The organism is Cytobacillus sp. FSL M8-0252 (assembly GCF_038007345.1).
In the GTDB taxonomy this organism is placed as follows: Bacteria; Bacillota; Bacilli; order Bacillales; family Cytobacillaceae; genus Cytobacillus; species Cytobacillus kochii.
On sequence record NZ_JBBOWZ010000001.1, the window covers coordinates 2,766,397 to 2,824,067 of the forward strand.

The following is a 57,671-nucleotide window of genomic DNA, read 5'->3' on the forward strand; positions in this document are numbered from 1 at the left end:
CTACAGTTGAAAATGTGACTACTCAAGAACAAGCAAATATCGTTTCGACATTAAAAGATAAACTACATAGCGACCTGACAGAACAAGACGTAATCGATCAGTTTGGTCAGCCTGATCAAAAAATGAATGATGATATGTACGGCTTACCCTCTTTTCGCTATGATTTTAAACATGATGAACATTATTCATTAGATGCTGATTATCAGCTCGTCGATATGGATGCGTTAAAAAATAAACAATTAGAGGCCATTATATACTTTGATTTTGATGATAACAAAAATATTAGAAGTGCAGCACTCTATTATGTAAACGATGAGCAGAAAATTGAAGAATACCGTATATTTGCTGATGGTACAGAAAAAAAGATGGAGATTGAATAGTAGAGATAAACTTATAAAGACGATAGATAAAAAGAAAAAGTCAGTCCCGTTAACACTCATATACGGGACTGACTTTTTCTATCCTTTGGCACTCATATATATTCATTAAGTGTTTGCCCTTAATTGATTTCTCAGCACCACACTCGTAAGGTAGTTCGAACATAGAGCGAACCCTTCTAATCATTCTTCTTTATTCAATTCGGCTGCTTTCCTTTGAATTGTAATAATTAGCTTTATTAATACAACCGTACCTGCGATATTAGCGATTAAACTTGAAAGCAATAATAGAATCGCTACGATTGGCGAAACATCTAGTTTAAAGGAAAAATAGAGTAAAACAATACCTATAAATATAAGAAGAAAGCCAGGATATTTTTTCACCACAACACCGCCTATCGAAACCATAATTTAATCCAATCCTATTTTTATCTGTTACTGAGTTTTAACTCGTTTGTTTATCTCAAGGTTCTCCCTAAATATGGACACATACTCACAGTTCTTAGTGGAAAACCAATGACATGTTCAATAATCCTATCTTGCCTTTTCCCAATCATAATATAAATCCGTTCTCCGGTCACGCCAAGTTGTAATAGATCCTTTTTTTCTTACTTCATCCAATAAATGAAGATCGATGTCTGCTGTAATAATCATATCATTATTTAATTCCCCCTCTGCTAAAACACCTTGCGGAGGAAAGGGTATATCGTTTGGTGTCATGATAGCTGCTTGTCCAAAATTTGCACGCATAAAATCAACTGTGGGAAGTGATCCCACCGTCCCTGCACCTACTACATAGATTTGATTTTCGATTGCTCTTGCGTGAGAAGTATATCTGACGCGATGAAAACCATGGCGGTCATCTGTACACGATGGGCAAAAAATAACATCTGCCCCTTTCGCTACTGCCATACGGACAATCTCAGGAAATTCTATGTCATAACATGTAAGAATCGCAATCCTACCTTTTTCTGTATCGAAAACTCTTAAGTCCTCACCCTTTGTTATGCCCCATTCATATATTTCAGTGGGTGTCAAATGAAGCTTTGCTTGTTCTTCTATCCTTCCATCCGGGTAAAAAAGATGGGCCATATTATAAAGACGATTATTTCGCCTGATTACGTGAGTCCCTGCAATCATATGCATATTTGTTTCAGCAGCTAATTGAGTAAACAGCGATTGATATTGTTTCGTAAAACCTGGTAATTCTGCAATGGATAAACTTTCACCCGTTTCACTACCAATTGATAGTAATTGAGTAGTAAAAAATTCTGGAAACAATACAAACTCAGAATCAAACTCTTTTGCAGTAAGAATATAGTGTTTGCATTGTCGAGCAAAATCCTCAAACGAACGAATCGTATGCAAATGATACTGCACACTAGAAACTCTCATCTTCATTGTCATCCTCCTTATCTTTTGGGCATAATAAAACCCAGAGAAAGAAAAGCCGCATTCTTTCTACCGGGTAAACAAGTCAAGTCTTTCTTTAATTTTCTCATAACTTTTATTATGATAAATATTTTTCACTTTGACAACCTTTATTTATTGGTACTGCACATGATGTAGGTTCGCAAATATCCCTTCAAGAGCGAGTAACTCTTCTTCAGTTCCTTCTTCGGTTATACCATCTTCAGTTACAACCATAATTTTATCGGCATTTTTAATCGTGGCAAATCTATGGGCTATAACAAGTGTCGTTCTGTCTTTAGATAACTCAGTTAAGGCCGACTGGATGAGTTTTTCAGTTTCGGTATCAAGTGCTGAAGTGGCTTCATCTAAGATTAAAATCGGTGGATTTTTCAAAAACATTCTCGCAATGGCTAAACGTTGCTTTTGTCCCCCAGAAAGTTTCAACCCTCTCTCGCCAACTTGTGTCTCGAAACCATCAGGTAACGTATCAATCCATTGCGTTAGGTGGGCTTTACTTGCTGCTAATATGATTTCCTCTTCCGTTGCATCCAACTTGCCATAAGCAATATTCTCTTTAATAGTGCCTGTAAACAAAAAGACATCTTGTTGAACGATACCAATTTGATTTCTTAAAGAGTTTTTCGTCATATCTTGAATGTTGATACCATCAATCGTGATGGCTCCTTTATCAACATCATAAAATCTAGGTATTAATGAACAAATCGTAGACTTCCCAGCGCCTGAAGGACCAACAAAGGCAACCGTTTGTCCAGATTGAATATAAAAATTCAACTCTTGTAAAACTTTTTGAGTATCATTGTACCCGAATGTGACATCGTTAAAGGTAATATTCCCTTGTAATGAATCAACTTCTATTGCATCAGGCTTATCATTTATATCTGGTTCTTGATCAATCATTTCGGTGAAACGCTTGAACCCTGCCATTCCTTTTGGATAGAGCTCCATTAACGCACTAATTTTATCAATCGGCTTTAATAAAAGATTAGCATACAATACAAAAGCGACCAACTCTCCTGGTGCTAACTGATTATTGAAAGCTAACCAAGCACCAAAAACTAAAACAGACAGAATTAACACTCTCGTGAGGAAATAGACGCCAGATAATGTGATCCCCATGACTTTATAGCCACGAAGTTTAGCCGAACGAAACCTTCTATTATCCTTTGTAAATCTTTCAATTTCAAAAGCTTCATTCGTAAAAGACTGAACAACACGGGCACCAGAAACACTATCTTCAACCCTACCATTCACTTCGGCAATTTCTGTATACATTCTTCTCCAAGCTTTATTCATAGAAATATTACAATATGCAATGAGCCATACAAGGAACGGTACAATAAATATTGCTACTAGCGCAAGCTTCACATTAATTGTTAACATGATCCAAAAAGCGCCGACAAAAGTCATCGCTGCAATAAAAAGGTCTTCTGGTCCATGGTGGGCTAACTCACCAATATCCATTAAGTCGTTGGTTGTCCGGCTCATAATATGACCGGTTTTCGTATTATCAAAGAAACGAAAAGATTGCTTCTGCACATGTGTAAATAGTTGCTGTCTCATATCTGTTTCAATATTAATACCAAGTTTATGTCCCCAGTAGTTAACAACAAACTGTAGCCCAGTACTCGTAAAATAAAGAGCAAACAAACCCGCACTAACCGCAACAATCATCGACCAATTGTTGGTTGGTAGTAATTCATCTACAAACCAACTAACAGCTAATGGAAAAGCTAATTCTAGTAGAGCAACGATAATTGCACAACTAAAATCAATAATAAATAGTCTTTTATGAGGTAAATAATAAGTGAAAAATCTTCTAAACATGCTATTCTCCTAACTTTCAAAATATATCTTGGATTATATGCTTCGAAGATAAAAGTTACAATACCTTTTTCCTTTATTTACATTCCTGTTCGCTCATTACAATCACTTTTCCTGTTGAATCGTATATTGAAACTGGTAAACATCCTGTTGCTAACAATTCCCCTATAAGATAATCACTTACTGCCTGTATACTAGCTCTCGATTGACTAAATGTAGAAATAAATCCTTGTACAAATTCCCATTGTTCATAGTGATAAGGAGTTGTAGTCGAAATCACTATTATTGGCTTCTTTTCTTTTTGTAGGTTGTTATTCAATAACGCGTCTTTTTTATGATGTAAAATATAAATGAGTCGTTCTGCCTCTTCTTCTGTTGTAACGGTGATTCCCGCATTAACTAACATTTCTGTTAACAGTTTGTTCGATTGATGATTACTACCATCATCTATGAATGCTACCCTCTCATTTTTTTGAATCGGGAGCGTTTCATCGCGTTTTATAATTGTAATCCCTTTTTCAGCCGCTTCTTTTTCTACCTTAAGATGTTCTTTAGATCGTATGACATCAATCGTGTTATGCTCTTTAAATAACTGTGCTTTCAATTTTAGAATCCTTAGCACAGATAAATCAATTCTTTCCTCACTAATAACCTCTGTTTTGACGGCATTTATTAGTGCCCGCTTAACAGTTAATGCTTCCGTTGGCATTAATAATATATCTGCACCAGCATTAACAGCTGAAATAGCGGCATCAGCTGCTGTAAAAGTGCTCGCTACCGCTTGCATATTTAGGGCATCTGTTATAACTACTCCATTAAACCCAAAACTTTGCCGCAGAAGATTCGTTGTTATAGCGTGAGATAGCGATGCTGGATATATTGACTTCTCAATAGCTGGAAAAGCAATATGAGCAGTCATAATGGATTGAATACCATTATCTATTAAAAATCGATAAGGTATGAGCTCATTTTTCTTTAATTGCTCGATAGATTTAGACACAGTGGGTAACCCTTTATGAGAATCAACCGTTACATCACCATGACCCGGGAAATGCTTTGCTACAGCAAATATTCCTGCTTCATGGAGCCCCTCCATAAAAGCTGCACTCATTTTTGCAACTAAGTATGGATTTTCCCCAAAAGAGCGGACACCTACGATCGGATTTAAAGGATTACTATTCATATCAACCACAGGTGCGAAGTTCATATTAAACCCTAGTGAATCCAACTCCTGTCCTAATACTGAGGCGACACGCTTGGTAAGTCCAAGATCACTACTAGCTCCTAATGCCATATTTCCTGGCATTTCTGTTAAGAAAGGGAGGCGATTCACAATTTCCCCACCTTCTTGATCTACACCTATTAAGAAAGGAATTCCACGATTGCGATGCTGTAATTCCGTTGTAAATCGCTTTGTTTGTTCCATCGATTGAATATTTTCCTTAAAAAAAATGATCCCACCAGGTTGGATTTGATCTATTACCCGAATAATTGAATCATTTACACCTATTTGTCCGCTCCCGACTGTTTGATTAAAATCTATCATCAACATTTGCCCTATTTTTTCCTCTAAACTCATTTCATGGAGTTGCTGTGGTACGTTCGCTTTTTCTATAGTTAGAGCTTGAACCCCCAATGCATTTTGCAATAGAAACATAAAACAAATACAAAATATGACACGCCTCATCCTGCATTCACATCTTTTCATTAATTAATAGAAAAGAGGTGCTATGCGCACCTCCTCTCTATTATGTGTTTCTGGACGTTATTTTATGTTTTGCTTTCATAAACAATTGAAAAAACACTTCTGCAATGACAAGTCCCACCGCAATCGCACCTGATATCATAAATGCCTTTGCTGCCAATTGGATGGCCATATTATAATCATTTAACACAAAATGTCTCATTGCATCATAGGAAATACCACCTGGAACCAATGGAATTATACCAGCAACACTAAAGATAATTATTGGCGTGCGATAGATTTTTGCGAAAATATGACTAATTGCTGAAATGAACACTGCAGAAATTAACGAAGCGGGGATCGCATCATAATGATTGTTCACAAGAATTATATAGATGATCCAGCCAATCATACCAACAAACCCACAACGCAATAATGATTTTCTTGGCGCATTAAAAATGACACCGAACGATGCTGCCGCAATAAAACTTGTAAACAAATGTGTAATAACCATTGTCATGTATTTCGCACCTCACTTTCATTTAACTCATTGTTGCAAAGACAACGGCCACCCCAGCACCTATAGCAAATGCCGTTAAAAACGCTTCTGCGCCCTTGGATAACCCTGAAACAAGATGCCCCGCCATCAAATCTCTCACAGCATTAGTAATCAGTAATCCAGGTACGAGTGGCATGACCGAGCCAATAATGATTTTATCCAGTTGTTCGCCTATTCCGATTTTGACAAAAAGCATCGAGATCACACCAATAATTAGAGAAGCAAGAAATTCAGAAAAGAAGCGAATTTGCACTACTCTCTGCAAAAAAATAAAAGAAAGGAAACCAACACCACCAGTAATAAAGGCAGGAAAAAAATCATGCCACTGGCCTAAAAACATAATCATAAAACAAGCACTAGCAATAGCCGCTGCAAGTACCTGTTGATAAATTGGAAATGTATAATTTGCCTTTTCAATTTCCATTAACTTTTCAAATGCTTCTTGTCTTGTCAGTTCGCCATTACTTACTTTTCTCGATACACCATTTACTAATGTCACCTTATATAGATCTGTAGAACGTTCTGAGATTCTGATTAATTTCGCTGGGTTGGTGTCATCAGTCGAAAAAACAATTCCTGTAGGAGTAACATAACTATGTGAATTAGGAATACCTAATGCTTCCGCTATTCTCGTCATTGTGTCTTCCACTCGATATGTCTCTGCTCCGGATTGCAGCATAATTTTACCCGCTAATAAACAAAGCTCAATTACTTCAAACACATGTTCATTATTTTTACTCAAAGAAATATCCCTCCATGTCGTCAAAACCTTATTCTGAAGGTCCACAATTACGCTTATCCATCGTATACGAATTCGTTAAAATAAGGAAGTATTGAGCAGAAATACAGAATTATTTTAATAATCCCTTCTAAAAGCAATATAGAGGGACAGCCTTCATTTCTCATAGAATATGTATTTATGTCATCATATATAACAGAATACCATTAACATCCTATTCTGTAACTTACGATATAAAAAAAGGGCTTTAAAAACGGAGACTACTTTCGTCATCCTGTTTAAAAGAACCCTGTCACCATCTATTCTTTTCAAATATCAATTAAATCTCTTTCCATTATTTTGCCCCATAAATCTCGCATTGAGCTGTCCTTGTATCATTTTCTTTCTTGTTTCGCGATCTTCTTTCACCTTTTCTTTTTTATATTCCATGCGAATTTCATCTGTTCTCACACCTTCTTCTCGTTTATTTGCAATATCTATTAACCTTTCTACATCCGAAAAAGAATATTTGCGATTACCACGATCAGACCTTGAAGGAAATATCAATTTCCGTTCTTCATAGTATCTAATTTGTCTTTCGCTTAATCCAGTAAGTTCACTAACAGCGCCAATTGAAATGACTTTTCTTTCCTTATATGACCATTCATTTTCCATCTGCAGACCACCCTATTTTTAAGGTTTTATTTCTATTATACAGAATTGTTAAAAAATTTCACTAGTTATGTTAAAAAAATAACATAAAATAAACCATGTTAGATTATCTAACAATTCAGATGATTTTTTATAACAAACGTTTTAGAATGACATCATCATCAATTTAAAGGAGCAGATAAAAATGCAATATTTACGTAAAGCGGTAGAAAAGAAACGAAATTATTTGATTAAGTTATTACAAGAATACGGTTTGCACGATCAGAAACTTCAAAGCTTAACACTCTCTGAACTTGAGGGATTATCAAAAAAACATTTATCAATTAAATAATCAAAATTAATTGGGGGATTTAACAAATGGAAAATGAAGAAGCAGTTCAATTAGCGAAAAAAATTATTGAACTCGACTTATTAAGAGACGAGATTTGGGAGTATTATGCGGCTCTTACAGGAGATGATGCACATAAACTTCTTCGTCTTGTACAAAACAGTTAAATCGGACTATTTTGTTAAATTCTCTGACTAATTATGTAGAGATTTACGGAACGTTGATCTTTTTATTTCTATTTACGTAACCATTTATATGTAAAGATATAAAATATTTATATATAAAGAAACGAACTCCATTCCAAGTAATAGTGGAATGAGCTCGTTTCTTTTTTTATTGATCCAGCCATAATACAACCATGTTGTACGAAAAATATGATAAAATGAATATTAAAGCCATCTCAGATTTTCCTCATACTGATTAATATATTCCCACTATTAGGAGGGTTATAATTGCCAATTTGGTTAACTATTGCCTTAAGTATTTTAGTAGGACTAATTATCATTGAAGAAGTTATACATTATGTAGTTCATCGTTCACTTTTTTATCAAACCCGTGAAAATGATGAAAACACAACTCGAATCAAGAGATGGTCTCATTTCAAAGAGAAATTAATAAAATTCAGAGCGCAAAAAAACAGGAGTTGAGTAACTTGTTTGCAATTACAAAAGAGGCCACACAGGCACTCTTAGAATGGAGCGGTCAAGACAACGTAATGATTCGCTTTCGAATTACGACCCCTTGTTGTAACCAACGAAAATATGATCTTACACTAACCGATACAATCACAACACAAGACGCTATCTATACACATGATTCAGTGCAAGTCATATACCACCCTACAGATTTACCTTATCTACGGGATACAATGATTGATTATAACGATGGTGGATTCTTTATACGCCATCCACATCCTCTCGTACAACCATTCTAAAATTGTTCAAGAAGGAGCTCTTGAACAATTTTTTTAGATTATAAACTATTCAGTAGCTCAGGATAATCATTATGCACAGAATTCACCAATTCTGAGACTTTAACCATTTGCATTTCTTCACTTTGAAAAGGTTTGCATAATGATTTCAGCTGTTGTTTATCTTTGCTATACATCCACTTATCACCTTCATTACCTGTTAACATGACCGGCATACGATGATGAACAGACGACATGATCTCATTTGCGGCTGTGGTTAAAATACAACATGATGTAAAAAGTTCGTCCCCTTGTCTATATTCGCTCCAGATTCCCGCCATCGCAAACGGCTTATTTTCAAGCAATGTAAAATGAAAAGGCTGGCTTTTACCACCTTCTATTTTCTTCCATTCATAAAAGCCATCAGCTAAGACTAAACAGCGCCTTGTATGGAAAGAGTGCTTAAAGCTAGGTTTCTCATCCGCTGTTTCTGCACGTGCATTAATGAATGAAGTGCTATTACGTTTTGCTTTTGCCCACGGTGGTATGAAACCCCATGTCATTTTCCTCCCAATTTTCTCTCCTTGCTCCTCTACTATAGTTAAAATTTTTTGCCCCGGTGCAATATTATACCTGGGTAAATCCGCTTCATCATGATAATAAAACTCAAATGTTTTTTGTAGAATGAACACTTCTTCAGATAAGGTAAATCGACCACACATGATGACAACCCCTTTCTTATTAAAAGCATATACCACTCATATTCATAACCGTAAAAATATAGCTGCCTGAGCAATCCAAAGAAATCTATTTTCTACCCTAACAACCTTTTTTCATGACCTTAATTACGTGAGTAGTAACGCTCATAGTTACTTTTTAATTCCAATAAAATAAAAAGAAGGGCAACAAGCCCTCCTTTCATTAATAACGATCTGCATCATGCCCCATCTGTTCAGCATGTCCGGGTGCGTCATCGCCATCTTTATCACCAAGTGGACGACCTTTATGCATCCCTTCCTCTTTCCGAGCATTCGCTAAACCTTCTCTTAGCCTCTTGCCATATTCATCATCCGCTGATTCAGCTAATGTAATCATTTTATCTTGTAACACCTTAGCACATGTGGAAAGATCATTCACTAAGTTTGATATCAATTCATCTTTTTCCCAGTCCTCAAATTCACGGAAGGTATGTCCAGCCTGTTTTGTATTATCATTACGATCAATCGATTCTCGAACGAGCTCACCACTGATTTTTGGTGTATGCTCTTTACCGGATTGCTCTGATTCTTTTAAACCACCTAAACTAGAAGGTTCATAGTTAACATGCGGATTTTGACCAGGTGCTTTATCGACATAGTAAGACATCTGTCCTCCACGCTGATTTGTCGCTTGATTTGTTTTCGGCTTATTAATAGGTAATTGCAAGTAGTTAGGTCCAACACGATACCTTTGCGTATCTGAATAAGAAAATGTCCGACCTTGCAACATTTTATCATCAGAAAAATCAAGACCATCAACGAGTACCCCTGTTCCGAAGGCAACTTGTTCGACCTCATTAAAATAATCTTCCGGATTCTTATTTAACACCATCTTACCAATATGAAGCCATGGAAATTGATCCTCCGGCCATAATTTTGTATCATCCAAGGGGTCAAAATCTAATTCTGGATGCGCATCATCACTCATGATTTGAACGAAAAAATCCCATTCAGGATAATTCTCTTTTTCAATTTCGTCATATAAGTCTTGTGTAGCATGATTAAAATTCTTTGCTTGAATCTGTTCTGCTTCCTCTTGTGTTAAATTTTTAATCCCTTGCTTCGGTTCCCAATGATACTTTACAAGTACCGCTTCCCCTTCTTCGTTAACCCATTTATATGTATTCACACCCGAGCCTTGCATTTGGCGATAGTTTGCCGGTATTCCCCAAGGTGAATAAAGAAATGTGACCATATGGAAACTTTCAGGTGAATTAGCACAAAAATCAAAAAACCTCTCTGCATCCTGAATATTGGTTAATGGGTCTGGTTTAAATGCATGCACCATGTCAGGAAACTTCATCGCATCCCGAATAAAAAATACTTTTAAATTATTACCTACTAAGTCCCAATTCCCTTCTTCTGTATAAAATTTTGTTGCAAACCCTCTCGGATCTCGAAGTGTTTCCGGTGAGTGACCACCATGGATAACAGATGAAAAACGAACAAACACGGGTGTCTTCTTTCCTTTTTCTTGGAAAAGTTTTGCCCTTGTATATTTAGATACTGGTTCGTCACCTGCCATGCCTGTCGCTTCAAAATAACCATGAGCGCCAGCACCTCTTGCATGCACGACCCTTTCTGGAATACGCTCACGGTCGAAGTGACTAATTTTTTCAATAAAATCATAATTTTCTAGTGTCGCTGGTCCTCTGTTACTTACTGTTCGTATGTTTTGATTATTAGTAACCGGATGTCCTTGGCGGTTAGTCAAGGTTTCTTCTTGTTCGAATTTTTCATTTTCACCATTATGATCATTATTCATAGAAAAAAGCCTCCTTTTACATATCTTTCCTTGAGTAATATGTGCAAGTTAGACCTTTTCTATGTATAAATTTATGGACGAACAACAAACAACTCTCCTTTATAAGCAAAAGAAATACGGCCAGACTCTTCTGATACAACTAAGATAACCGCATCTGTAAGTTCCGATAAACCAAGGGCCGCCCGATGTCGTGTACCTAGAACGCGCCCATCTACTTCCATATTGGTTAAAGGAAGAATATTTCCAGCTGAAATGATTATATCACCACGAATTAATGTTCCTCCATCATGTACAGGACCACCTGGATAAAAAATCGTTTCTATTAAGGCTTGACTCACCCTTGCATCGATTTGAATGCCATTATGGATAAAAGGCGTAACATCCACTTCGCGCTCGATAATGATTAAGCCACCGTGACCTTTGTTCGATAGTGTTTGCCCCGCTAATGATATGCTAGAAAAATGGTTTGTAAACGGTGATAAATAATGCTGCAAGTAATAAGTCGCAGTTAGATTATGGGCATCAGACACGATTTGTTGGAGCTGTTCAAACTCGGTTAAAATGCAACAATCAACGCCAATATTAATATTTGATAAGTGAGAAAGCTGAGCCTCGATATCCTTTATATATTGTTCAAGTGTGCTCTGGTAGTCTTCTAAACCATATTGCATTTTTTTCTCCTTTCGCGGGGATATTTTTTCTCTATATCATATTTTGATTTATTAGTCGTTAATTATGTTCTTTTTCTGTTGTTAGTTTTAGGTAAAAAAAAGAGCCAATCGGCTCTTTTTCGTACTCCATTTTTCAAGCAATAGGTAGCTTGGTTGCGTTAATCAAAGCGCGGATCTGTTCATAATTATCAGCTTCCATTAGCTCTATAATTTTTGATCCGACAATGACACCATCACAATACTGAAGAATTTCTTCTACATGTTCTGGTGTGGAGATTCCAAATCCAGCTAAGACGGGTAGTGGACTTATACTTTTTATTTTCTCTAAATGACTTGAGAGCTGAGAAGCAAATTGTGCTCTCGTACCAGTAATGCCATTTACGGTAACAGCGTAGACGAAACCTTTACCTCGCTTGGTTATTTCCTCAATTCTATCGATTGGACTTTGTAATGTCACTAAACGAATCAATTCGATTTTAACTTCTTCTAAGTAAGAAGTGATAATTTCTTCTTCTTCAATAGGTAAATCAGGAATGATTAATCCATCGATACCGGATGTTTGAATATCTCTCGAGAACCGCTCCAGCCCATAAGATAATAATGGGTTCATATACGTCATAAAGATCAATGGAATATGGATAATTGGTCGTATTTCTCTAATACAATCAACAATTTCTTTTAATGTTACACCCGTATTTAAAGCTCTAATACCAGCCTCTTGAATAACGGGACCATCAGCTACTGGATCAGAAAATGGGATACCTATCTCAATGGCAGTTGCTCCTGCTTCTTGTAAAAACACTAACTTTTCTTTCAAAGATGGTAAGCCACCGTCCCCAGCCATTACATAAGGTACAAATGCTTTTTTTCCTTCTTTTTTCATTATTTGGAACACTTTTTCGATGCGGTTCATGCTTTTACTCCCCCTATTTTCGATCTAACAGCCTCCATATCCTTATCTCCTCTACCCGAAAGACAAACAACGATATGTTCTGTTGGCTCCATTTCTTTTGCAAGTTTTATCGCATAACTAATTGCATGGGCACTTTCTAATGCCGGAATAATTCCTTCAGTTTTCGAGAGCACCTGTAACGCTTCCAGTGCTTCATCATCGGTAATGGCATCATATTGCACTCGTTCAATATCATGTAAATAGCAATGTTCAGGCCCGATCCCTGGATAATCTAGACCTGCTGATATTGAATGGGCTTCTTGAATTTGACCATCTTGATTTTGGAGGAGATACATATAGGCTCCGTGAAGAATACCAGGTTTGCCTTTCGCTAATGATGCTGCATGCTTTTCACTATGAAGTCCTAAGCCAGCAGCCTCTACGCCATAAAGTTTTACTTCACGATCTTCTAAAAACGGATAAAACATCCCAATTGCATTACTCCCTCCGCCGATACATGCCACTATCGCTTCTGGAAGTTTAGCTTCTTTTTCGATAAATTGTTTTTTCGTTTCCTGGCCAATCACACTTTGAAAATCTCTAACAATTTTAGGGAAGGGATGTGGTCCCATAGCAGAGCCCAGTATATAATGCGTATCTTCTACATTTGACACCCAATATCTTAATGCTTCATTAACTGCATCTTTTAAAGTTGCACTTCCAGACTTTACACTGATGACCTTTGCACCGAGTATTTCCATCCGAAATACATTCAATTGCTGACGCAATATATCTTCTTCTCCCATAAAAATCACACATTCTAAATTAAGAAGCGCACAAGCCGTCGCAGTTGCTACACCATGCTGACCAGCCCCTGTTTCTGCAACAACCTTTGATTTTCCCATTCTTTTAGTCAATAATGCTTGCCCAAGAGAGTTATTTATTTTATGGGCACCAGTATGATTTAAATCTTCGCGCTTGAGATAGATTTTTCCACCCCCAGCGTATTTTGTCAAATTTTTCGCGTAATAGAGTGGTGTTTCTCTTCCAACATAATCTCTTAATAAATCATATAGCTCATTTTGAAATGCAGGATCGACTTTTGCTTTTTCATATTCTTTTTCTAATTCTAGGATGGCCTGCATAAGCGTTTCTGGTACATATCTTCCTCCATACGTGCCAAAATGTCCTTTTTCATCTGGTAGGGTAGTTGTTGTCATTTTTATTCCTCCTCTTAATTTGTTGCTTCTATAAATCTTCTAATTTTACTCGGACTTTTTTTTCCATCTATTTCAACACCTGAACTTACATCAACCATAAAGGGAGCACATTGTGAAATGGCGACTTTAACATTTTCTGCTGTTAAACCACCAGCGAGAATTAATTTAGGGTGTTTTCTTTGCATTTCTTGCAGCAATGTCCAATCAAAGCTCGTTCCATTACCGCCATGATATTTACCTCTTGGACTATCAACAAGAATGTAATCATCATCGTATTCATAGATAAGGTTGATATCTTTTTCGCTTTTCATTTGTATCGCTTTAATTACCTCAAAACCATGAGATGTAATTTCTGCGCAATAGTTTTTCGATTCATCACCGTGTAATTGCACATGTGTTAACCCTACTTCTTTTGCTATGAGAAGAAGCGATTCTATTGGCTCATCAACAAAGACTCCGACCTTCCATACATTTATAGGCAAACCTTTAATAATCTTTTTCGCCTTCTCGGTAGTAATTCTACGTTTACTTACAGCAAAAACAAATCCGAGGGCATCAGCCCCATAGACTATTGCTTGCTGTGCAATTTCCTCACTAACAATTCCACAAATTTTCACTTTCATTTCGATCCACCAGCCAAATTTTGCGTCTTTTTCATTTGCCTCATTAATAATTCTAAGTTTTCAGATGTCATCAATGCTTCCCCGACTAAAATACCGTCTGCTCCAGCATTAATTACTCTTGCTACATCTTCCCCTGTTTTTAATCCACTCTCACTAATTAAGAACGCTCCTGATTCTTTTATAAGTGGAGCGAGTGATTCCGTTACCTGCAAATCCACACCAAATGTATGAAGGTCACGATTATTCACACCAATGATTTCAGCACCTAATGCTATTGCCCTTTCTGCTTCAGCTTTATTGTGTACTTCAACCAACACCTCAAGACCTTCATTGATTGCAAAATGAAAGAGTTGTTTTAACTGATCTTTCGTTAATGCTGCAACAATCAATAAAATAACTGTTGCTCCATGATTTTTGGCATAAACGATTTGCCTTTCATCGATAATAAAGTCTTTACATAATAAAGGTAGTGATACCGCATCAAAAACAGTTGTTAAATCTGTAAAATTTCCTTTAAAAAATGGGGTATCGGTCAGAACAGACATGGCATCAGCACCAAAGCGCTCATATAAACAGGCTTGCTCGTCAGGTTGTAATAGATTATTTATGATTCCTTTAGAAGGAGATGCTCGTTTAAATTCAGCGATAATCACAGGTTTATTTTTTTCTAATTGTTTTAATAAAGAGCGTGTAGTTCCGTTCCTTCGACTATTTCCGGAATAGGCTAAATTTGATAAAGTTCGTCTTTTTTCTGAAATGATACGATCTAAGATTGTCATGAGTCTATATCACCTTTTCTGTAGATTGAACACTTAATGTTTTTAGTTGCTCTAACTTTTCCATGGCTGCGCCTGAATCAATGATTTCTAAAGCAAGTCGCACGCCTTCCTTAATTGATTCAGTTCTTCCACCAACAAAAATACCTATCCCAGCATTAAGCGCAACGGTTTCTCGATACGCCCCTTTTTCTCCGTCTAAGACCCGAAGTAAAATGTCTGCATTTTCTTTTGCATAACCACCACGAATTTTTTCATTCGCATATACTTGTAAACCCACTTCTTCAGGATGAAGCATAGTGGTTTGAATGTTTCCGTCTTTTAAAATAGCTAAATAGTTTTCACCTTGTAAAGAAGCTTCGTCCATATACCCTGCTCCATTGATAACGACCGCTCTTTTTCGTCCTAGCTTTTGAAGGACTTCCGCAAACATTTCAACAGCATCTCTTTTATAAATGCCTAATAATTGATTTTCTAAATTCATTGGATTAATTAGCGGACCTAATAAGTTAAATGTTGTCGGAATTCTTAAATCTTGTCTGACTTTCATAATCCTCTTGATTTGCGGATGAACATTAGGTGCAAATAAAAATGCGATGCCAATCTTTTCTAATATTCCTTCAATTTGTTGTGGTGATAAATCAAGACGAATCCCTAAATGTTCCAAGACATCCGCACTGCCCGTTTTACTTGATACACTCCTATTCCCATGTTTCGCCACAGGAATACCGCTTGCAGCTATAACAAAAGCAGAAGTGGTACTAATATTAAAGCTTTTTGAACCATCTCCTCCAGTACCACAATTATCCATTAAATGAGGAATAGATGTATCAAAGGTTAGCGCATGAGCTCTTAATGTTTTTACAAATGTTGCGATTTCATTAACCGTCTCTCCTTTTGCTTTTAAGCTAACAAGAAAGGCAGCAATTTCACTATCCGTAATATCTGGTGAAAACAGATATTGTACAGCTTCTATCATTTCTTCTTCCGTTAATGAAATGCTATTGGTTAATTGCAGCAGAATTTCTTTCATCTTTCTCTCTCCTTTTAGTGTTTTCAATAAAATGTCTCAACATCTTTTGTCCTTGTAATGTACCAATGGATTCAGGGTGAAATTGAAATCCATATAAATCAAATGCTTCATGCTTGATGGCCATTATTTCGCCATCCTCTAGTGAACGTGCTGTAATATTGAAGTACCCTGGAAGGCTACCTGATTTGATGACTAATGAGTGATATCTCATCACTACGAGCGGTTGGCTCATATATTGAAATACCCCCCCACCCGTATGCATCATGTTTGAGGTTTTTCCATGCATAATTTTCTTCGCTTCAGTGATTTCACCTCCGAATGCATATCCAATTGCTTGATGACCTAAACAAACACCTAAAATGGGGTATTCCTGATGTAATTGTTGAATCAATTCCACACATATCCCTGCATTTTCTGGGCGCCCAGGGCCAGGTGACAAAATGATATGAGTCGGATCTAATAAACGAATTTCTTCGACAGTTATTTGGTTATTTCGTTTCACTACGACCGTTTGCCCTAGTTCTCCTAAATATTGATACAAGTTATAAGTAAATGAATCATAATTATCAATTAATAAAATCATTTGTTTGCCTCCAGAAATGCCTTTAATTTATGAATCGTTTCTTCATATTCTTTTTTAGGAATCGAATCATAAACAATCCCTGCACCAGCCTGAATATATGCGTTCCCATCCTTTGCTACCATCGTTCGAATAGCAAGAGCAAAATCCATATTACCGTTTGTCGATAAATAACCAATGGCTCCGGAATAGATCCCTCTTTTTGTTTCCTCTAATTCATTGATAATTTCCATCGCTCTTATTTTTGGTGCACCTGATACTGTACCAGCTGGCAGGCAAGAAATAAGGGCATCAATATTTGTACATTCATTCTTTAACTGCCCCTCTACTTCAGAAACGAGATGCATCACATGTTTATATTTTTCAATATTCATATATTTCCGAATGCTAATCGTCCCAAATTCACATACTCTACCTAAATCATTTCTTCCAAGATCAAGAAGCATTCGATGCTCTGCCACCTCTTTTTCATCTTGCTTAAGCTCTTTTGCTAACAGATCATCTTCTAAATTACTTCTCCCTCTAGGCCTTGTGCCGGCAATTGGATTGGTCATTACTTTATGCTGATTCACCTTTACTAAACTCTCTGGGGAAGCCCCCGCTACTTTGTAATCACCAAAGTCCAAGTAATACATATATGGAGAAGGATTATCAATTCTGAGTTTTCGGTAAAAATCAAAAGGATCTCCACTTATTTCTGCTTGTAACCGCTGGGATAATACTACTTGAAAAATATCTCCCGCTTTTATATATTCCTTTGCTTTTTCTACTTTTGAGATAAAGGCATCTTCGCTCATTAATGGTCTATATTGACTGATTCGCGCTTTTTCACCCTTTTTTTGCTCCATAGAAAATAGCTCTACCTTACGCTTACTTAATTTTTCTTCTAGTTGCCTCTTATTTGATACGATAGGTACGCCTACTAAATATAATTTTTGCTTTAAATGGTCAAAAACAATCACTTCTTCAAAGAACATGAAATGTACTTCGGGAATATGCAAATCATCCTGTATTTCAACGCCTATTTCTTCATATTGTCTTATGACATCATAACCAGCAAACCCCACGGCACCACCAATAAAAGGGAATTGTTGAGATTTATGAATGCCAATTTTTTTCATTTGCTCTTTGACTACTTCTAACGGTTTATTTTTTACTTCTTCTCTCTCATTTTCTGAGAGTATAACCGTATTTCTTGCACTTCCTTGCACTTCTAAAACGGGATTGCAGCCGATAAAAGAAAATCTACCAGCGTCTTCATGTTTTAAAGAACTTTCAAACAAAAATTTCTTTTTACCTGAAAGCTTTTGATAAACAGCAATTGGTGTTAATAAATCACCATCATTGACTTCTAAAATAACCAGGGTTTCTAAAGTCTGATTCATTTCTTCACTTCTCCTTATCAATAATAAATCGAATTTAAACGCAAAAAATCCCCTATACCAAAAACGCTCAATAGCTTTAGGTATAGAGGACGTATCTATATAGATGCGTGGTGCCACCTCAGGTTCAGAATGTCCATGTGGACATTCTCTTTTTCAAGTACAGATTCAAAATCGATACTCTATCCTTTTAACGGCGGAATCCCGTGTCCCTTACTTACATTTTTCAGGGTACCTCTCACAAGTCCATTCCATTTATCGATCACACCGGATTCCCACCAACACCAGCTCTCTTATGTGATTAACGATAAATATACTACTCTTGATCAACGATTTTTTTTATGAAATTAAACGAAAAAGGGCCTCTCTCCTTATTAAAAAGGACGAGAGACCCGTGGTGCCACCTTTATTAGCTGTAAATTACAACTCACTTAACAAATACGAATAACAAATTCGTATTTATCTCTTTTAACGATGAGACATTCGCCAGAGCCTACTAGTTATAAAGGTTCGGTCTGGAAGCTCGGAAGTCCATTCACTTATATCACCCACTGATTCCCACCAACCATCAGCTCTCTAAAATGAGCATATATAAGATACTACTCTTCGTCATTACTTACGTCTTTATTTGTTACATATGATATGCCTGATTCTTTTAATTGTCAATAGGTTTTTGTTTATTTTTTAATCTTTTTTCTAAAATTTCTGTCCACTCTTGCGATAACCCCGATACATTCAACAGTTTTTCCATTGCTTCAATATCTTTAAGTTTATGTAGTATAATATCAGTCGCCTCCCATACAGACAGTTCCGATTGCTTTCTTTCGACTAATTGAATTTCTGACTGAAGGTTAATCGTTCCCTCTTTTAACACACGGAAAAAATAACCTGTATGATTCGTCTGAAAAACCTTTTTTAGTAATTGATCTTCACCATTAAATTTTGAGATGGTTGAACAAGGAACTCTCCCTTGTGTCACTTCAACAATCGTTTCACCAATTGCAAACACATCTCCAATATATATTTCCTTCTCAGTCATATTTGTTGTACTAATATTTTCACCAAAAGAAGGAAGCATAAAAGTACGGTTAAATGCCTTTTGCCATTTTTCATAATGTTCGTACGGATAAAGACATAATGCTCTGTCAATCCCACCATGAAAATCTGTATTAGCTACTCCGTCACCTTCAATCGCATCTTTTTTTAAAAAGAGTTCTTTTACAGGTGTTTTACCGATAGCAGATGTTTCATGCTTTTCTTTCCATTGATAATCTTTAGGTTTACCTTTACTTAAAGATACAATTCTCAATTTCCAGCCCCCTTTATCTACCTTTCATTTTAGCTTTTATTACTAATTTTTACTAGTTAAGAAAAAACAAAATTGTAGCCATACTTTCTGTTCATTTCGTTCATATTAATAAATAGTGTTTGTGAGGGTAAAAACAATTGAAAGTGAGTTAACCATGGACCATATTGAACAAGCCATACAAAAAAAGACGACTAAAAATAAAAAACAAAATAAAAAGAATAACCAAAAGTGGGCTATTTTATCTATTTCTTCCATCCCACTTGTCATGACCCTTGGAAATTCTATGCTCATACCTGTCTTACCAGTTATGGAAAAAAAACTATCAATTAATTCTTTCCAAGTAAGTATGATCATCACAATATATTCCATTGTCGCCATCTTTCTCATCCCGATTGCCGGTTATCTTTCTGACCATATTGGAAGAAAAAAAGTCATTATCCCTAGTCTGTTGATTGCAGGAATTGGTGGAATTGTTTCTGGTTGGGCTGCATGGAAGTTGGAAAATCCCTATACGGTCATCTTGATTGGAAGAGCCCTTCAAGGGGTAGGAGCTGCCGGAGCTCAACCAATAGTCATGCCATTAGTTGGAGATATGTTTAAAAATGATGATGATGTAAGTAGTTCGTTAGGTTTAATCGAGACCTCCAATACTTTCGGAAAAGTATTAAGTCCCATTTTAGGAGCTTTGCTTGCTGGGGTAATTTGGTTTTTACCTTTCTTTTCAATTCCTGTTTTTTGTTTATGTTCGATTATCTTAATGCTGTTTCTCGTAAAAACACCCAATAAGCGAGAAGAACCTATTCCTTTTAAGGAATTTTTTCAGCATATAAAAGACATCTTTACACAAAAAGGAAAATGGTTATATGCCATTTTTCTTATTGGTGCAATCCTCATGCTTGTTCTATTCGGGATATTATTTTATTTATCCGATTTATTAGAGAAAAGCTATCATATAAAAAATATAAAAAAAGGTCTGCTACTGGCATTACCTTTATGTTCACTCTGTGCATCTTCCTATATTACAGGAAAGTTAATTAAGCAAAACAAAATATTGATGAAGTGGATGATATTTGTAAGTTGTTTAGGAGCAATGATCTCTGTAGCATTACTAAGCTTAAATGACCAACTTTGGTTTATGATTATGCTGTTTCTGTTATGCGGGATTGGTATCGGAGCGGCGTTGCCCTGTTTGGATGCAATGATTACTGAAGGCATTGAAAAAGAACAAAGAGGGACGATATCTTCTATTTATAGCTCTATGCGTTTTATTGGTGTTGCAGCAGGACCACCTATTACGGCATTATTGTTAAAGCATGCAGAAAATTGGATGTTCTATATCTTTAGTCTTATTTTACTGATAGCTGCATTAGCAACCTTCTTAGCAATTAAGCCGAAATCATAAGGAACACAGAAGATAAACCCGTGACAACTGAACACTCATATGATATGATTTTATTATATATTACGTATAAAAATGACCACAGGTGTTGCAGCACCTGTGGCCATCTGCAATAGGTTCGTCCTAAAAGGGGACGGCCAAATAAGTTTGACGTAGACCTCACCCTAAAAGTTTAAAGGCTCAAGGGGGGTCTATTTTTTATGATTAAAAGCTAAGACCGCCATAATCAGTGTTGTAAATGAAATCATCAACATTAGAGATTCAAATACTGTCAAAAGGCCTCACCCCCTTTCTACGGGGTTAGCCGACCACCCTTGTGAACACTATCGCTCTTCCATTATAACATATTTTCACAAAAATATAAGAACACATGTTCTCTTTTTGAAAATTGAGCCTATCCACCTATTCTACTTTAGGTTTTCTTTTGATGGTTCCTAGCAACAGTGCAGCAAAAAGACTACCTACCGCAATGGCCAACAAAAAGGAAAGAGAAGAACCGAACACAAAAGGTGTAACTAATACTCCTCCATGAGGAATCGCAATCCCTGTATGTGTTGCCATCGACAACGCACCTGCAATAGCAGAACCAAGGAGAATTGGTGGTATATACGCCTTTTTATTCCGCTCGACAAAAGGGATCGCTCCTTCAGTCATAAACAAAAAACCTTTTACATAATTTGTACGATAATATAAACGTTCATTTTTAGAGAACTTCCAATAAAAAATACTCGTCGCAAAAGCAATGGCAAGTGGGGGAACCATTCCACCAACCATAATAGCAGCTAATGGTTCGTATACACCATTTAACATAAATCCAATACCAACCAAATAAGTCATTTTATTAATAGGACCACCTAGGTCAATGGCCATTAATAGTCCGAACATCGCACCAATCAAGATAGACAAAGGTGTCGTCATCGTTTGGAATAATGTTGTAATGGATTGTGTTAACCAGGTTAATGGTTGTAATAATACAAACATCGCCAATAAAGTCATCAAAATGCCGATGACAGGATAAATGATAATGTTCGACATCGCTGTGATAGAAGATGGTAAATAATTCGTCCATTTCTTTAAACGATTAATAATGAACCCACCGATTAAACCTGCACATATCCCACCAATCAAGCCTGAACCATTCATTGCAGCGAATAAACCACCAATTGCTCCTGGCGCAAATCCTGGGCGATCACTAATGCTTTTACCAATATAGCCAGCAAATATAGGCATTAATAAAACAATAATTGTTTGATCACCGAAAAAAGAGAGAATTTCCCAAAATTGATGACGAAAATCTGAACTAAAAATCGTTAATGACAATAAAAATCCGGCGGCAATGGCAAGGGGGAGCATATTAGATAACCCATTCATCACATGTTGATAAAGCTCTCTTGACCAAGTTTTACTATTTTTATTTACATGATTATGGTCATATATATCACAATCTTGTGAAACAGCTTTCTCTAATAACTGAAAAGGTTTACTCATACCATCTGCAACAGAGGCTTGCACCATATGTTTGCCACTAAATCGCTCCAACTCTACTTTTGTATCGGCTGCAATAATAATGGCAGTTGCTTTTTCTATTTCAGCCTTTGTAATATGTTGCTTAACCCCAGCAGCTCCATTTGTTTCGACTTTTAGAGGAATATGCAAAGTGGCGGCAGCTGACTCTAAGGAATGAGCCGCCATATAAGTATGAGCTATCCCTGTTGGACAACCTGTAACTGCTAAAATAAATGGAGTCTCTTCATTCGTTTCATAAGTTTCATTTCTAGTATCATCTTTATCCAATTCACTAATAATCGAGAGTAAATCACTCTTTGACTCTGCCGTCATTAGTTTGAAATGAGTTTCTTTGTTCATTAAAATGGTGGATAACTTAGCTAATATATCCAAATGGAGTTCATCGGCGTTTTCCGGAACAGCAATAAGGAAGATAAGATGGGCTTTTTCACCATCTAAAGAGTTAAACTCTATCCCTCCATGACTCCTTGCTAAAGCAATACCAACTTGTGTGACTGCCCTAGATTTTGCATGGGGAATTGCAACGCCGTTGCCTATACCTGTAGTACTTTGCGCTTCTCGTTTAAGCACATCAGCAAGGAAAAGTCCTTTTTCCTTTATACCACCATCACTGTATAGCGTATCGACTAACGCAGTTATCGCTTCTACTTTTGTCACTTCCTCAAGTGAGAGAAGAATTGATTCTTCACTTAATAAATCAGTAATATTCAATACCTCTCTCCTTTCCACTAACAAAAAGTCTTTTTATCTTTCAATCATACAAAAAATAATAAGAAAATCAATCATTTTTTCTAGCAAATGATAATTGCTGAAATTGTTCATGTATGCTAGAATCAAAATAACAATATATAGTTAAATTCAACTTCACTAATCACTATATATTGTATTTTGCAAGATTATCCTCATCCATAGTCTCATTTTCCGTTTCTTTATAAGAAACGGCTTTTTTCTGTTTATCTTTTTCCTTTTGACTATATCATCACCCAACGATTGGAAATAAAATGATACTTCCAGTATATCTAAAGTTCCTGTATAACTATAGATGTTTACATATGCATTTCTTACTGTTTTTATGACTATTCTGTGACCATTGTATCATCAAATAAAGAAATCATTATTTTTAAAATAGGTCAATAAAATAACTCCATATAGTCCGGTTACATGTTACAATATGAAAAATGCAATATATTACTATTGTTTTGATTCAATTATAACGAAGTGATTAAAATATAGAGGAGTATGGATCATGGCAAAGCCATCTAGTGAAACAGTCATCTTTTATATTGCAGGGAGTATTTTCACTGTCTTATCAATTGGTGGAATTACTTTTTTATTAACAGAATGTTATCAATCACAAACCCTCAATGGTGCAGAGCTATGGATTATTATGCTCGTTAGTTTTGCAGTCACCGCTTTATGTGATTTTGAATTAGAACTTGAAAAACAAAGTGACACATAAATAAGTCACTAACAGGCAGAGGTAATCGTTTTGATTACTGGAATTGCTTTTCTTGTTTGCAAATGGAACATAACAAAAACCTTTTCACTTGTTGCGATGATTTTTTGATCTCTAGTTACCATTTGTTGAGAAATGACAAAACTCGTATGACCCACTCTCTTTAATGTTGTCGTAATCTCTAACAGTTCTCCCACTAATGCCTCTTTTATATATTCACTTTCCACTTTCTTTACAACGCAACCGATATGTCTTGATTGTAAATATTGATTCGTTAGACCAAGCGCTAAAAACCAGTCATCAATACCGCATTCGAAGTAGTTGAAATATTTCAAATAGTTCATATGACCAAGTTCATCTATATCACTCTCACGAACAACAATACTTGTTTTAATTTTTTTCAATTTAAGCCAGTCCTCCTTTTTGTATGCTACTTCCTCGGAACAATATTGATAAAAATGGTGAAAGAAAAGTACTATCCATTCCTTTCACCAATTGAAAACCTAATGATTGATTGCCCTTCTTTTATGAGCAAATTCAATATACGTTTTAAGTATTTCTGGATTAGCCATTGAACCAACATTAATCACTTTCTCTGGCTGATGACCTAATAATATCCTTTTAATCGGTACTTCCATCTTCTTACCGGTCAACGTTCTCGGCACTTGCTCCACAGCAATAATTTCATTTGGAACAAAGCGTGGTGAAACTTGTTGCCGTATGACATCTTTAATATGTGAAATGAGTCCATCTTCGAGTAGTTGATCTCGCTTAAACACTACAAATAAAGCCATATATGAATCTTCTTCCAGGGTTTCTAAATCCACTACTAAGCTATCGCTCACAATCTCTATACTTTCGACTGCTCGATAAATTTCACTAGTACCTATGCGAACGCCTTGTTTATTAATGGTTGAGTCTGATCTGCCAAAGATAACGGATCTCCCTTTATCATCAAACTGAATCCAATCTCCATGACGCCAAATTCCCGGAAAAGTACTAAAATAACTTTCTTTGTAACGCTTATCACCTTCATCATTCCAAAAATAAATTGGCATCGATGGCATTGGATTAAGAATCACTAATTCCCCTACCTCATTAAGTATGAGCTTTCCATCGTCATTAAAAGCTTGGGCGTTTACTCCTAAAGCCTTAGTTTGAATTTCTCCAGCACGAACAGGCAAAACGGGGGAACCTCCAATAAAAGCTGTGCATACATCTGTACCTCCACTTACAGAGGCTAACCACACATCCTGTTTAACCTCGTTATATACCCAATTAAAACCGTCTATACTTAGGGGAGAACCTGTGGAACAAATGGCTTTTAAATGGGGGAATATATACTTTTCTCTTGGTTTAATTCCTAATTTTAAACTTGCCTGTATAAAAGCAGCACTCGTGCCAAAGAAACTTACTTTTGTTTTTTCGGCTAATTCCCATAAAACATCGGGTTTTGGGTACATTGGGCTACCATCATATAAAACAATCTTTCCACCTGTTAAAAGGCCACCGACAAGTAAATTCCACATCATCCAACCCGTTGTCGTAAACCAAAAAAATACATCTTCGTTTGTAACCCCTTCTTCAATGACTAATACTTTTAAATGTTCAAGTACAATGCCTCCTTGACTGTGTACAATCGGTTTAGGCAGTCCTGTCGTTCCAGATGAAAATAAAATCCATAAAGGATGATTAAAAGGCACTGGTTCAAAAACAAGTTCACTCTTTTTTTTCATTACTTCTTGCCAGTCGATTGTTTTCTGTGGATTTAACCGTTTATTATCACTCTTTATGCTCTTAAACAACACGGTTCGCTTCAAAGTTGGTAGTGCATTCTGTAAGTGAGCCACTTGTTCAACTCGGTCTGATGTTTTGCCATTATATACATAACCGTCCACTGCAATGAGTACATTCGGCTCAATCTGTTTGAACCGTTCCACCACACTTTCCATACCGAAATCAGGTGAACAACAAGACCACACTGCTCCAATACTCGCACATGCTAAAAAAGCAATAATCGTCTCAGGGATATTAGGCATATAACCAACGATACGATCTCCCTTTTTTACACCTATCTCTTTTAAATAACCTGCTAGTGAAGCCGTTTTTCCCCTTAATTCTTTCCAGGAAATTTCCTTTATATCTTCCATTTCTGATTGGAAAATAAGGGCTGTTTCATCACCTCTATCATTTCTGAACACATGCTCAGCATAATTCAATGAGGAGCCTTCAAACCATCTAGTTCCTGGCATTTTTCGAGATTGTAAGACATGTGAGTATGGCGTATATGAAATGATTTGACAATATTCCCAAACATACCCCCAGAATAATTCTAATTCATCAACTGACCATTTCCACAAATGATGGACATCATTTATTTCGAGCTTCTTTTCGTTTCTGATCCAATGAAGAAATTTTGTTACCCCTGCTTTCTCTATCTCCTTTTCGCTCGGTTGCCATAAAAGCTGACCTTTTGAAACCGCTTCCATTTCCTTCGCCCCCTTCATACTCTTTTGTAAAATGGACGGGAATCTGAGATGAAATAAATTTCCATTTTATATATATTATCAAAAAAATCGCCATTATCAACTATTCAGCATATATTCTCCTAGTATAAGTGACTACAACGATTATTATTATTAAAAATCATTCTAAGTGTTTAGGTTCCTATCTTTTTCCTTGACTTCGAAAATTTTAATTAATTCTAACATTTAGCTTTTTTCTAGAGATAACCTTTGACAAGTTGGATAAAATGATGTAAATTACGTAATGGGCGAACAATTAATATGTTAACCCAATATAATATTCGTATTTTGAGGTGCTAGCTATGGAAAACGTATTTGATTATGAAGACATTCAATTAATTCCTGCTAAATGTATTGTGACTAGTCGTTCTGAGTGTGATACGGCTGTAACGCTCGGAAAACATAAATTCAGACTCCCAGTTGTTCCTGCAAATATGCAAACAATTATCGATGAAAAAATTGCTACTTATCTTGCTGAAAACGGTTATTTTTATGTCATGCACCGCTTCCAACCTGAGACGCGTAAAAACTTTATTAAGGATATGCATGCACGTGAACTCATTGCTTCTATTAGTGTTGGTGTAAAAGAAGAAGAATATGGTTTTATTGAAGAATTAGCTTATGAAAAAATTGTACCTGATTATATTACAATCGATATTGCTCACGGGCATTCCAATGCAGTCATTCAAATGATTCAACATATTAAATTACATTTGCCTGATGCTTTTGTTATTGCTGGTAATGTAGGTACACCTGAAGCTGTCCGCGAATTAGAGAATGCCGGTGCAGACGCAACAAAAGTAGGCATTGGGCCAGGAAAAGTTTGTATCACAAAGATAAAAACTGGTTTTGGTACAGGTGGCTGGCAATTAGCTGCACTTCGTTGGTGCGCAAAAGCAGCAAGCAAACCTATTATTGCTGATGGTGGGATTAGAACACATGGCGATATTGCAAAGTCTATCCGTTTTGGCGCATCAATGGTCATGATCGGTTCATTGTTTGCTGGTCATGAAGAATCACCTGGTGAAACAATTGAAAAAGATGGTAAGCTCTACAAAGAATATTTCGGTTCAGCCTCTGAATTCCAAAAAGGCGAACGTAAAAATGTTGAAGGCAAAAAAATGTACGTCGAGCATAAAGGTTCTCTTGTGGATACATTAAAAGAAATGGAACAAGATTTACAATCTTCTATTTCTTATGCTGGTGGAAATAGGCTTGAGAGTATCCGCAATGTAGATTATGTAGTAGTAAAAAACTCAATCTTTAATGGTGATAAAGTTTATTAAACAACCAATTAAGCCAAGAAAATCATTTATTTCATCCTGCCAGGGATTTGACCCCCGACAGGATGAGTGCGTTTATTTTGAAGTGAAAACAGGTTTTCTTTTCTCCATAAAGGCCTTTGTTCCTTCCTTTTTATCCGCTGTTGCAAATAAAACTGCTTGTGCTAATTTCTCAATTATTTGTCCTGTTTTTTGATCGGTTTCTGCACCATATTGTACAGCCATTTTAGCGAGCTTAACCGCTAATGGACCTTTAGCTAAAATTTGCTCTGCTATCTCATCTACTTTATCCTTCAAAAATTGCAATGGGACAACTTCTGTTACTAAGCCATGTGTCATTGCTTCCTCAGCAGAAAGAAATTTTCCTAATAGAATCATTTCTAACGCCTTTCCTTTTCCAACAATTCGCGATAGCCTTTGCGTACCACCTGCACCTGGGATAATTGACAAATTTAATTCTGGCAAACCAATCTTGGCATGATCCGCCATCACTCGTATATGACATGCTAATGCCAGTTCACATCCTCCACCAAGAGCAAGACCATTAATCATGGCAATTGTCGGCATGTCATAAGCTTCAATTTCATCATAAATTTCTTGCATACTACCTGTTGCAAAAACATCTAACATTTCCTTCTCATTTAGTTGGGTAATGTCTGCTCCTGCTGCAAATGCCTTGTCTCCTTCTCCTGTAAATACAACAAGCTGGGACACTCCATCATGTTTAATTTCTACAAGAGCATCCCTTATCTCACTAAGCGTTTCTTTACTTAATCTATTTCTTACTTCTGGTAGATTAATATATATATAGGCAAGTTGACCTTCTTTTTTTACAATAATGTTTTCATACATCAGATTTCCTCCTTCTTATTTTTGAAGGTTTTCAATCAACATAGCCATTCCTTGGCCGCCACCGACACAGAGAGAGGCAATGCCAAATCTTCCCTTCTTTTTTGCTAGTGCATGCATTAAAGTAACGACAATTCTAGATCCGGTTGATCCAAGTGGATGTCCGAGAGCAATTGCTCCGCCATTAATATTTATTCGTTCAGGTGGTAGCATCAACTCTCTTTGTACTGCAATGGCTTGAGAAGCGAACGCTTCATTTATTTCAAATAAATCTATGTCTGCGATACTAAGCTTTGTTCTTGCCAATAACTTCCGTATTGCCGGTACAGGTCCAATCCCCATGACTTCAGGTGAAACACCGACAGATGTCCAATCATGAATCATTGCTCTTGCTGATAATCCCCTTTTATCAGCTTCTTGTGCTGTCATAAGCAAGAGTGCTGAGGCGCCATCATTTCTTCCACACGCATTTCCTGCAGTTACGCTACCACCTTCTTTAAATACCGGCTTTAAGCTGGCAAGCTTTTCTCGTTTTGTCTCCGGTCTTGGATGTTCGTCCTGAGCGAAAGTGATTTGTTCTCTTTTGTTTTGTATTGTTACTGGGATGATTTCTTGTTGAAATGTGTTCATTTCTTGCGCCCTTTTATACTTTTGCTGACTTTCATATGCAAACTGGTCTTGATCTTCCCTAGCAATATTGTATCGCTCGGCAACATTTTCTGCTGTCATCCCCATCCCTAAATGAGGGCCATAAATTTCTTGCGGTTGTTGACCATTCTCTTTATTGGCATCCACTAGTATTGTTTGGTCACCTCCAAAGCGTGAGCCTCTAATAAAAATGGGGGAATTACTCATACTTTCCGTACCACCTGCGATAACAACATTTGCCTGTTTGGAATAGATTTGTTGCATACCTGAAGCGATGGCTTGCATCCCTGATGCACATAATCGATTCACAGTAAAAGCGGGGGAAGTTTCAGGAATGCCCGCTCTTAAAGCAGCTACTCTTGCCACGTTGGATGATTGCGAAGATTGTCTCACTTCTCCTAATACGACTTCTTCAATAGTCGATGGGCTCACATTGACACGTTTAAGTAAGCCAGATATAACATCGGATGCTAAATAGCTAGAAGATATATTACGTAATGTTCCTCCATACCTTCCAATCGCTGTTCTTACGCCATCTACAATGACGATTTTGTTTAGGTCCATTTTCTTCCTCCCTTAGTTATATTCTTTATTTAATTGAGCAGCGATGATATTTTTTTGGATTTCTGATGTTCCTTCATAAATCCTCGTAATTCTCGCATCACGATAAAACCGTTCAATAGGAAAATCTGAAATGTATCCAATCCCGCCATGGACTTGTACAGCTTTATCAGCCACACGGTTATATACCTCTGAGCCGAATAATTTAATCATCGCTGCTTCCTTAATTACTTTCTTCCCTTCATCAACCATCGTAGCTACTCGGTACGTAAAAGATCGTAATGCTTCTATATCGACAGCCATTTCCGCTAACATATGAGCAACGGCCTGATGCTCAATAATTGGCACATTGAACTGCACCCGTTCTTTTGCATACGTCATTGAAAGATCTAATAATTTTTGGGCGGAACCTAAGTTTCTGGCGGCCAAACCTGCACGTCCGTTGGCAAGAATCGTTAATGCATTCACATAGCCTCTCCCTTCTTCACCCAGGACATTTTCTACTGGGACTTCACAGTCTTCCATAATTATTTCTGCTGAATGTGAACCACGAAGGCCCATTTTATGTTCAATCGCTCCTACTTGAAAACCAGGAAAACTTTTTTCTACAATAAAAGAAGTAATCCCTTTTGCACCTTTAGATGGATCTGTGACAGCCATAACCGTAAAAACATCTGCTTGAGGTGCATTTGTAATATAGTGTTTTAACCCATTTAAAATATATTTATCGCCTTTACGTACTGCCGTCGTTTTTAAATTAGTGGCATTCGAACCAGCCTGAGGCTCTGTTAATGCGAAGGCGCCTATTTTCTTTCCTGTAGCCATATCAGGTAAGTACTTCTGTTTTTGATATTCATTTCCCATTTCCACAATGCCCACTGATCCGATACCCGTATGACCACCAATCAAAGTTGTGAATCCATTATGCGTGGCACCAATTTCTTCATACAATGCACATTTGCCTACCATCCCAATGCCTAACCCACCATATTTTTCTGGAATACTTAAACCAAATAAGCCGAGCTCTTTTGCCATTTCTACAATTTTATCTGGGATGTGATCCTCTTTTTCGATCTGCATCGCAACCGCTTCCACTTCATTTTGCACAAACTCTCTAACACCTTTTTTCAACACTTCGATATCTTCACTTACTGTATAACTCATATCATCGGCCTCCCTTTATTTTTGAATATTCTCTATTTTCTTACCATGTTGATCGTATGCGTACCATCCTTTACCTGTTTTTCTACCTAATTCACCTTTTTCCACTTTTTCTACTACCGACTGTTTCGGGCGATCCACCTCTAGCCCTGTTTCTGCATATCTTTGCTTCCTTACAGCATAATTCACATCAAGACCAGTTAAATCCATTAATGCAAATGGGCCAATAGGATGACCTAAAGCCTTTTCGACTACGAAATCGATTTCTTCATAACTGGCATATCCATGTTCATATAAATAAATCGCCTCATCCATGAGTCTCGCTAAGATACGATTGGCGATGAAACCTGAAATTTCTTTTTGTAGAAGTACTGGTTTTTTTCCGATACTTTGAATGAATGTCATCGCTTGCTGTGCAACTTCCTTTGAAGTATGCGGACCTTGAACAACTTCGACAAGCTCCATCACAAGTACGGGGTTAAAGAAATGGATATTACATACACGATTTTGATAGGTTAACTTATCTATCAATTTAGAACTCACTATAGTGGAGCTATTCGTCGCAATGATACAATTTTCCGAGGCAATCTTTTCTAAGGATTGAAATAATGTTTGTTTTGCCTCTAAATCTTCAATAATAGCTTCTATGATAATATCTACATCATGTAACTGATTAATTTCAGTAGTAAATGTTAAATGTTCGAAAGCTTTATCCACCTCATCACGCGAAAATCTTCCTTTTCTCACCCTCTTTTCTAACTGTGTTTCTAACACTTCTTTCGCTTTTATTAAACGATCGTTAGATATATCTTGTAACACGACATCATATTGATGAAGCGCTGCTACAACAGCAATTTGTGCACCCATTGCTCCCGCTCCAATCACACCAACTTTTTTTATATTTGTCATTCTCGTTTATTTCTCCTTTCTAATTCTTCTTTCACAAGTAATCTTTTCAATAATTTACCAACACCATTTCTTGGTAGATGACTTCTTTCTTCGAAAACTCTCGGTACTTTATAAGGTGTTAGTTTCGTATAACAAAATGCTTTAATTTCTTCAAGATGAAGCGTATAACCTTCTTTAGCGACAAGAAATGCTTTCGGAATCTCTCCATTTTCAGAATCAGGGATACCGACTACGGCAACTTCAGCAATACCTTGATGTTCATAAAGGACATTTTCCACTTCTTGAGGATAAATATTAAACCCCGAGAAAAGAATCATTTCTTTTTTACGACCGACAATATAGAAATACCCATCTTCGTCTACTGTGGCTAAATCACCTGTAAACAACCAGCCATCTTGTAACGTAGAGGCTGTATCTTTCTCATTATTCCAATAACCCTTCATCACTTGTGGACCTTTAATGACCAATTCACCGACCTGATTGATCCCCAAATCCTCCTGTTTTTGATCAACGATACGACAATCTACATCAGGAACAGGAATACCGATGCTCCCATGTTTATGTGTGCCATTTATTGGCGTACGGTGAGTCGTTGGAGATGTTTCTGACATACCAAACCCTTCTAAGATGGTACAACCAGTTAATTGCTTGAATTGTTTAATAACCTCTACTGGCAATGGCGCTGAACCGGATGAACATATTTTAAGAGAGTTTAGTCCTGCGAATCGTACATTTGGATGATGGATAAAAGAGAGATACATTTTAGGGACACCTGGAAACATGGTTGGTGCATATTTCTTCACTTGATTTAAAACCTCATCAACGTCAAATCGTTCAAAGAGCAAGATTCGCGCTCCTAAAAAGATGCCTACATTCATAGCACTTGTCATCGCATACACATGATAAAGCGGGGTTGCCGCTAATATCGTTTCATTTCCAAAAGCCACTTTTTGTCGATACATCACATAACTTTGGTAAACATTCGCAATTAAATTATGATGTGTAAGCATGGCTCCTTTTATCGTTCCCGTTGTTCCGCCTGTGTATTGTATAATGGCTAAATCGTTTTTAGGATCTATAGACGCTTCAGTAAATTTGATACTTCCATTTTTAAAAATATCTATCATATGATGAACGATTGAAGATACTTCCCTATTAATACTGACATTTGTGGCATACATAATATGTTCTAAATCATACACTTCTCTAATTTTCTGCAGTGCAGTGACTGATTTTTCACCAACCACTAGTGCGCGTAATGCTGTATCATGAAACACTTGCAATACCTCTCTTGGTGTATAGGCTGGGTTAATTGGCACGATGATAAGACCCAGTGCAAGACTAGCATAATAGGCAGTGATATAATCTGGATGGTTTCCGAGCCATAACCCGATTCTATCCCCTTTTTTTAACCCACAACTCTGCCAATACGAAGCAAGTGCGTCCGTTCGTTTCTTCAGTTCCTCATAGGTAAGTGTTTCGTAATTAAAAATGATAGCCACATGATCTCGATAAGACTGCGCAGTTTCCTTTAGCATTTCATATAGGCCAATATGAGGTATGTGGAAATTTGGTAACCGATCTTCATAATATTTTTCCCATACTCTTTTTAATGAGAGATTACTCAAGACACATTCCTCCTTTATGTGTCACATATAGTCTTTTAATATATCTCTTGCGATAATTAGCCGTTGGATTTCATTTGTGCCTTCATAGATTTTCGTTATTCTTGCATCACGATAATACCTTTCAACAGGATAATCAGCGACGTAGCCCATGCCACCATGAATTTGCACTGCTTTGTCAGCCACTCGATTAAACACTTCAGACGCGTAAAGTTTAGCCATTGAGGATTCTTTCACAACTTTCTTGCCTTGATCGACTAAATGGGCGGCTTTTAATGTTAATGTTCTTGCTGCTTCTGTTTCTGTTGCCATATCAGCTAACATCCATTGTATTGCTTGATTCTTTGCAATTGGTTTACCGAACTGAATACGTTCATTCGCATATTTCGCTGATAATTCAATGAGTTTATCACAAGATCCAACTGCCCTTGCCGCTAACCCTATCCGTCCTTCACTTAAAATAGTTAGTGCAGCTACATATCCGAGACCCACTTCTCCTATAACATTTTCTTCTGGCACTTCACATTGATCAAATAATAATTGTGCAGTATATGAACCTTTTAAACCCATTTTTTTATCCTTTTTTCCTACTGTAAATCCAGGAAAATCTTTTTCTATTAAGAAGGCAGTAATCCCCTTTGCGCCTTTGTCTTTATCTGTAACAGCAAAGACCGTAAATACATCTGCTACAGGCGCATTCGTGATGAAATGTTTTGACCCATTAAGAATCCACTTATCTCCCTTTTTCTCTGCTTTTGTCGCAAGATTAGTAGCATCAGAACCTGCCCCAGGCTCTGAAAGGGCAAAACAAGCAATTTTTTCTCCTGATGCTAAAGCAGGTAAGTATTTTTCTTTCAAGTAAGGAGAGCCAAGCCTTACTAAACCTGTACTACCAATACCTGTGTGTGCACTAATTAAACTAACAAAACCATTATGCGTGCGACCTAATTGTTCTAATACAGCGGTTTTCCCAACCATGCCAAGACCAATACCCCCATACTCTTCTGGTATACTCATCCCAAATAATCCAAGTTCCTTCACTTGCTGAACCAAAGAATCTGGTATACGGTCTTCATCTTCAATTTGTTGTGCTAAAGGCTCTACTTCCTTCTCGACAAATTGGTGAACCATCTGCACGATTTGATCGATTTCTTGGTTTTGAACTGTGAACATAAGATCACTCCTTTGTTTGCTTTATTAATATAGATGCAAAAAGCATGCCATCATTTTTAACTCATGATAAATCGTTAATGAATAGCTTTAACACAAGTTATATAGTTATTTTTTCCGCATCATTTAAATCAGCAAAAAAGTAAACGCTTACTTTTTTGATTCAAAAAAGAATAGAGTTGATTCACAAATGAATCAACTCTATTCCATACTTTTTAAGCTTTCTTGAAATTGTCGGCTGGCTTGTATGCAAAGCGGATGCGAGCTCATAGGTTGTTGTACATTTTTTTAAAGCTTTCATAATAGCTTTTTTTTCTGCTGCTTCTACTACATCCTTTAATGTCTCTATTTTTTCATTTTCATATGGAAAATCTATTTCTCGCTGATATTCTGGTGGAAGATCATTCATTGTAATGATAGACTCTTGTGAGACAATAACCAATCTCTCAATTAGGTTGGCTAATTCACGAATATTGCCTGGCCATTGATAATGATATAAAAATTTTTTTACATCATTATGTAGATCTTTGTTGAAATGATACTTTTCGTTCGTCTGTTTTAAGAAATATTCGATTAGAGGATAAATATCCTCCCGCCGATCCTTTAAAGAAGGGATTTCAATGGTAATCACATTTAATCGATAATATAGATCTTCGCGAAAAAGACCTTTATTCACCATCTCTTTTAAATCTCTATTGGTCGCAGCAATGAGCCTTACATTTACATTCTTCGTCTTCGTTCCGCCTACCCGTTGGATTTCCTTTTCCTGAATAACTCTTAACAATTTGACTTGTGAAGCCAACGGTAATTCCCCAATCTCATCTAAAAATAAAACCCCTTCATCGGCTAGTTCAAACATCCCTGGTTTCCCTTGTTTATCTGCACCTGTAAAAGCACCTTTTTCATAACCGAATAACTCAGATTCAATTAATTCTTCTGGAATCGCACCACAGTTTAATTTAATATATTTGCCCTTCATTCTTCTATTGCTTGTTTCGTAAATATATTTAGCAAGAACATCTTTTCCTACGCCTGTATCACCAAGAAGAAGAACTGTGGCATCCACATTAACAATCCTTTCAGCGGTTTCGTATACATGCTTCATTTTTTCACTTTCTATGACAATCGATTGCTGATGTATGTTAATGTTTTGTTTTAACCTTTCAATTTCTTGACGGTAAGAGAGGTTTAATTTATTTGCTTCTTTTAGAGCATTTTGTAGTTCTATCAACTGTGATAAATCTCTAATATTTGTGACAACACTTTCTACTTCACCCGTATCGTCAAAAACTGGACTTCCTGTAAGAAGCAGCGACTCATTGCCAGCTCGATTAAATTGGACATGTGAAATCGTTTCTTTCTTTTCTATCACCCTTTTCGTTAACGAACTCTCGAGAATTCCTCTTTCAATTAAAGCATCGACCTTTTTGTTCATATAATAGTCTTTTGGGATCCCTGTAATTCTCTCCATTGCGGAATTGGTTAAAATGGTATTACCGTTTCGATCGGTTAAATAAATACCATCGTAAGAGTTTTCTATTATTGCTTCTAGTAGCGTATTTGCCTTCATCAAGTCACTTACTTTATTCATTAATTGAGACAATTCGGAAGATAGAATCCCTATATATAAGTAGTGATGTTGTCCTGATTGACTTCTGATAAACAGAAGAAAATCTTCATCCGTTAAAAAGGCAACCTTTATCTTTTCATTACCATACGCATTCCATCTAGGAAATAGGTCGTCAATATATGTAGAAGGCTTCCCTTTTATCAAGATACGTAATGATTCGCTCATCGAAATAATCTCACCAGTGAGCGTTGTCTCTACTGTCAATAAAAGACTACGATTCTTTACAATCATCTACTATCTTCACCTCTTCACATGGTAAGAAAATAGAGGAAATAATTTCACTATATTTCCTCCTAGCTTGGAACGTGGATTAACTATTCGTATCGGCGGTTTTCTTTGTGTGTTGATCAAAAAAAGAGAGAACTTCTTCAAACACAAGCTGCTCATTTTCTTTTTTAGAAAATCCATGTCCCTCATCTTGTAATAAAATATACTTAACTTCACGTCCTTTTTCCCTCAATGCTTGCACAATTTGATCAGATTCCTCTTTCACTACACGGGGATCATTTGCTCCTTGAATAACGAGCATCGGTTTAGTCATAGCTTCCAAATAAGTAATAGGGGAATATTCAGTGAGTTTTTCCTTATCTTTTATGGGATTTCCAACCCATTGATCCATAATCGGTTTCCAATCTTCTGGAACTGATTCTATAAACGAAAATAAATTAGAAGGTCCGAAGATATCGACCACCACTTTAAAATAATCTGGATGTCTACCATGTAAAAGTAGTGCCATATATCCGCCGTAGCTTCCGCCCATTAATAGAATGTCACCTTTCTTTGTATAACCTTTTTCAATGAGCCACTCTATACCAGCTATATTATCTAACCTAGGACCATCTCCCCAATCACCCTCTACCATTTTCATAAAGGACAGCCCATAACCCGTTGACCCTCTAAAATTAGGGGCAAAGATGCTATATCCATGATTGATAAGGAACTGAAAATAGGAACGAAAAGATTTTCTCTCTGCTGCTTGGGGTCCACCATGTGGCCAAAATATAACTTCGCCATTATTTACCTCTTTATTTGCTTCAAACCATAATGCTTCAATTTCTAAACCATCAAATGAAGGATAGTAAATCGTTGTCGGCTCGACAAGCTCTGATTCTTCCACACCTGGTACGTGATATTCAGTTAACTGCTTCCACTTTTCACCCTTTTTGAATTGATAAATATTATGCGGTTTAATAGCGCTTCTTCCTAAAAGATATAAATTTCCTGAGTCATGAACAACTAATTTTTCAATGATATCACAAGGGATTTCTATCTTTTGTAAGGTATTATGATCTAGTGAATAAGCATAAAGAAAATCCTCCACTCCTTTTTCGGAAGTTAAATAGATGATGTGATTACGCTTATCATAATGAATGGAAGAGAAACTTTCATGGTCAAGCCCGATGACTTTACGAAATTGCTTTGTCATGATATTAAATTCGGTCAAATAAGTGAAATTTTCTTTAAAGTTGGTGATCAAATAAATCGTGTCTTCCGTAGTAAACAAAGATCCAGTTACAGTATGCGCCTCTTCCTCTTTTTCAGTTAAACAAAGCTTTTCACTTTCCGTATGTACATAAGAGAGAGAATGCGTATTGGCATATACAGTAGATGAAATATAACTCTCTTCATTTGGACTCCAACTATCTAGAAAGGTCATACCTTCTTTACCCTCTAGGAAAAGTTCTTCTTTCTCCGTTTCTATATGATATCTATAAACATTTAAATAAGTTGGATTATCTTTACCCGAACTATAATATAAATATTGGCTATCTTTTGATAATAAGGGATTAAAATTCCTCGTTTTTTCATTATTGATTAGTTGTTTCAATTTCCCACCACTTGGATGGACTGCATAATATTGCGCACACTCATCCCCATCATGATCAAAACCCGCAAGTATAAACTTGCTATTTTTATCATAGAGGAGACCCATGCACACTTGATTTTTGAATGTTAACTGAACTGGAAATTGTTGCGGCAAATTCATTGCCCATAAATTATAGTAGCCATTTAAATTTGTACTAAACACAACTTGGGACTCATCGGAATTGACGACAAAATCATTAATGCTTAACGTTTTTAAAAACTGATCCATCTCAGGTTTTGGAAATTGAATCATAGAGTTGCCCTCCCTATTAATAGAGTATTCTTATTATTCAGTATACCATACTCTGTTTTACCAATTAAAACCAAACAAAAGCGAACATAGTATGACATTTTTATTTCAAATCTACTTGTTTGCAATAATTTCTCTATAACTGCCCAAAATACCGATAGGAGGAATTACAAATGAGCCTTCTCTTTTTTATATTTTTTTCTTTCTTGTGATTGAAAAAGGTTCAATTGGTCATTCTGTTAATGCAGTGTGTTTACTTAAACTTCCTTCATTATAAATGTAAGGCAAATAGAAAGAGGATACTAACTATGATCAGACTATTTGGAGGACGAATTTTCAAAACAGGCATTTCTGTCTTTATTACTGCATTTCTATGTCAGCTATTTACATGGCCACCAACCTTTGCAGTCATTACCGCTCTCGTTACGATTGAGCCTACGGCGAAAGAATCCATTCGCAAAGCACCAGCTAGATTTCAAGCTTCTTCTATTGCAGCTTCTTTCGCCGTTTTATTTACCTTTATCTTTTCAGATAGTTCGTTGGCTTACGCTCTAACAGCCGTTTTCACTTTGATGATATGTACGAAGTTAAAACTAGAAGATGGCCTACTTGTTGCCGCTTTAACCGGTATGGCCATGATATCAATTGTCCAAGAAGCTTATATGGCAACATTGTTAATGAGACTTGGAGGTACAACACTTGGTTTATTAATTTCAACTTGTGTAAATATATTTATTTTACCCCCGAATTATTTACTAAAAATAAGCAAAACGTCTACTCAGTTAATGAATCGTATGGAAAATATTCTTGTATATGTGACGAACAACATCAAACAAGGAAATAGCAGCAGAAACGAGATCAAACAAGTCATTGCAAAGATTGAGGAAGAAATAGCACATTACCAACAGCTGATACAATATCAAAAAGATGAATGGCGCTTTCATAAATTTTCTAGGAAGGATGTATTTTACCTAAGGCAGAAAGAAAGGCATTTAAATATCCTAAAACAAGCGTTCATCCACTTATTCCAGCTTGTAAACCTTTCTTTGAAAGAGCTTACACCATCACCTTACTTAATGAGATTATTGCAAGATACTATACTGCATCTGAAACAGCCATCAAAGCAACCTAATGAAGAGGACTATTTTCATTTAAGAACACAATATACATTGAATGACAACCACCTTAAAATTGAAGAAAATATGCTCGCCATACAACAACTCATCATGCAGTATCAAATGAATGAAGAAAAGTTAAGAAAACTAAATGAGAGAATAATTAATGTAGAAAATACGAGTATTTAAGTATTTTTTTGAGCGTAGTGTGTAGAAGAGGATTTTATTTTGCAGCGTTATTCAAAATTTGAGCTGTGGTTATTAACTGTTATTTTCTGTTTTGCAAAGGAACTATTACTTATACGGCGCTCTCATTCTTGGGGTTTCGTCTGAGAGCAGCGATTCTCTCATTTAGGATATTTTTATTCTGGGGGCTTTTTCTAAAAGCAAGAATTCGCCCTTATATCACTCTTCTTACAGTTTTAGAAACAAATGAAATTACATTTCAACAAAAAACCACAGATTACTTAATCTGTGGCACTACTTTTCTATATTTATATTGTTCAACATTCATTGCATAGTGTGTATCCTGACACCTTATATCCTTTTCTTCTAAGAAATCGAATGCTCATGTTTTTTTCTATTTTTGATGAAGCAATAACGTGTACGCTCTTTCCATCGATTTCATGATAAAAGCGATGGAGATAAGCAATTGGTATATGCAGACGATGATGAGCCTGATCTACTTTTTCATTATAGTCTCTCACATCAACAATCCGAACATCACTATCATGATTGTCTTGTAACACTTGTGCCTTCACACCTAATACCGGCAAATATCTACTATATATAAAAGTCAAAAGTAAAATGATTAAGAGTATACTAATAAACGTAAGCATTTTTCCCCCTAGGATGTTATATTCACCCTCATATTCTATACCCCTATCGGTATGAAGTCAACAAGAAGAACTCACCATCCACCTATCAATTTCTAAGCGTCATTTATTTTTTCTAAAACCTACAGCTGAAAGCTATTTTTTAATATCACTTTCATGTTTTGTAAAAGTAAGTAATAAGAAAAGAACAAAGCTAATCAATAGGATACTTCCTCCAACAATATAAAAAACCGTATTAATCATCTCTGGCATAAAACCTAGCTTAAAGATAAACATAGCCATTCCAGCTGTTAAACCAATGGTGCCGATAATGGCACTAGTGACATGTAATTTTGCAAGGAATCTTATCTTTGGAGTAAATAATTGATAATATACCGCCCATGCGAAAAGTGATAGCCAGCCAACAACTAAACTATGAGCATGGATGGGTTTGAAAGCATAACTACCTGCTCCGGCCATATGTGATCCTAGAAAAGCACCTATCACTGCAAAGATAGCAGAAAACCTGAGTAATATTTTGCTAAATTTATTCAATTGACACTCACCCTTTTCATCTTCATTCATTTGATTTTATTTTGTCATCATATGTCCTATCTCACCTTTTATGACTGACAAAATAAGGTTATAGAATGAATATGAACGGAGTATGAACAATGGTTTACAATAGAAATGTTTTACTAATTCGATTGTTTTGGTAGCATAATTGTAAAAATCGTTCCTTCTCCTTCTTCACTTTCAACTCGCACTTCTCCTTGGTGAAGATCTACGATTGAATAAACAATGGAAAGTCCTAAGCCAGAACCAGCAATGGAACGATTTCTAGAAAGGTCGGAACGATAAAAACGATTGAAAACCTTTTTCATTTCCTCCTGATTCATCCCAATACCATTATCCTGAAATTGTACTTTTATCCAGCCCCCTTCTTCTTTAAGAATAATGGAAATATCCCCATTTTCCTTTCCATATTTAATGCTATTTGTGAGTAAATTTTCCCAAACAGAATAAAGCAAGGAGGGGTCCCCTTCGATCATACATTCAGGCAATGAATAACTTAGCATCATGCCTTTGTCTTCTAAATGCCACTGATATTGTTTAATCACTAACTTTATTTGTTCACTCATATTAAATAAAACGATATTCACCATATCTTTCCTATAGTCGATAGAAGATAATAATAACAATTGATTTGTTAAAACAGACAAACGGGTTACTTCTTCTTCCATCATAGTCATTTGATTCATTTCTTCATCTGTTCTTTTCTTTTCCTTAAAAAGATGTAAGTAACCTTTTATATTTGATAAAGGCGATTGAATATCATGTGAGATATTTGTAATAAATTCTTTGCGCATTTCATTTGCTGCTTCTAATTTTTTCGTCATTTTCATAAAACTTTGAGTAAGAGAACCAATTTCATCTTTTCTATTAGTATGTAACTCAATACTGTACTCTTCATTAGCAATTACTGTTGTTGCTTCATTTAACTTTCTAATCGGCTTTACAATATACTTTGTACTGATGAACACGAATAAAATACTTAATAAGAGGATACCAATCAATAACCAAGCAAACATAATGTGCATTTCGCTAAATAAAAGGGAAATGTCAGGTCTGAGAAAAAGAGCATACTCCCTTCCTTGATAAGTAAATGGTACACCGACAGTATTTTTAAGTTCGTTAGCAAAAAAACCGGTCACAAATGTAGCATGTGGAAAGAGATTAATACCGTGATAAATCCGACCATTCAAGACTTGTTGAACAGCAGCACTACTTAAATTATGTTCGCGATACTCCGCTCCATAAAAAGATTCCTCTCCAAGACCATCAGTTACAAATATTTGATAACCAAAAGAGCTGATATGCGTAAGATATAGTTCCTTATTGATTTGTGGATTCTCCTCCATGAAGGTAATAGTAGCTTTCGCCATTTCTGTCACTTTGGCATCGTTTTTGGGCTTTAATGTTTGTTGATAATATGCATTGCTCAAAATAAATGAAATGACACTGCTTAGAAGCATAATACAAATGGTTGTGAGAGCAATTTTTGAGTAAAGTGTTTTCATTTGGCTATCTCCAATGAATAACCGATACCACGAATCGTTTTTATTATTACATCCACCTCTAACTTAGATAAGCGGCTACGTAAACGTTTAATATGTACATCAACGGTCCTTTCATCCCCAGAAAAATCAATGCCCCAGATTTGTTCAATTAATTGCTGTCTACTGTACACTCTATTTTGGTTAGCGGCCAGAAAATATAATAACTCAAATTCCTTCAGTGGTAATAGATAGGTTTTATTGCTCACTTCAATTTCATAGCTTTTTTTATTGATATATAATCGGTCGAGCTTGATACTCGTTGTTCCTACCTTACCATATCTTCGTAATAAAGCATTGACACGGAATAATAACTCTTTCGGCTCAAATGGCTTTACCACATAATCATCTGTACCGACTGAAAATCCCTTTGCTTTATCATCTAATTGTCCCTTTGCCGTAAGCAGGATAATCGGGAGGTCAAAATCCCTACGAATCGTTTTTGTTAGTTGATAGCCATCCATGTTCGGCATCATTATATCCGCAATAACAAGATCGACTACTTCCGTTTCTAATATTGCCATCGCATCCTGTCCATCTTTTGCCTCAGTGGTGTGATAGCCTTCTTTTTGTAAACTATCCTTCATTAAATAGCGAACATGTTGATCATCATCAACAATTAAAATTTTTCTCACAAGAAACACCTCTTCTTCTTAAAGCTTATCATTTCTTCAATTATTAAGAAGAAATAATAAACCTTGCATATGATATGCAAGGTTTATTATAAAACTTATAATTCATCAAATCCATTATCGACTTGATTCACTTTTGTATATTGTCTTGATTTTTGTTCGAAGAAATCAGATTTGCCTTGATCTACCTCTTCATAAGCAACAATCCAACGGAGTGGATTTTTACGGAATCCTTCAAACGGTCGTTCAAATCCTAATTGATTACTGCGGACATTGGCATAAAATTTGATGTATGCTTCAAGGTCAGTAATAAGAATACCATCCATTTTATCACCGATTACCTCACGTGCCCATTCAATTTCGAGATCTGCAGCTTTTCTAAAGGTATCTTTTACAAATTGTTGCAATTCTGGTGTGTTTAATTCAGGATGCTCGTTTAAGATTTCTTTAAAGATTTTTACAAACAAATCAACGTGAATTTGTTCATCACGATTAATATAGTTAATCATCGTTGATGTAGATACCATTTTTTGATTTCTCGCTAAATAATAGAAGAAAGCGAAACCGGAATAGAAGAATAAGCCTTCTAATACTACATCATAAACGATTGATTTTAACATATTTTCCGCCGTCGGTTCTTTTACAAAATCTTTATAACCATTTGTAATAAAATCATTTCGTTCTCTTAATGTTGGTTCTGTACGCCAATAATCGAAGACCTCATCTTGCTTACTTTTTGAAACGATCGAAGAAAGAATATAAGAATACGAGTGATTATGAATAACTTCTTGTTGTGCAAGAATAATCATTAACGCTGAAAGACTAGAATCTGTTAAATAATCTGCTGTCTTCCCAGCATAGTCAGTTTGAATGCTATCTAGTAACGCTAGTAAACCGATAATCTTTAAAAAGGCTTCTTGTGCGTCCTCAGATAACTCAGGGAATTGCTTAATATCTTGAGACATATTAATTTCAAATGGTGTCCAGAAATTAGATAACATCTTTTTATATTTAGGGTAAGCCCAGGAAAATCTTACATCATCCCAGTTTAAAACGTTCGAACATTCTCCATTAATAATACCTGTTGAACGGTTTGGTGCTTCATGATTCATAATGGGACGTTTATTTAAAGTGTTCATTTATTTCATTCTCCTCTCGGTGAAATCAGCTAGAGCATGATTCACAATCTTCAATATCTGTGGAAGTAGAACGTAAATAATACGTTGTTTTCAGCCTGTTTTTCCATGCCGATACGTGAAGATCTAATAATTCCTTTGCTTTAATCGTATTTTTAATATAAAGATTAAATGACACTGCTTGGTCAATATGCTTTTGACGTTTCGCATTTTGAGCAATGCTCCATTTTTGATCGATATGGTAAGCAGATTTATAGTACCACGTAGTTTGAGCGTTTAGGTCTGGTGCAGTTACAGGAATACGATAGTCTTTTTTCTCCTCTGAGTATTGCTTGTTGAAGATTGGATCAATACTCGGTGTACTACCTGCAATTAATGCAGTTGACGCATTTGGTGCTACCGCTTGTAAATAGCCGTTTCTAATTCCTTTTGCTCTCACTTTTTCCATTAGTCCTTGCCAATCAAGTTCGCTATCAGCATTCAGGTAATCTCTTTTTTCGAAATAGGCACCTGTTTGCCAATCTGAACCATTGAATGCGGGGTAGGCTCCCTTTTCCTCAGCTAGATTCATAGAACTTTCAATTGTTAAGTAAGCAATTTTCTCGTAAAGTCGGTCTGCAAATTCTAATGATTCAGGGCTTTCCCAAACGACCTTATTAGTAGCTAATAAATGATGCCAGCCGAAAGTACCTAAGCCGATCGCGCGATACTTTTTATTCGTTAACTGCCCTTGGATAACAGGGATTTTATTAATATCAATTACATTGTCCAGCATTCTTACTTGAATAGGAATCAATCGTTCTATGACTGCTTCATTCACTGCTTTGGCAAGGTTAATAGAAGACAGGTTACATACGACGAAATCTCCAGGTGTTTTCTCGATGACAATTTTACCATCTTTTGTATACTCTTCTTCTCTTGTTGTTACACTTTGATTTTGAACGATTTCAGTACAAAGATTTGTACAATAGATCATACCTGCATGTGCGTTTGCATTCATACGGTTCACTTCATCCCGATAGAACATAAATGGTGTTCCAGTTTCTAATTGACTACGCATGATAGACTTCATAATATCGATAGCAGGAATTTCCTTCTTCGATAGCTCTTCATTATTGACGCATTCTAGATATTTCATTCTAAAAGTACCTGCACCAACTTCTTCATCATAATAATCTTCTAGTGAGAAGCCCATTTTTTGTCGAACCTCATGTGGGTCAAATAAATACCAGTTACTACGCTCTTCTACTTTTTCCATGAATAAATCAGGTAGACATACACCGGTAAATAAATCATGTGTACGTAATCTTTCATCACCATTATTTAACTTTGCATCAAGGAAAGAGAAGATATCCTTGTGCCAAACGTCTAAATAAACGCTAATTGCCCCTTGTCTTTGTCCAAGTTGATCGACACTTACAGCTGTATTATTTAGTTGTTTCATCCATGGAAGCACCCCAGATGAAGCGCCTTTGAACCCTTTAATCATACTACCTCTACTACGAATCTTACCTAAATAAACGCCGATTCCACCACCATTTTTAGATAGTGCAGCAATGTCTGTATTACTGTCATAAATTGAATCTAGACTATCATCAACTGTTTCGATAAAGCAGCTAGATAGTTGTCCCCAATTCTTACCTGCATTAGATAAAGTTGGTGTAGCTACGGTCATAAATAAGTTACTCATTGCCCAGTAAGCTTCTTTTACTAATTGCAGCCGATTTTTTTCTTCTTGATGCATAAGAATCATTGCAATAACCATCCAGCGTTCTTGAGGCAATTCAAAAATCCTCTTTTGGCGATCTTTTGCTACATAACGATCCGTAAGCATTTTGATCCCGAGATAAGTAAAGAGCTGATCTCTTTCAGGGACAATTTCTTTGCCTAATTCATCAATTTCTTCTTTTGTATAACTAGATAATAAAATAGGACTATAAATATCAATATCACTTAATTGTTGAATTAAAGAATGAAAATCACCATAAGCCTGACCACTGTACCCTCGGTTCTCAGCTGCTTGTTGATAAATCTTCTTTAAATATAAATGGGCAGCCACATATGTCCAATCAGGTTCATTAACATTTATGTAAGAAAGACATTCTAGTATTAACTGATCGTAGAAACTATCTAACTCTAAGTGATTTAATTGATCTGCACGCTTTTCTAACGCACTAATTGGTAAGTTGTTGAATTGTTGATATAATTGTTCAAAATTGACTGTCGTATCAATCATTGTTTTCAAATTCCTTCCTCCTTCAAACTATTTCTATCAAATTTAGGCATAAAAAAAACCGCCCCAGTTACACCTTGAGCGGATCAAACGACAGTATAAATACAAGTGTACAATACACTCTTTTCATCAACTGTCGTTTCATCTTCTCAAGCCCCGAAGAATTGAAACTTTTGATTAAGAAGGCAGGTATCCTGGCTTGTGTATCAATCTACTAAGAGCCTTCCCATTCTTTCAAAAGAACAGTGGTTTCCTCTTTTCGTCACACTTACAGTTGCGGGTACAGCTCCGGCTTATCCGGATTCCCATTTTAAGTCCATTTGGACTCCTTCAACCAATTACTATATGTAGTTGTCGAGAAGTAAAAAAATAACTATATATTGTATCTGAGATTGTATGAGTAATCATATCACATCATTTCATAGAATACAATTTATTTCTTTTATCTAAATCTAAAATATACATTTCGTTCTTTTAGCGGTAAATTTAAGACCATAATAAATAATAGCATTTCTTATTTGTGTAAAAAAGTCTTGAAATCCATTAAAAATTGTTCAAGCTGACCAACTCTACTTTTTTACCTTCAAACGAGTATGCTTAAACCAGAAAAGTAATAGTTTTTTGGTAAATAAATTAAAAAATCATAGAATTGTTGAAATAAATCAATGGTGTTAAAGTTGTGGGGCAAAAATTAATTAAAGGTATATTCCATATTAAAAGAAAATAATTTATCTTAAAGGACAAAATTTTTTTACCAATCTTCTTCATGTCTTCTATAAAAATAGAAAAACAAACTAACTATTTAAATTAGCTTGTTTTTCTCATTCAGTTTATTGTATAGAATGTTTTATAGAAATTCATACGGAACTTGTTATTTTTATCTTACACGTTGCAAACGAAGTGCATTTAATACAACGGACACAGAGCTAAACGCCATCGCAGCACCTGCTAACCATGGTGCTAAGAAACCTGCAGCTGCAATAGGAATACCGATTGTATTATAGCCAAACGCCCAAAAAAGATTCTGTTTAATATTACGAATGGTTTTTTTACTCATCATGATTGCATCAGCAATACTATTTAGATCACCACGCATAAGTGTAATGTCTCCTGCTTCCATGGCAATATCTGTACCTGTACCGATAGCCATGCCGATATCGGCAGTTGCTAATGCTGGGGCATCGTTAATACCATCTCCTACCATCGCTACCTTTTTCCCTTGACTTTGTAGCTTTCTTACTTCTTCTGCTTTCGTTTCTGGTAAGACTTCTGCAATGACTTTTGATATACCTACTTCTTTAGCAATGGCTTGTGCGGTTAACTGGTTATCTCCAGTCATCATAATAACTTCTAACCCCATATCATGTAGCCTTTGAATCGCTTCGTTTGATGAATCTTTTATCGTATCAGCTACAGCAAGGAGGCCTTTTGCTCTACCGTTAATAGCCACAAGCATAGCTGTTTTTCCTTCACCTTCTAATTCTTTCATTTGTTTCGAGAACCAAGAGGAGTCTATCCCATTCTCTACCATTAATCTAACTGTACCAATCAGTACATCTTTTCCTGTAACTTTCGCAGAGATACCATAACCCGGTAGCGCTTCGAAATATTCACTTTTTACTTTTTCTATATTTCTCTCCTCTAACCCTTTCACAATGGCTTCAGCAAGAGGGTGTTCAGATGACTTCTCACTCGCAGCAACAATGGAAAGGAAATGGGCCTCATTTGTTCCAGGCTCGACTATGATATCGGTTAATACAGGCTGACCATTTGTAACAGTACCTGTTTTATCAACCACAACAGTTGTAATTTCATGTGTCATCTCGAGATGCTCTCCACCTTTAAATAAAACACCCATCTCGGCTGAACGGCCAGACCCTGCCATAATTGAAGTAGGCGTCGCTAATCCTAGTGCACAAGGACAAGCAATGACGAGTACAGCAATCATTTTTTCTAACGCACTAGCTACATCACCCGGTTGCAAGAAAAGAAACCATATACAGAAGGTAACAAGGGCAATAGCTACCACAATGGGAACAAAGATGCCCGAAATCTTATCGGCTAACCGCTGAATAGGTGCTTTTGACCCTTGTGCTTGCTCGACTACTTTAATAATTTGCGCAAGCGCTGAATCTTTTCCAACCTTTGTTGCTTCAACTGTTAAATGGCCATTTTTGTTTACAGTTGCTCCTATTACTTCATCACCAGCTTTCTTATCAACTGGCACGCTTTCTCCTGTTAACATTGATTCGTCAACTGCTGAATGCCCTTCAATGATTACTGCATCTACAGGAATTCTGTCACCAGGCTTAATGATAACCATATCGCCTTGCATTACTTGCTCAACAGGGACAATGGTTTCCTTCCCTTCTTTTAATACAACGGCTTTTTTAGCCTTTAAATTCATTAATTTTTTTATTGCTTCTGATGATCTTCCTTTTGCACGTGCTTCAAATAATTTCCCTAACAAAATAAGGGTAATAATAATCGCACTCGTTTCATAATAGAGCTCAACATGATGACCATGTGTTGCATTCATCGATTGTAATGTTAGAAACAAACTATAAAAGTAAGCTGCAGAAGTACCTAATACAACAAGTACATCCATATTCGCGCTACCAGATTTCAATGATTTATATGCACTAGTATAAAATTGCCAACCGATAATAAATTGTACAGGTGTCGCCAAAATTAACTGTATCCAAGGGTTCATTAAAAAATCTGGTAGAAAAATGAATGAAGTGAATTCAAAATGCCCAACCATCGTCCAAAGTAATGGTAGAGAAAGGATAGCAGCAGCGATAAATTTCTTTTGCTGCTTTTTAATATGCTGTTCCCTCACAGCATTTGCACTGGCTGTTGTTTTTAGCGAAGCGCTATACCCAATCTTATCTACCTTTGCAATAATTTCTTCAACTGAAACCTGTTCAGGATTGTATTCTACAGTACCTGTTTCTAAAGCTAAGTTCACGTTTGCCTGCGCAATACCGGACTGTTTATTTAAAACTTTTTCGATTCGCGCAGAACAAGCAGCACAAGTCATTCCTGAAATATCAAACTCAGCTTTCTCTAAAACAACTTCGTAGCCTAGATCTTTAATCTTCTGCTGAAATGCATGTTCTCCTACTATTTGAGGGTTATAGGAAATGGTTGCTATTTCAGAAGTGAGATTCACATTCGCTTCGTTTACACCATCCATTTTACTTAACCCTTTTTCGATTCGCGCAGAACAGGCAGCACAAGTCATTCCCGTAATTGGCAAATGAATTTTTTGGTGAGAATCGTCTTGATTAGACATATGCTCCTACCACACCTTTCTTTAAATACTATACCCTACTACCCTATATAAACATTTAAAATAAATCGTGCAAAGCTGCACGATTAAGATTTAACTTCATAACCTTGATCATCAATTGTTTCTTTAATTTGATCAAGCTTTACAGATGAAGCATCAAAAGCAACTTTAACTTCTTTTCTATTTAAATCTACTTTAACCGTGTCTACTCCTTTAAGTTCACCAACACTACTTTCCACCGCTTTCACACAGTGACCACAAGACATTCCTTCTACATGTAAAATTACGTTTTCCATGTTTAAAATCCTCCTATTTTTTCATTAATTTTTGAATTGTAATAAGAAATTCATCTAACACTTCTTCGTCACCTTCATTTATCCGATCAATGACACACCCTTTTAAATGACCTTCAAGTAAAATCTTAGCGACACTATTTAAGGCAGATTGTGTTGCGGATATTTGTGTAATCACATCATCACAATACGTATCTTTTTCAATTAGACCTTTAATACCTCGAATTTGTCCTTCGATACGATTCAATCGAGTGACTAAATTCTTTTTTACTTTATCTGAATGATGACTTCGTCTATCTGCATGCTCTAGGCACATTGTTTCTTCTCTTACCTGATCTTCTTCATATCCCATTGAATCGCCTCCCTTACACATATTATATTATACCCCGGTACCCTATGTAAAGTGAAAGAAATTTTAAATATGGTTCATTTCTCCACTATAAATAAAAAGGTAGGTAGCAGTATCTACCTACACTCTAACATGTTGAATTGTAATTACACTTCATTAAGGTCTGAAATATCTACTTCTGTTCTTTCTTCTAAAGGAATTCCTCTTAAATGAACAGTAACTGTTTTATCATCTTCATGTAACTTATCTATCCATACAGAAGTTCCATTGTATTGAACTTCTACATCACTCGATGATGAAAGTATTTGTTTTATCCTCTTTGTTTCCATATGATTCACCTCTCATAATTGATAAATATATTCTTTAACATTTTAGCCTTTTTATACATTTCGATAGGAACTCATTTGTTGATGAAGGACTTCTCGACAATATACAATTAAGGTTACTAAGAGATGAAAGGTCTTAACAATGGATTGATTTTAATTTATTCATTTAAATCGTGTAAGTTGAAAGGGAAAAGGCAAAATTGAATAAACAGAAAAGAGATGAGTTTTCATCTCTTTTCTACTGAAATATTTCAAAAGCTCTTCTTTTACATATTGATCTTTTCTTTTAGAGGAACGGCTGGACCAAACAGTTCAAGATGAATATGCGAATTTTCCACACCTAACATCAATAATTGTTCTTTCATATTTTCCATAAAATTGATAGGACCACATAGATAGTACTCTGCTTCCTCACTAATATGTTGCTTTAAATCCTCACTATCTAATCTGCCCTCGTCATCACTATATTTTACTAGGAAACGCCCATTTTCAATTCCTGCTATCAACGGCCTCACTTCATCTCCAAACGCATGTAAGTTTTTGTTCTTACAACTATGAAGGAAACTTACTTCTCGCTTTGTCCCTTCTAAAGCATGAAGCATACTCAATAATGGTGTGGTTCCAACACCACCACTGATGAATACCACTGGTGTCTCTGCTTGGGATGATAATACAAATTCACCAGCTGGTGCACTAACATCCAAACTGTCTCCTATTTGCACATGGTCATGTAACCAGTTAGAGACTTTACCATGTTCTTCTCTTTTAACAGATATACGATACGTCTTTTCTGATGGTTTTCCTGATAAGCTATATTGACGGTTATGGTCGTATTTTTCGCCAGCTATATTTACCCGAATCGTTACATACTGGCCAGGTTGGTGGGTTGGTAAAGTCATACCATCATTTGGCTCAATATAAAAAGAAGTGATAAGATCACTTTCAGGTACCTTATTTACTACTTTAAAAGATTTAAATCCAGCCCATGCTGATGCATTGTATAGCTCTTCTTCTGTGGAAATAAAGATAGCGGCAATCACTCCATAAGCCTCTGCCCATGCCGTAATAATGTCTTCTGTTGCTGCATCACCTAGAACTTCTTTTATCGCTGCTAATAGATGTTCCCCGACGATTGGGTAGTGCTCCTTCTTAACCCCTAAGCTTCGATGCTTATGAGCAATTGTAGCAACTGCCGGCGCTAAATTTTCTAAATGTTCAATATGGTTAGCTGCTTGAAATAATACATTAGCGAGTGCTTTAGGCTGTCTTCCCTTCTCTTGATTAGCATGATTGAAAATGTTAAGTAGTTCAGGATGTTCAGCAAATAATCGTTTATAAAAATGCGTGGTGATAGCGGTTCCATGAATTTCTAATACGGGTATGGTTGATTTGATGATTTTAATCGTCTCTTGTTTTAACATTAATATCTCCACCCTTCAATTTTAAAGCAATATTTTAAATACATCTTTAAAATATACCGTTTCCAAATTTAAAGCAATATTTTAAATACATCTTTTAAAAAGTTGTCACAATTGGTTCCATAACAAGCAATATGTATAATAGAACTATTAATAGAAAAAAGGTGTGATTCATAATGCGTCTTACCAACTACACGGATTATTCATTAAGAGTTCTCATATATTTAGCAACAATTGAAAAAGACCAGCTTACAAATATTAAAGAAATTGCAGACACATATCAAATCTCTAAGAATCATCTGATGAAAGTCATCTATCAATTAGGGAAAAATCAATATGTTGAGACGATAAGAGGAAGAAATGGCGGCATTCGTTTAGCGATGTCACCTAAAGAAATTAATATTGGTGAAGTGGTCAGAAAAACCGAAGAAGATTTTCATTTAGTTGAATGCTTTGATACTAATAACAATCATTGTGTCATTTCACCTGTTTGTGGTCTAAGACATGTATTAAATAAAGCATTAAAAGCGTATTTAGAAGTACTAGATCAATATACATTAGCTGATCTAACGAAGAATCAAGCGGCATTAGCAGACTTTTTGTTTAAAAGTTAATTTTAGATAGCAATGCATTCTTTCCTACCAAGTAGGGAGATGAAATAATAAAATAGCGGACTTTAGTCCGCTATTTTTATTACAATCGAGAACCTAACGCTAAATTGAAGCGAAATTAACATTGATAGCAATTTCAATCATATTGCGTCCGAGGCACATTCGCAATTATCGGCTCACCTCCTCCACTAGCTGACTTACGCAAAAAATGAGCGAACCACTAAAAATTAGGATTCGCTCATTTCGATTACATTGCTTTCTTTCTTTTCTCCTTTTCTCTGACAGGCCAAGCTTCTACTCCTGTTAGACCAGGGATATCCTCTTGATAAAATTGTGGTTCCAAGCCCGCTTTCCGTTGCTGCATATAGTTTTTCAACAGCTTAACTACGATAGGCGATAACATCGTAATGGCGGTTAAATTGACAAGCGCCATGATACCCATTGTTAAATCTGCCATTCCCCAAACAATTTCTAAATTAGCAATTGCACCAAACATGACCATTCCTAATGCGGCTACCTTATAAGCATGATGAAATACTTTACTCTTATGAATGAAATTTAAGTTTGCTTCACCATAATAATATGATCCGATAATAGAAGTAAAAGCAAATAAAAAAATAGCAACACCGAGAAACATTCCACCTATTGTACCAAAGTGTTCCGACATCGCAGCTTGAGTCAATTCGATACCTGTTAAGCCTGAAGCATAGCTTTCGGAGGATAAAATGATAAAAGCAGTAGCAGAACAAACCAATAAAGTATCAAATAATACCCCTAAAGCCTGAACAAAGCCTTGTTTTACTGGATGAGATACAGTCGCTGTTGCAGCTGCAATCGGATCTCCCCCCATACCTGCACCATTGGAGAATAATCCGCGCTTAATGCCATTAACAATAGCAGCAGCTATCCCTCCACCAATAGCCTGCTCAAATCCGAATGCACTTTTAAAAATAAGAGCAAACATTGCTGGTAACTCAGTAATATTTGAAGCAACTGCGAATAAAGCTAACAGAATATAACCAAAAGCCATAAACGGCACGATTAAAGAAGAAATATCTGCTATTCGCTTAATTCCTCCAAATACTACTAATCCTGTTAAGAAAACAAGAATGATACCAATATAAACAGGCTGAATCCCAAATGAGTTCTCCATTGCAACAGCTATCGTATTACTTTGTACAGCGTTGAATGTCGTACCATACGATAAGATAATCATAATGGAAAATAACACAGCCATCCAAGGACGTTTTAATTGCTTCTTGATATAATATGCTGGACCGCCTTTGAAGCCTACATTAGACTTAACCTTATAAGTTTGCGCTAACGTATTTTCGACAAATGAGCTAGCACTACCAATTACTGCAATTAACCACATCCAAAAGATTGCTCCAGGACCACCTAATACCATCGCAATAGCTACTCCGGCGATATTACCTGTACCTATTCTCGTTCCTGCACCAACAAAAAACGCTTGTAAAGGCGAAATAGTTTTTTTAGATTCTGTTGTAACGGTTTCTTTAACAAACAGTAACCTAACCATCTCACCAATATGCCTGACTTGAACAAACTTTGTTCTTATACTAAAAAACATCCCTGCAATCACTAACACAAATATAAGAACATAACCCCATAATACCTCATTACTCATATTCACAATGTTTTCAATAAACTCCATCAAATCCCCCTTTAATATAAATGAATACTTACTGTATTTATTAAAAAATTCTGTCTTTTCACCCCCTTAAGATATCTACATACCCGTTCTTACAATAAATAAACCTATATTGATAAAGTTTTTAAATAAAATAAAAAAGAGTGGTTATCAAACAACCACTCGTCTTATCCTGTTCATTCAATTACCCTTGACTTAACGGAAGCCAAAAAAATAACAGAAGAATATTATTTGTTATAAAGACTATTGTTATTAACTACTTGTAATTCTTTTGTTGTTGCTACCATTTCACTCTCACAAATTGGGCATTTTGGTGTACTTTTAAAGTTGTCTCTCACCCAAGCATTACATGTTTCTGAGGAACATTCCCAAATTTTAATCTCTTCAGTCTTCACTTCTTCCATGTTCTTTCTTCCAAATCCCATTGCCATTATCAGGCACCTCCTAAAGGTAGAACATATCATCCGAAAAAAATAAAAATCACTCGCTATGCCAAACCAGTATGGTCCTTTATAACAAGTGTGTGTGATATTTTTTACTTAACAAATATTAGTATAGCACATTTTTTTATCCGTGTCAAAACAAGGAAACTTCCACTTTAACATGTTGTCCTATAAAAAACAACCTTTATGTATGAATTATAGTGGAAAAAGTGTATAATAGAGACGCTGATTGCTTTAAAGAAAGGATGAAGACATTTGCATATTTCTAGTTATACGGTGGAAGAGATCAATGATCCAACTGGTATACTGTCTGGAGAGAGGTACGAATTCTTTTTAGATATTGATGTTGATGAAGATGATGAATTATATTCAGAACAAGGTATTCGCTTGCGCGTGTTATTTTATAAAGGTGAGGACGAAATGAAGATACTTAATTATCACTTCCAAGAGAATAATAATGAAGAGATTTTGGAATTTGGATTAGAGGAAGAAGAAGAAATATTAATCACTAAATTCTGTAGTCAACATCTCAATGCAAATGAAGAATAAATCATAAAATGCCTAGGGTTAGCTCCTAGGCATTTTTATGATTATTCCTCTACTTCTTTACCTTCTTCAATGATATGATACATTAAATGGGCAAGGTGATGTATTGGACCATACACTTCTTCATCCTCTTGCTCTTCTTCGTTAAATTCTAGATCATTTAAATGCAAGGCAACAAACTGGTAAAAATCCGGCAATGAAAAACTGTAACAAGCGGTTGGCTCTTCTTCTTCGCCTTCATAATGAAGAACCATATACGACTCTTGTCCATCCTTATTAAGACCATCAAAGTAAACAAAAAAGCCAATATTCGTATCTAACTCAAACAGGTGTCTTGTTCCACCTTCTGTCATTCGATTAAAATCTTCCTCTGATAGTTTGTTTACATTCATTTCATCTACTTGATCTTCTTTATGGAATTGTACTCTAAATGATTGCATACATCTCCCTCACTTTCTCTATATGATGATAGCATAAACACCTGTATTATCCTATTATTACCTTCGTAATAAAAAAGAAACTTCTCATTTTAATTTTTACAGATATAATAGCTTAAAGGAGTGTGAAGAATATGAATATTCACGAGATCTATCAGTTGCAAAAAATTTGTGAACAACATGATGATATCATTCTTAAATTAAACTTTGATATAATAGAAAATTCCCAAACCGAAACACCTTTGTACAAGCACTCTATTGATGGTCAACTTATCGGTTTTGTTGCACTTTATCCATTCGGGTCAAAACTTGAAATATGTGGTATGGTTCATCCTAATTATCGTAGAAAAGGAATATTCTCTTCATTATTTACAGAAGCTTTGCCGATGATTGACCACTATCAAGAAGTACTAATTAATATACCAGGTCAATCACATACGGGTACTACCGTTATGTCTGCATGGAAACAACCGTATGCTTACACAGAATATCAAATGGTCTATGAAGGAGACCAACCGACAAAAAAAGAGCAGCGAAATATTCATCTCAAAATCGCAGAATTAGCAGACTCTACTTTCTGCAACCGAATCGATCAACTATGTTTTAACCTTTCAGAAGAGGATGCTAAAGCGATCAATGGTGATTTCAATTTACATAAACAAGATAATCAATTACTAGTCATTTGCGATGGCAATCAGAGAGTCGGTAAGATACGTCTTCAAATAAGGAATCATCATTTATGGATATACGGTTTCGCCATTCATCCCGATGAACAAGGTAAAGGGTTAGGAAGTGAAGTATTGCGTCAAATCATTGAACAATACGAAGGGCATTATTCCATTCACCTAGAGGTTGAGGTTCAGAATAACCGGGCACTCATGCTTTATAAAAAGTGCGGATTTAAAGAGTGTGGCAGTCAGGATTATTATCATTTCAATAAAAACCATAGATAGGCAATCACATTCGTTTCCATCTGAATGGGTTTCTATATAAATCTCTTCAAATACAGCGGTGGAGTACTAATAACCATGAATCAAAGAAAAAGATCACTCCCCAATGGAAGTGATCTTTTTTCTTTGATTGAACATTTGTATTATAGCTTTGTCACATTTACAGCTTGAGGTCCACGTTGCCCCTCTTCTATATCAAAAGACACTTCTTGTCCTTCATCTAATGTTTTAAAGCCTTCTGTTTGAATTGCAGAGAAATGTACGAATACGTCATCTCCACTTTCTTGTTCAATGAAGCCAAATCCTTTTTCTGCGTTAAACCATTTTACTTTACCTGTTGCCATTTTTTCTTTTCCTCCTAAACATTTGAAAAACTCACAGGAATAATCTCCTGCATTTCCTAATATACCACAATTTACTTTATTTTAATCAATCGCGGCCCTTATTATTTTTTACACGACGTCTTTCGCGACCTTTATAGTCACGTCCGCCCCCTTTACGATCTCTTCCACCAGATCTCGGACGATCACCAAAGCGACTGCGGTTACGTCCATCTCTATTTTTAGGTTTTTTCGAACGAAGTGGCTCTACAGCTGTAATTTTTACAGGTGTGACATCTGGATCTTTTGTTAATAATTTTAATGCTGCTGCCAATACTGTCACTGAATCTGTATCTTCTAACAATGATTCTGCAATACGCTTATACTCATCGTAGTCATTCTTATCAATCGTATTCATTAAACGATTAATTGTCACACGTTGGTTACCTGCCACAACATCTTTAAACGTTGGCACTGGTTCTTTTTTCATTTTTGTCTTTGTTACATTTTCAATAATTTTCAAGTGATCGATTTCTCGTGGAGAAACAAATGTAACAGCTAAACCTTTATTCCCAGCTCTCCCAGTACGTCC

At 36.0% G+C, this 57,671-nt stretch carries 58 protein-coding genes, 1 riboswitch and 2 other annotated features (2 of these 61 only partly in view); of the genes, 12 read left to right on the plus strand and 46 right to left on the minus strand.

The genetic code is table 11. From position 1 onward, the window contains the following. Positions 1 to 380 carry the 3' portion of a hypothetical protein gene (locus tag MKX83_RS13885; protein ID WP_095373002.1) on the plus strand. 97 nt of this gene lie to the left of the window's left edge, so 380 of the gene's 477 nt are visible here — the last part of the coding sequence; its start codon lies beyond the left edge, outside the window; it ends in the stop codon at positions 378 to 380. Positions 381 to 560: 180 nt separating this feature from the next. Here MKX83_RS13885 and MKX83_RS13890 read toward each other — a convergent pair whose 3' ends face one another. The 7 genes from MKX83_RS13890 to MKX83_RS13920 form a co-directional block, all read right to left on the minus strand. Further along, positions 561 to 761, minus strand: coding sequence for a hypothetical protein (locus MKX83_RS13890; protein ID WP_157733959.1), 201 nt, complete (start codon positions 759 to 761; stop codon positions 561 to 563). Between the two features lie 150 nt (positions 762 to 911). Beyond that, positions 912 to 1,778 (minus strand): carbon-nitrogen hydrolase family protein, encoded by an 867-nt coding sequence (locus MKX83_RS13895; RefSeq protein WP_341055912.1) that lies wholly within the window; start codon positions 1,776 to 1,778, stop codon positions 912 to 914. Between the two features lie 144 nt (positions 1,779 to 1,922). Next, complete coding sequence (locus MKX83_RS13900) at positions 1,923 to 3,635, minus strand: ABC transporter ATP-binding protein (RefSeq protein WP_307313426.1); 1,713 nt, start codon at positions 3,633 to 3,635, stop codon at positions 1,923 to 1,925. A 73-nt stretch (positions 3,636 to 3,708) separates the two neighbouring features. Next, complete coding sequence (locus MKX83_RS13905; protein ID WP_307313424.1) at positions 3,709 to 5,319, minus strand: glycoside hydrolase family 3 protein; 1,611 nt, start codon at positions 5,317 to 5,319, stop codon at positions 3,709 to 3,711. Positions 5,320 to 5,380: 61 nt separating this feature from the next. Next, on the minus strand, positions 5,381 to 5,830 hold the full coding sequence (locus tag MKX83_RS13910; RefSeq protein ID WP_095373663.1) for a threonine/serine exporter family protein: 450 nt from the start codon (positions 5,828 to 5,830) through the stop codon (positions 5,381 to 5,383). A 28-nt stretch (positions 5,831 to 5,858) separates the two neighbouring features. After that, a complete protein-coding gene (locus tag MKX83_RS13915) occupies positions 5,859 to 6,617 on the minus strand; it encodes a threonine/serine exporter family protein (RefSeq protein ID WP_322909485.1) in 759 nt (252 codons plus the stop codon). A 312-nt stretch (positions 6,618 to 6,929) separates the two neighbouring features. After that, positions 6,930 to 7,268, minus strand: a complete 339-nt coding sequence (locus MKX83_RS13920; protein WP_095372996.1) for a MerR family transcriptional regulator — start codon at positions 7,266 to 7,268, stop codon at positions 6,930 to 6,932. 181 nt (positions 7,269 to 7,449) lie between these two features. Between MKX83_RS13920 and MKX83_RS13925 the strand changes: the two genes are divergently transcribed. The 4 genes from MKX83_RS13925 (at position 7,450) to MKX83_RS13940 (ending at position 8,527) form a co-directional block, all read left to right on the plus strand. After that, entirely contained in the window at positions 7,450 to 7,596 is a 147-nt protein-coding gene (locus MKX83_RS13925) for a Fur-regulated basic protein FbpA (protein WP_224938446.1), read from the plus strand. 26 nt (positions 7,597 to 7,622) lie between these two features. Continuing rightward, a complete protein-coding gene (locus MKX83_RS13930; RefSeq protein WP_180316959.1) occupies positions 7,623 to 7,760 on the plus strand; it encodes a hypothetical protein in 138 nt (45 codons plus the stop codon). Positions 7,761 to 8,045: 285 nt separating this feature from the next. After that, positions 8,046 to 8,240 (plus strand): hypothetical protein, encoded by a 195-nt coding sequence (locus MKX83_RS13935; RefSeq protein ID WP_157733958.1) that lies wholly within the window; start codon positions 8,046 to 8,048, stop codon positions 8,238 to 8,240. Between the two features lie 5 nt (positions 8,241 to 8,245). Then, positions 8,246 to 8,527: an iron-sulfur cluster biosynthesis family protein gene (locus tag MKX83_RS13940; protein ID WP_157733957.1), complete on the plus strand. Its 282-nt coding sequence runs from the start codon at positions 8,246 to 8,248 to the stop codon at positions 8,525 to 8,527. A gap of 38 nt (positions 8,528 to 8,565) precedes the next feature. On the opposite strand, the gene MKX83_RS13945 is transcribed toward MKX83_RS13940, so the two are convergent. The 11 genes from MKX83_RS13945 to MKX83_RS13995 form a co-directional block, all read right to left on the minus strand. Then, positions 8,566 to 9,225: an SOS response-associated peptidase gene (locus MKX83_RS13945; RefSeq protein ID WP_341055913.1), complete on the minus strand. Its 660-nt coding sequence runs from the start codon at positions 9,223 to 9,225 to the stop codon at positions 8,566 to 8,568. A gap of 199 nt (positions 9,226 to 9,424) precedes the next feature. Next, positions 9,425 to 11,026 (minus strand): catalase, encoded by a 1,602-nt coding sequence (locus tag MKX83_RS13950; protein ID WP_341055914.1) that lies wholly within the window; start codon positions 11,024 to 11,026, stop codon positions 9,425 to 9,427. A gap of 71 nt (positions 11,027 to 11,097) precedes the next feature. Beyond that, positions 11,098 to 11,697: a sporulation-specific diadenylate cyclase CdaS gene (gene cdaS / locus MKX83_RS13955; protein WP_095372991.1), complete on the minus strand. Its 600-nt coding sequence runs from the start codon at positions 11,695 to 11,697 to the stop codon at positions 11,098 to 11,100. Positions 11,698 to 11,830: 133 nt separating this feature from the next. After that, entirely contained in the window at positions 11,831 to 12,610 is a 780-nt protein-coding gene (gene trpA, locus MKX83_RS13960) for a tryptophan synthase subunit alpha (protein WP_341055917.1), read from the minus strand. Next, complete coding sequence (gene trpB / locus MKX83_RS13965; RefSeq protein ID WP_341055918.1) at positions 12,607 to 13,809, minus strand: tryptophan synthase subunit beta; 1,203 nt, start codon at positions 13,807 to 13,809, stop codon at positions 12,607 to 12,609. Before trpB ends, trpA begins: the two co-directional genes overlap by 4 nt. A gap of 14 nt (positions 13,810 to 13,823) precedes the next feature. Continuing rightward, positions 13,824 to 14,432, minus strand: coding sequence for a phosphoribosylanthranilate isomerase (locus MKX83_RS13970; protein ID WP_281202523.1), 609 nt, complete (start codon positions 14,430 to 14,432; stop codon positions 13,824 to 13,826). After that, positions 14,429 to 15,211 carry an indole-3-glycerol phosphate synthase TrpC gene (trpC, locus tag MKX83_RS13975; protein ID WP_251161793.1) on the minus strand — a complete coding sequence of 261 codons (783 nt, stop codon included), beginning with the start codon at positions 15,209 to 15,211 and terminating at the stop codon, positions 14,429 to 14,431. The genes MKX83_RS13970 and trpC overlap by 4 nt, the downstream gene beginning before the upstream one ends. A 4-nt stretch (positions 15,212 to 15,215) precedes the next feature. Beyond that, positions 15,216 to 16,241, minus strand: a complete 1,026-nt coding sequence (gene trpD, locus MKX83_RS13980; RefSeq protein ID WP_341055920.1) for an anthranilate phosphoribosyltransferase — start codon at positions 16,239 to 16,241, stop codon at positions 15,216 to 15,218. Beyond that, positions 16,210 to 16,824 carry an anthranilate synthase component II gene (locus tag MKX83_RS13985; protein ID WP_341055921.1) on the minus strand — a complete coding sequence of 205 codons (615 nt, stop codon included), beginning with the start codon at positions 16,822 to 16,824 and terminating at the stop codon, positions 16,210 to 16,212. Before MKX83_RS13985 ends, trpD begins: the two co-directional genes overlap by 32 nt. Continuing rightward, positions 16,821 to 18,206: an anthranilate synthase component I gene (trpE, locus tag MKX83_RS13990; RefSeq protein WP_341055922.1), complete on the minus strand. Its 1,386-nt coding sequence runs from the start codon at positions 18,204 to 18,206 to the stop codon at positions 16,821 to 16,823. The genes MKX83_RS13985 and trpE overlap by 4 nt, the downstream gene beginning before the upstream one ends. An 82-nt stretch (positions 18,207 to 18,288) precedes the next feature. Next, positions 18,289 to 18,542 (minus strand) — a binding site (T-box leader). Between the two features lie 37 nt (positions 18,543 to 18,579). Further along, positions 18,580 to 18,825: a binding site (T-box leader), on the minus strand. Between the two features lie 33 nt (positions 18,826 to 18,858). Continuing rightward, on the minus strand, positions 18,859 to 19,512 hold the full coding sequence (locus tag MKX83_RS13995; protein WP_341055924.1) for an MOSC domain-containing protein: 654 nt from the start codon (positions 19,510 to 19,512) through the stop codon (positions 18,859 to 18,861). Positions 19,513 to 19,666: 154 nt separating this feature from the next. On the opposite strand from MKX83_RS13995, the gene MKX83_RS14000 reads away from it, so the two are divergent. Further along, on the plus strand, positions 19,667 to 20,914 hold the full coding sequence (locus tag MKX83_RS14000) for an MFS transporter (protein ID WP_289433974.1): 1,248 nt from the start codon (positions 19,667 to 19,669) through the stop codon (positions 20,912 to 20,914). A 188-nt stretch (positions 20,915 to 21,102) separates the two neighbouring features. On the opposite strand, the gene MKX83_RS24660 is transcribed toward MKX83_RS14000, so the two are convergent. Continuing rightward, positions 21,103 to 21,186: a putative holin-like toxin gene (locus MKX83_RS24660; RefSeq protein ID WP_224938507.1), complete on the minus strand. Its 84-nt coding sequence runs from the start codon at positions 21,184 to 21,186 to the stop codon at positions 21,103 to 21,105. Between the two features lie 127 nt (positions 21,187 to 21,313). Then, positions 21,314 to 23,149, minus strand: a complete 1,836-nt coding sequence (locus MKX83_RS14005) for a PTS fructose transporter subunit IIABC (RefSeq protein WP_251161797.1) — start codon at positions 23,147 to 23,149, stop codon at positions 21,314 to 21,316. Positions 23,150 to 23,684: 535 nt separating this feature from the next. Between MKX83_RS14005 and MKX83_RS14010 the strand changes: the two genes are divergently transcribed. Beyond that, positions 23,685 to 23,897, plus strand: a complete 213-nt coding sequence (locus MKX83_RS14010) for a hypothetical protein (RefSeq protein ID WP_095372981.1) — start codon at positions 23,685 to 23,687, stop codon at positions 23,895 to 23,897. 8 nt (positions 23,898 to 23,905) lie between these two features. On the opposite strand, the gene MKX83_RS14015 is transcribed toward MKX83_RS14010, so the two are convergent. Together MKX83_RS14015 and MKX83_RS14020 are read right to left on the minus strand one after the other, a co-directional pair. Next, positions 23,906 to 24,298: an acyl-CoA thioesterase gene (locus MKX83_RS14015; protein WP_341055925.1), complete on the minus strand. Its 393-nt coding sequence runs from the start codon at positions 24,296 to 24,298 to the stop codon at positions 23,906 to 23,908. A 99-nt stretch (positions 24,299 to 24,397) separates the two neighbouring features. Beyond that, positions 24,398 to 26,383, minus strand: a complete 1,986-nt coding sequence (locus MKX83_RS14020) for an acetoacetate--CoA ligase (RefSeq protein ID WP_341055926.1) — start codon at positions 26,381 to 26,383, stop codon at positions 24,398 to 24,400. Positions 26,384 to 26,721: 338 nt separating this feature from the next. Between MKX83_RS14020 and guaC the strand changes: the two genes are divergently transcribed. Continuing rightward, positions 26,722 to 27,705: a GMP reductase gene (gene guaC / locus MKX83_RS14025; RefSeq protein ID WP_341055927.1), complete on the plus strand. Its 984-nt coding sequence runs from the start codon at positions 26,722 to 26,724 to the stop codon at positions 27,703 to 27,705. Between the two features lie 72 nt (positions 27,706 to 27,777). Here guaC and MKX83_RS14030 read toward each other — a convergent pair whose 3' ends face one another. From MKX83_RS14030 to MKX83_RS14065, 8 genes are all read right to left on the minus strand, one after another. After that, entirely contained in the window at positions 27,778 to 28,554 is a 777-nt protein-coding gene (locus tag MKX83_RS14030; RefSeq protein WP_341055928.1) for an enoyl-CoA hydratase/isomerase family protein, read from the minus strand. 15 nt (positions 28,555 to 28,569) lie between these two features. After that, on the minus strand, positions 28,570 to 29,763 hold the full coding sequence (locus MKX83_RS14035; RefSeq protein WP_341055930.1) for a thiolase family protein: 1,194 nt from the start codon (positions 29,761 to 29,763) through the stop codon (positions 28,570 to 28,572). Positions 29,764 to 29,775: 12 nt separating this feature from the next. Beyond that, positions 29,776 to 30,924 (minus strand): acyl-CoA dehydrogenase family protein, encoded by a 1,149-nt coding sequence (locus tag MKX83_RS14040; protein ID WP_341055931.1) that lies wholly within the window; start codon positions 30,922 to 30,924, stop codon positions 29,776 to 29,778. A gap of 15 nt (positions 30,925 to 30,939) precedes the next feature. Next, a complete protein-coding gene (locus MKX83_RS14045) occupies positions 30,940 to 31,830 on the minus strand; it encodes a 3-hydroxyacyl-CoA dehydrogenase family protein (protein WP_341055932.1) in 891 nt (296 codons plus the stop codon). Next, on the minus strand, positions 31,827 to 33,458 hold the full coding sequence (locus MKX83_RS14050; RefSeq protein ID WP_095372973.1) for a long-chain-fatty-acid--CoA ligase: 1,632 nt from the start codon (positions 33,456 to 33,458) through the stop codon (positions 31,827 to 31,829). The genes MKX83_RS14045 and MKX83_RS14050 overlap by 4 nt, the downstream gene beginning before the upstream one ends. A gap of 21 nt (positions 33,459 to 33,479) precedes the next feature. Then, the gene (locus MKX83_RS14055; RefSeq protein ID WP_095372972.1) at positions 33,480 to 34,628 is read right to left on the minus strand and encodes an acyl-CoA dehydrogenase family protein; all 1,149 of its coding nucleotides are present in this window, start codon (positions 34,626 to 34,628) and stop codon (positions 33,480 to 33,482) included. A 181-nt stretch (positions 34,629 to 34,809) separates the two neighbouring features. Further along, complete coding sequence (locus MKX83_RS14060) at positions 34,810 to 36,486, minus strand: sigma-54 interaction domain-containing protein (protein WP_095372971.1); 1,677 nt, start codon at positions 36,484 to 36,486, stop codon at positions 34,810 to 34,812. 79 nt (positions 36,487 to 36,565) lie between these two features. Beyond that, entirely contained in the window at positions 36,566 to 38,374 is a 1,809-nt protein-coding gene (locus MKX83_RS14065; RefSeq protein ID WP_341055933.1) for a S9 family peptidase, read from the minus strand. 305 nt (positions 38,375 to 38,679) lie between these two features. On the opposite strand from MKX83_RS14065, the gene MKX83_RS14070 reads away from it, so the two are divergent. Further along, the gene (locus MKX83_RS14070) at positions 38,680 to 39,675 is read left to right on the plus strand and encodes an aromatic acid exporter family protein (RefSeq protein ID WP_157733956.1); all 996 of its coding nucleotides are present in this window, start codon (positions 38,680 to 38,682) and stop codon (positions 39,673 to 39,675) included. Positions 39,676 to 39,989: 314 nt separating this feature from the next. Here the strand turns inward: MKX83_RS14070 and MKX83_RS14075 are convergent, their stop codons facing one another. From MKX83_RS14075 to hmpA, 11 genes are all read right to left on the minus strand, one after another. Further along, complete coding sequence (locus tag MKX83_RS14075) at positions 39,990 to 40,325, minus strand: hypothetical protein (RefSeq protein ID WP_095372968.1); 336 nt, start codon at positions 40,323 to 40,325, stop codon at positions 39,990 to 39,992. Positions 40,326 to 40,457: 132 nt separating this feature from the next. Further along, positions 40,458 to 40,856: a hypothetical protein gene (locus tag MKX83_RS14080; RefSeq protein WP_341055935.1), complete on the minus strand. Its 399-nt coding sequence runs from the start codon at positions 40,854 to 40,856 to the stop codon at positions 40,458 to 40,460. 143 nt (positions 40,857 to 40,999) lie between these two features. Continuing rightward, a complete protein-coding gene (locus MKX83_RS14085) occupies positions 41,000 to 42,382 on the minus strand; it encodes a HAMP domain-containing sensor histidine kinase (protein ID WP_341051411.1) in 1,383 nt (460 codons plus the stop codon). Further along, entirely contained in the window at positions 42,379 to 43,053 is a 675-nt protein-coding gene (locus MKX83_RS14090) for a response regulator transcription factor (RefSeq protein ID WP_322909497.1), read from the minus strand. Before MKX83_RS14090 ends, MKX83_RS14085 begins: the two co-directional genes overlap by 4 nt. Positions 43,054 to 43,148: 95 nt before the next feature. Beyond that, complete coding sequence (locus MKX83_RS14095) at positions 43,149 to 44,189, minus strand: ribonucleotide-diphosphate reductase subunit beta (protein ID WP_095372965.1); 1,041 nt, start codon at positions 44,187 to 44,189, stop codon at positions 43,149 to 43,151. 25 nt (positions 44,190 to 44,214) lie between these two features. Further along, entirely contained in the window at positions 44,215 to 46,422 is a 2,208-nt protein-coding gene (locus MKX83_RS14100; RefSeq protein ID WP_307313745.1) for a ribonucleoside-diphosphate reductase subunit alpha, read from the minus strand. Between the two features lie 164 nt (positions 46,423 to 46,586). Continuing rightward, positions 46,587 to 46,764: riboswitch (cobalamin riboswitch) on the minus strand. Positions 46,765 to 47,296: 532 nt separating this feature from the next. Then, complete coding sequence (locus MKX83_RS14105; RefSeq protein WP_341055938.1) at positions 47,297 to 49,717, minus strand: heavy metal translocating P-type ATPase; 2,421 nt, start codon at positions 49,715 to 49,717, stop codon at positions 47,297 to 47,299. An 83-nt stretch (positions 49,718 to 49,800) separates the two neighbouring features. After that, entirely contained in the window at positions 49,801 to 50,010 is a 210-nt protein-coding gene (gene copZ, locus MKX83_RS14110) for a copper chaperone CopZ (protein ID WP_095372963.1), read from the minus strand. Between the two features lie 13 nt (positions 50,011 to 50,023). Next, on the minus strand, positions 50,024 to 50,359 hold the full coding sequence (locus MKX83_RS14115; protein WP_095372962.1) for a metal-sensitive transcriptional regulator: 336 nt from the start codon (positions 50,357 to 50,359) through the stop codon (positions 50,024 to 50,026). Between the two features lie 143 nt (positions 50,360 to 50,502). Beyond that, entirely contained in the window at positions 50,503 to 50,685 is a 183-nt protein-coding gene (locus MKX83_RS14120) for an H-type small acid-soluble spore protein (protein WP_095372961.1), read from the minus strand. 263 nt (positions 50,686 to 50,948) lie between these two features. Next, entirely contained in the window at positions 50,949 to 52,103 is a 1,155-nt protein-coding gene (gene hmpA, locus MKX83_RS14125; RefSeq protein WP_341055939.1) for an NO-inducible flavohemoprotein, read from the minus strand. A 173-nt stretch (positions 52,104 to 52,276) separates the two neighbouring features. Between hmpA and MKX83_RS14130 the strand changes: the two genes are divergently transcribed. After that, positions 52,277 to 52,714: an Rrf2 family transcriptional regulator gene (locus tag MKX83_RS14130; RefSeq protein ID WP_095372959.1), complete on the plus strand. Its 438-nt coding sequence runs from the start codon at positions 52,277 to 52,279 to the stop codon at positions 52,712 to 52,714. Positions 52,715 to 52,958: 244 nt separating this feature from the next. Here MKX83_RS14130 and MKX83_RS14135 read toward each other — a convergent pair whose 3' ends face one another. Together MKX83_RS14135 and MKX83_RS14140 are read right to left on the minus strand one after the other, a co-directional pair. Continuing rightward, positions 52,959 to 54,386, minus strand: coding sequence for an alanine/glycine:cation symporter family protein (locus tag MKX83_RS14135; RefSeq protein ID WP_095372958.1), 1,428 nt, complete (start codon positions 54,384 to 54,386; stop codon positions 52,959 to 52,961). Positions 54,387 to 54,610: 224 nt separating this feature from the next. Then, positions 54,611 to 54,814, minus strand: coding sequence for a cold-inducible protein YdjO-related protein (locus tag MKX83_RS14140; RefSeq protein ID WP_095372957.1), 204 nt, complete (start codon positions 54,812 to 54,814; stop codon positions 54,611 to 54,613). A 267-nt stretch (positions 54,815 to 55,081) separates the two neighbouring features. Here MKX83_RS14140 and MKX83_RS14145 point away from each other — a divergent pair, with 267 nt between their 5' ends. After that, entirely contained in the window at positions 55,082 to 55,375 is a 294-nt protein-coding gene (locus MKX83_RS14145; protein WP_095372956.1) for a DUF6509 family protein, read from the plus strand. 41 nt (positions 55,376 to 55,416) lie between these two features. On the opposite strand, the gene MKX83_RS14150 is transcribed toward MKX83_RS14145, so the two are convergent. Further along, positions 55,417 to 55,812 carry a cytosolic protein gene (locus tag MKX83_RS14150; protein ID WP_095372955.1) on the minus strand — a complete coding sequence of 132 codons (396 nt, stop codon included), beginning with the start codon at positions 55,810 to 55,812 and terminating at the stop codon, positions 55,417 to 55,419. A 131-nt stretch (positions 55,813 to 55,943) separates the two neighbouring features. Here MKX83_RS14150 and MKX83_RS14155 point away from each other — a divergent pair, with 131 nt between their 5' ends. Beyond that, positions 55,944 to 56,762 carry a GNAT family N-acetyltransferase gene (locus tag MKX83_RS14155; protein WP_341055942.1) on the plus strand — a complete coding sequence of 273 codons (819 nt, stop codon included), beginning with the start codon at positions 55,944 to 55,946 and terminating at the stop codon, positions 56,760 to 56,762. 140 nt (positions 56,763 to 56,902) lie between these two features. Here MKX83_RS14155 and MKX83_RS14160 read toward each other — a convergent pair whose 3' ends face one another. Further along, positions 56,903 to 57,103 (minus strand): cold-shock protein, encoded by a 201-nt coding sequence (locus tag MKX83_RS14160; RefSeq protein WP_095372953.1) that lies wholly within the window; start codon positions 57,101 to 57,103, stop codon positions 56,903 to 56,905. An 85-nt stretch (positions 57,104 to 57,188) separates the two neighbouring features. Further along, positions 57,189 to 57,671, minus strand: the 3' portion of a protein-coding gene (locus tag MKX83_RS14165; protein WP_095372952.1) for a DEAD/DEAH box helicase. Its footprint extends 981 nt past the window's final position; the window shows 483 of its 1,464 coding nt (coding positions 982-1,464); its start codon lies beyond the right edge, outside the window; it ends in the stop codon at positions 57,189 to 57,191.

Excerpts from the sequence above, each read along its gene's own strand:
- MKX83_RS13895 (WP_341055912.1), bottom strand. The coding sequence starts at position 1,778 with ATGAAGATGAGAGTTTCTAGTGTGCAGTATCATTTGCATACGATTCGT.
- MKX83_RS13900 (WP_307313426.1), bottom strand. The coding sequence starts at position 3,635 with ATGTTTAGAAGATTTTTCACTTATTATTTACCTCATAAAAGACTATTT.
- MKX83_RS13905 (WP_307313424.1), bottom strand. The coding sequence starts at position 5,319 with ATGAGGCGTGTCATATTTTGTATTTGTTTTATGTTTCTATTGCAAAAT.
- MKX83_RS13910 (WP_095373663.1), bottom strand. The coding sequence starts at position 5,830 with ATGGTTATTACACATTTGTTTACAAGTTTTATTGCGGCAGCATCGTTC.
- MKX83_RS13920 (WP_095372996.1), bottom strand. The coding sequence starts at position 7,268 with ATGGAAAATGAATGGTCATATAAGGAAAGAAAAGTCATTTCAATTGGC.
- MKX83_RS13925 (WP_224938446.1), top strand. The coding sequence starts at position 7,450 with ATGCAATATTTACGTAAAGCGGTAGAAAAGAAACGAAATTATTTGATT.
- MKX83_RS13930 (WP_180316959.1), top strand. The coding sequence starts at position 7,623 with ATGGAAAATGAAGAAGCAGTTCAATTAGCGAAAAAAATTATTGAACTC.
- MKX83_RS13945 (WP_341055913.1), bottom strand. The coding sequence starts at position 9,225 with ATGTGTGGTCGATTTACCTTATCTGAAGAAGTGTTCATTCTACAAAAA.
- MKX83_RS13950 (WP_341055914.1), bottom strand. The coding sequence starts at position 11,026 with ATGAATAATGATCATAATGGTGAAAATGAAAAATTCGAACAAGAAGAA.
- cdaS (WP_095372991.1), bottom strand. The coding sequence starts at position 11,697 with ATGCAATATGGTTTAGAAGACTACCAGAGCACACTTGAACAATATATA.
- trpA (WP_341055917.1), bottom strand. The coding sequence starts at position 12,610 with ATGAACCGCATCGAAAAAGTGTTCCAAATAATGAAAAAAGAAGGAAAA.
- trpB (WP_341055918.1), bottom strand. The coding sequence starts at position 13,809 with ATGACAACAACTACCCTACCAGATGAAAAAGGACATTTTGGCACGTAT.
- MKX83_RS13970 (WP_281202523.1), bottom strand. The coding sequence starts at position 14,432 with ATGAAAGTGAAAATTTGTGGAATTGTTAGTGAGGAAATTGCACAGCAA.
- trpC (WP_251161793.1), bottom strand. The coding sequence starts at position 15,211 with ATGACAATCTTAGATCGTATCATTTCAGAAAAAAGACGAACTTTATCA.
- trpD (WP_341055920.1), bottom strand. The coding sequence starts at position 16,241 with ATGAAAGAAATTCTGCTGCAATTAACCAATAGCATTTCATTAACGGAA.
- MKX83_RS13985 (WP_341055921.1), bottom strand. The coding sequence starts at position 16,824 with ATGATTTTATTAATTGATAATTATGATTCATTTACTTATAACTTGTAT.
- trpE (WP_341055922.1), bottom strand. The coding sequence starts at position 18,206 with ATGAATCAGACTTTAGAAACCCTGGTTATTTTAGAAGTCAATGATGGT.
- MKX83_RS14000 (WP_289433974.1), top strand. The coding sequence starts at position 19,667 with ATGGACCATATTGAACAAGCCATACAAAAAAAGACGACTAAAAATAAA.
- MKX83_RS14010 (WP_095372981.1), top strand. The coding sequence starts at position 23,685 with ATGGCAAAGCCATCTAGTGAAACAGTCATCTTTTATATTGCAGGGAGT.
- MKX83_RS14020 (WP_341055926.1), bottom strand. The coding sequence starts at position 26,383 with ATGGAAGCGGTTTCAAAAGGTCAGCTTTTATGGCAACCGAGCGAAAAG.
- guaC (WP_341055927.1), top strand. The coding sequence starts at position 26,722 with ATGGAAAACGTATTTGATTATGAAGACATTCAATTAATTCCTGCTAAA.
- MKX83_RS14030 (WP_341055928.1), bottom strand. The coding sequence starts at position 28,554 with ATGTATGAAAACATTATTGTAAAAAAAGAAGGTCAACTTGCCTATATA.
- MKX83_RS14035 (WP_341055930.1), bottom strand. The coding sequence starts at position 29,763 with ATGGACCTAAACAAAATCGTCATTGTAGATGGCGTAAGAACAGCGATT.
- MKX83_RS14040 (WP_341055931.1), bottom strand. The coding sequence starts at position 30,924 with ATGAGTTATACAGTAAGTGAAGATATCGAAGTGTTGAAAAAAGGTGTT.
- MKX83_RS14045 (WP_341055932.1), bottom strand. The coding sequence starts at position 31,830 with ATGACAAATATAAAAAAAGTTGGTGTGATTGGAGCGGGAGCAATGGGT.
- MKX83_RS14055 (WP_095372972.1), bottom strand. The coding sequence starts at position 34,628 with ATGTTCACAGTTCAAAACCAAGAAATCGATCAAATCGTGCAGATGGTT.
- MKX83_RS14060 (WP_095372971.1), bottom strand. The coding sequence starts at position 36,486 with ATGATTGTAAAGAATCGTAGTCTTTTATTGACAGTAGAGACAACGCTC.
- MKX83_RS14065 (WP_341055933.1), bottom strand. The coding sequence starts at position 38,374 with ATGATTCAATTTCCAAAACCTGAGATGGATCAGTTTTTAAAAACGTTA.
- MKX83_RS14070 (WP_157733956.1), top strand. The coding sequence starts at position 38,680 with ATGATCAGACTATTTGGAGGACGAATTTTCAAAACAGGCATTTCTGTC.
- MKX83_RS14075 (WP_095372968.1), bottom strand. The coding sequence starts at position 40,325 with ATGCTTACGTTTATTAGTATACTCTTAATCATTTTACTTTTGACTTTT.
- MKX83_RS14085 (WP_341051411.1), bottom strand. The coding sequence starts at position 42,382 with ATGAAAACACTTTACTCAAAAATTGCTCTCACAACCATTTGTATTATG.
- MKX83_RS14095 (WP_095372965.1), bottom strand. The coding sequence starts at position 44,189 with ATGAACACTTTAAATAAACGTCCCATTATGAATCATGAAGCACCAAAC.
- MKX83_RS14100 (WP_307313745.1), bottom strand. The coding sequence starts at position 46,422 with ATGATTGATACGACAGTCAATTTTGAACAATTATATCAACAATTCAAC.
- MKX83_RS14105 (WP_341055938.1), bottom strand. The coding sequence starts at position 49,717 with ATGTCTAATCAAGACGATTCTCACCAAAAAATTCATTTGCCAATTACG.
- copZ (WP_095372963.1), bottom strand. The coding sequence starts at position 50,010 with ATGGAAAACGTAATTTTACATGTAGAAGGAATGTCTTGTGGTCACTGT.
- MKX83_RS14115 (WP_095372962.1), bottom strand. The coding sequence starts at position 50,359 with ATGGGATATGAAGAAGATCAGGTAAGAGAAGAAACAATGTGCCTAGAG.
- MKX83_RS14120 (WP_095372961.1), bottom strand. The coding sequence starts at position 50,685 with ATGGAAACAAAGAGGATAAAACAAATACTTTCATCATCGAGTGATGTA.
- hmpA (WP_341055939.1), bottom strand. The coding sequence starts at position 52,103 with ATGTTAAAACAAGAGACGATTAAAATCATCAAATCAACCATACCCGTA.
- MKX83_RS14130 (WP_095372959.1), top strand. The coding sequence starts at position 52,277 with ATGCGTCTTACCAACTACACGGATTATTCATTAAGAGTTCTCATATAT.
- MKX83_RS14135 (WP_095372958.1), bottom strand. The coding sequence starts at position 54,386 with ATGGAGTTTATTGAAAACATTGTGAATATGAGTAATGAGGTATTATGG.
- MKX83_RS14140 (WP_095372957.1), bottom strand. The coding sequence starts at position 54,814 with ATGGCAATGGGATTTGGAAGAAAGAACATGGAAGAAGTGAAGACTGAA.
- MKX83_RS14150 (WP_095372955.1), bottom strand. The coding sequence starts at position 55,812 with ATGCAATCATTTAGAGTACAATTCCATAAAGAAGATCAAGTAGATGAA.
- MKX83_RS14155 (WP_341055942.1), top strand. The coding sequence starts at position 55,944 with ATGAATATTCACGAGATCTATCAGTTGCAAAAAATTTGTGAACAACAT.
- MKX83_RS14160 (WP_095372953.1), bottom strand. The coding sequence starts at position 57,103 with ATGGCAACAGGTAAAGTAAAATGGTTTAACGCAGAAAAAGGATTTGGC.